The sequence below is a fragment of the Candidatus Poribacteria bacterium genome (genome assembly GCA_021295715.1).
Taxonomy (GTDB): Bacteria; Poribacteria; WGA-4E; order WGA-4E; family WGA-3G; genus WGA-3G.
Map to the genome: position 1 here is coordinate 1 of JAGWBV010000019.1, position 49,779 is coordinate 49,779.

Below are 49,779 nucleotides of genomic sequence, written 5' to 3' on the forward strand. Positions count from 1 at the left end.
TTAAAATGATACCACATTTGGTGAGAACAGTCAAAAAGGATCTGTCCCATCAAATGTGGTGATTTCCAACCGCGGCTTCTCCGCATCCTATTTCACATCGGTTCGCAAAAATGCTAAAACAGCCGACATAAACAGAAGTAGTGAGAGCGAAACTAACAACATCAGATCCAGCAACGCCGCTTTGAAAGTGATACCTATCGTCAATTTCTCTGAGAACTTGGGAATGCTGTTAAAGGCAACCGGTTTCTGGGATAAACCTTCTTTTACGAGATAAACATGATGACTTTCGTTGTCTGCTCTGTCCTCTGATTGGATGAAGTCAACGAACTGTTGCCTATAGCGACGTGCTTGTTGGACAAACCTTTTATGTCTGGCGAACCCTGTCCCCGCCAGAGATTCCAAAGCGTATTTGTAGATAGCCGCCGGGGATAGCCGCGTAATTTGTTGCGTAAACCCAACCTGTGCAAACTGCTTATCCAGATGCTCATCATCAAATCTACTCTTCGCATCCGCACGTTCAGTGAGATAGCCTGCCCATGTTCTGAGTGCCTCAATGTTGGGTGGATTGCCGGAAGGAGAACCGAATTGGAAGAGTTTTCTATCTTTCCAGTATCGTTCATGGATTTCATCAAGTTGTGCCTCCTTTAACCGAGAAACTTCGCTCCTGGAGGGAACCTGCTGGAAACCGCTCGCCAACGCCCCCATTGTGTTTGGAATCAGTACCACAAATACAACCCAAATCAGAAGTAGGATCAGCAGACTGCTTGACGAATCGGAAAATTGGCTCGAGATAAACAGGCCAAGCCATAAGAATATTGAGACGTAAAGGGCAGAAATAACAACGATTATCCCAAATCTTACCCATTCGCTCCCGTCGAGTGACACCAGTTTCGACGCGTTGACAATCATTAGATTCAATAATATCCCAATCAGGAGGGGTAACATGAGAGTAAGAAACGCACCGATGAACTTTGCCAGAAGCACGGTAGCACGGGAGACCGAATTAGACATGAGCAAGCTTAAGGTCCCTATTTCACGCTCTCCAGAGATTGCATCGTAAGTGAATAGGATTGCCATGAAACTCATCACCAATCCGATGATGAACGTCCAATCTAATTGCGTAAAATTTGGCAGCGCATCATTTTTCTGAAAGACATCTTGCACATATTCAAGCCACCAATTGTTTGAATGCGAGTAGTGAAAATTGGAGGCAGTCCAGTTGCTGCCGGAAGAAGCATTCGCGGTGACCCGCTTCGGCAATTTCGCGTCTGCACCCGTAGCGATAAACGCCAATGGACTCGGCTTCTTATAGAGATCTCCCGGACCTTTTACACCTAACTCGCCTAAACTGGCACTTCGTTCCTTCAGCGATTCCGTCGCGGCGTTGATATCTTGGGAATATTCTGATATTCTTCGCGGATATTGACTACTCACAAATATCACAGCATTCATCACCATCAGTGCCATTATCAAAACCACCGTGAGGGCAAACCGAAAACGGGTCAGATTATCAAGAATTTCGCGTTTTGCTATGTGCCAGATCATGTCATTTCCTTTTATCAGGTAATCCAGAGATGGGTGCTATATAGCGTCGTAGCGCAAGAATGAGATGAATGCTCCCATGAAAAATAGGATATTTAACACCGCGAGTATCATAATATCCGGTAGGGCACGTTGCAGACTACGGCCGATACCCTCGCTCCGTTCTTTAAATCTGGGTATGCCGCTGAGGTCAAGAGCCCCTTGAGCTCCATCCTCTGTAAACCATCTACGTGAGGAGAATATTTTTTCATCTCTCAGATATTCGACCCACTCTCGGCGGTATTGTCGAGTCTGTTCCATAAACTGATAGAAACTTCCCAAGTCTGTCTCCGCAAGAATTGCGGCAGTATTGTAGTAAACGGGTGCTGGAGATATGCGAGATATGTTCAGTGCCAAGAGAGACTGTCGGTTCGGATTTTCGTCGAGATATGCTTTACGTATTTGCCATATCCTGTCGGCGTATTGTGCCCGTAGATTTTCCTTGAACCCGTAATATTCTTGGATAAACGGTATACCGTCCTCGTTTGCAAAACGGCTCATGCCTATGGTCTCTCCGCTGCCATAAGAACTTCTGTCTGAACTTAAGCCCATGCCACCAGGCTTGGCATGATCCCAAGGGTTTTCAACACCGCGTTTTTTCAAATACTCTCCAACTTTGGTCTCAAATTCCATCCACAGTTCATCCGCCTGTGTTTTGGACGATTGTTCTGATCGAATTGGACTCGCATGTTCCACGAGTAAAACTGTTAAATTGGGAATGATCAGCACGAAAATCACCCAGACGCACATTGAAAACATCAGGGTGATAGAGGAGCGATGTGTCCGAGCGGAAAGGAAAAGTCCAATAAGAAAAAAGAGGGAGACGTAAAGCATAGAGACGAGAAAGATGAGTAAAACCCGTATCCAATCTGAACTATTAAAGGAGACATAAGGCGAAAATTGTATCACCAATAAGCCTGCCACGAAACTCGCAACAAGTGGAAGAGAGATGGATATCATCCCGGCAATATATTTTCCTAAGAGCAGCGTCGATCTCGGAACTGCGCATGAGAGTGCCAATCTTAAAGTCCCTGCTTCTTTCTCTCGCGATATAGCGTCGTAAGAGAAAAGCAGCGCGAGCAGACTCATCACCACTTGGCAGATGACCGTGAAATCAATAGAGGAAAAGATGTTCAAATATGGATTATCAGATCCGTGTTGTTCAGCAACGGCAGGAACAGATCCGTGCGCCACAGCTACCGAATTGCCCTTCCTTTTATCCACACCTTCGTTGAAGACACTCAACAGTTTCGGTTTCCGATTACACTTCAGTCTACGATTTTGCCCAATTTGCCCGAATTCAGAGTATTTTTTGACCTGTCTTATCTGATCTTCATTTTCTCGTATAGCCGTTTGGTAACTTTGCAGTCTATCCTCATAACCTCTGGTCAGAACAAAGAGATTTGTTACAATCAGGAAAAAATAGATGAGCAATCCCATCAAGAACCTGAAACTTAAGATATTGGATGTGATTTCCCTTCTAACAATTGTCCAAAGCATCATATTTCCTCAGTTACACAAAGTATAGATGGTTTTCGCTTCTGCCGCGCTTCACTCCCTATAGATGACACTCGGATTTAAAAGTTTTCAGTGACGCGCCACTTCTCAAAGACTGTCTCATTGAAAGAAACACTGTGATATTTGTATATGTACGTAGAACCAATCTGCAGTTGCTATTCTGTTTCGTCGGAATCCTCCTCAAAGTCGTAGAAATCGTCGAAAATCTCAACATCACTGGGTGCGTATTTCTCCCCATAAGCGGACTTGATGCTATTCCATAACCGATTCAAAACTCTTTCACTCTTCAATTGGTTGTAGTTGATTCCCGCTATCGCTCTCTGTATACAATCGGCAATAATAACCAAAAGGATATCGGGAACTTCGGCATCCTCATCAATGATAGCGTCAACAGTTTCCCATACTGCGTGCTTGAACAGGGTTGGTAAACGATTGATATGGTGAAGGACCACCTGTGTTACGAGCACAATAAAACATGACACGCGAGGGATGGAGATATCTTTAGCGATATCATGCGCTTCCAACTCTTCAGGTATACCGATTTCATAGACATGCGCAACAACGCCATGGTGGATAAATCCTATGCGAAAGTCAAAGTTCTCGGGTATCTCCTCTTGAAAAAGCGGTGCACAATGGTCTGGCGCAAGCCGTAGGTACTCCATTTTTAGTATTCGCTTGTCAATACTTGTCTGTTTTTTCTTTCTCATCAATCTTTGCGCTTTCCATCGAAAGCTTCAAACATCGGAGGAAAGCCCACTCCCATAAAAATTTGTCCGTTTAAACCGTATCCAAAAATCCCAACTCACGTAACCGATCAATCCATTGCTGCCGTTTTTCACTGCCCGATGGATTTGCGACCCAGCGCGGATCGTAGAGCGGCTCGCTCGGTCGATTAAAGTGTTCGGGACTCTTCGCATTGCTACGCGCGCGGTCGCGTGTAGCAGCATCTTCTACTGGCGTTTTCGGATTGTTATAGTAAACTATAGTGCACATTCGACGGTCATCATTGCCACCCCAACTGGCATGCCAACACCGCATATCGAAAGCGACCACATCGCCGGGTTCCGATTTGCAAACATAACCCGGAACGTCACAAATCTCCAGTCCCAACTCGTTCAAATTCTCCCGTAGATCGTTGTGCAGCGGATTTTTGTGAGAGCCGGGAATCAACCGTAACGCCCCGCTTTCCGCGTCAACAGGTTCGAGATAATATGCGAACTTCACCCCGTAGCAATCCTTGGTTGGATCGACGTTATGGTCGGGATGCCAATTTGTATTGCCTACATAACGGTTCGCATCCGAAACAACGAAAAAGACATCGTCGCCGTATAGTTGCTCTGCCACCTTGCAGAACCGTGAGTCCTCCGGCAAATCCGAGAAAAATGGTGTTTCGGGTCCCATCATCGGCAGCCAATGTCGGTGCGTTCCATCAAAGGGGACATGACTGTATGCAGACGCCATCGCCCCTTCAAACTCCTCGTGTATAGTGTTCAACTCGTCTTGGCTGAACACCTGCCGAAAAATGAGGAATCCCAAAGTGTGGAAATGCTTGATTTGCTGTTCTGAGAGCATGATGTTCCTCCGCGCTTTGTGGCGTTAAGAATCAACAGTAATTGATTCAGTTGCCCAACTATTAATAAAATCTTCGACGCTGAAACCCGTGGGCATATCGTTTGGATTATAGTCAGACATTCGTTGGAAGCCGGGCTGATATGTATCTTCCGGAAGTTTCAATTTTTCATCAAGTGGCTGGAATCGCCCACACAGTTCGGTTGCCCGCTCGGACGTAAAGTGATTTCCAAGATAGATGATGTCCCGACCGTTCCCCCATAGGGTGGAAGGATTCGCAGTTGTGTGCTTCAAATCATACAATTTCCCCGCCAGTTTTGAGAGCATGACGATACTGACCATCCGTTCATGTGGTGAGGGATGCAATGCCGCCAGTTCAGCACAGAATCTGTTCGCGTCTCCGTTAATGATGGCATGGAAGATAGCGGCTATTCGATCAAACTCCTGAAAAAAGAGCGCGTCCCATGCCTCAAACTGTTCGCGTGCTGTATTTGAGAGATAATGATAGAATCCCGGTTCCCAGTGCCGCCAATGGACATTGGGTAAAGCCGCAAATCCGAATGGACGGTAACCCGGGTGAAGTGTGCGCCGCATCTTGCTACTGTAATAACTACCCCAGTGCAGCAATAGATGCGTGTATACGACGCCGTCTCCAGCATTCAGTTCAACTGGCATTCCACCGGGCAATGGAACAGACGGATTTTCTGCGAGTTGTCTATGCTCTGCCTCGGTATTAACCCGACGGTGGCTGCGCGGGACAATCCAGAAGACACTGTCGTCATACAAGGCAATATTCCACTGAAGATAACTCGGTCCGTGGTGTTCCATGTTTGAAATCATCCCACGCAGTGGAGCCGGTTCACCAGGACCAATGTCCCGATGCCAACGCATCGGACCCGCATCGTGACTCCCACTACAGATGCAGGCGAATTGGTGAGGCACGACGTGTTCTGCTTCCATCAGCTGCTGGCTAACGCCGAGCGTATTTTCATGAAGCAGAAATTCGATTGCCGAGCCAGATTCCTCATCACAGTCGGTGTCAAATTTCAAGCGCGGTTGAGCAGAACGCTCCCAATCACCGCCTTGTGGATCGGTAGGGAAACGGCGTTGTGCAGAAAATTCTTTTCTCCGACTGACCATGTGTTCGATACTGCGGCGCAACGGTTCGAGTTCTGCCCTCGGCACGACAGATCGCAGTATGTTGTACCCCTCTTCTCTGAACTGTTGTCGATCGACTTGCATGATATGTTTTCCTCTTCCTAACACAAGTTCAACGCGCTAACTTCTGCTGCAATTTCGGGCTATCTATTACCTCCCGATTCACAATCCACGTGGGAATCTTCCCAGAAGCCACGTTGATAATGCTCCCACATGCACTCTTGGCGTTGCCTTCAAAACATTCATCCGTCCAGCAGATACTGTGTGGGGTTACGATAACATTGTCCAGACTTAAGAGTGGATCGTCATCGCTAATGGGTTCCTGTTCAAAAACATCAAGACCCGCTCCTTGAATCCGTCGGTTCTGAAGTGCTTCTGTGAGTGCTTTCTGGTCAACAATTGGACCGCGTGCGGTGTTAATCAGATAAGCCGTCGGTTTCATCAACCCGATACATCTTGCATTGATGAGTCCTCGCGTCTCTTCGTTCAATGGACAACAGACACATACAAAATCAGCCATTTGCATCAAGGTGTCCAGATCGACGGGTTCCACATCTGCTTCTGCTGCGTCTGCAGGTGTGACGTAAGGGTCGTAGGTGATGTGGCGCATCCCGAAAGGTTTCGCCAGTTTAAATGCCTCTTTTCCGATATTGCCCATACCAACAAGCCCAAGTGTCCTACCGACTAACCCCATGCCTCTATAGTTTTGCGTGTTCCGCCAGCCGCCGGAACGGGTCAGCCTATCCTTTATCAACAGTTGGTGGCTCAGTGATAAAACAAAAGTCATAATAGAGGTGGCAACAGGACGGCGAACACCGTCAGGGGCAATCGTCAGCAACACACCGTTTTCCGTACAGGCTCCCACGTCCACCTTATCGTATCCGACACCGAAACGGGCAATAACAGCCAACTTGTCAGCGTCTGTGAACGTCTCTGTGGTGATACCCGCGCCCAATACTAAGAGGGCATCATAATTCTGCACCTGTGCCGCTTGTAATACCGGTGTATTCTCCGCAATATATTCCCAGTGCAGACCTGCTTCGTCAAAAAGCGGACCTGCGATGTCATCTAAATCGCAGGTGCCATCGGGTCCCAAGAAGTCCCGCGTGACACCTACACGAAATACGGATTTGTTCATATTATTCCTCAATCCAAATTTGGCGGAAGTATTTCCAATTCAACGGTTGAAGTTTAAGGTTTTTGACCTTTTTGTTAGTGACTAAAATCTGCTTCGCATGCGCCAATGGGACCCACGGTACATCTTTGTGGAAAATCCGCTGTGCTTCTTGATAGAGCGAGATTCGCTTTTCTCGATCTGAGGTTGCTCTTGCTTGCTCTAAAACGGATTGCATTTCATCGCTTCGATAAAATGCGATATTTCCAGCGGGCTTCTCCGCTGAGGATTTACTGAGAAGAAAGTAGAGGAAGTTATCAGGGTCCCCGAGGTCCGCACTCCATCCTAACATCGCGATGTCGTGCTCCCCATTCTTCGTTTTCTCAAGATAGGTCCCCCAGTCGAAGGTCACGATTTTTGTCTCAATTCCAACATTTCGGAGTTCGGATTGAAGGACTTCTGCCAGGGCGCGTCCATCAGGAATATACGGACGTGGGACGGGTAATGCCCAGAGCGTCGTTTCAAACCCCTCGGGATAACCTGCCTCAGCGAGCAGTTTCCTCGACAGTTCTGGATCGTAAGCGTAACCCTCAATTGAATCATCATAACTCCAGAGTGTCGGTGGAATCGGGTTCTTCGCTGGGATTCCCAAACCTTGATATAAGTGTTCAATGATCGCTGACTTGTTGATAGCGTGGTTAATTGCGAGTCGCACCTTGAGAGTGTCGAAAGGAGATTTGTCCATGTTCATCGCCAAGTAGCCGATGCTCATCCCGGGTTGCGATAACAACTCAAGCGTCTCGTCATCTCGGATCTGTTGCAAATCGTCCGGATTTGGGAACTCCATCGCGTGGATACTGCCTTGCTGCAGCTCAATGAGTCGCACTGAGTTATCAGGAATAGAGCGAAGGATGACTCTCTCTAACATAGGAGGTCCACCCCAATAAGCGTCGTTTGCCTCAAGGACGATTTTATCTTTCCTATCCCATTGCACAAACTTAAAGGGACCCGTGCCAACAGGATTATTGGAAAACTCATCGCCCCATTTTTTTACTGCTGTAGGACTGACAATGGAGAAAGGTGTTATTGCAATGGTATAAATAAAAGGGGCATAAGCCGTTTTAAGGTGAATTTGAACGGTAAAGTCATCAACAGCGATAATCTTGTCTACAATCTCTGCCAAGCCAGTTGCTATCCAGTAAATATAACTACCGCCAACTTTATGGAACGGATGTGTATCGTCGTGCTGTCGATTAAGGGAAAAAAGCACAGCTTCAGCGTTGAAAGGGGTACCGTCATGAAAAGTCACGCCTCTTCGAAGGTGAAACGTCCATATCAAACCATCTTCTGAACTTTCCCAATTCGTGGCGAGACCTGCTTCAAGCTCAGTACTTTCATCCTTGTAGTGGACGAGCGTATCGTAAATATTATCGCAAACTTTGAAGGATTCTCCATCTTCTTCAAGAGCCGGATCTAAGCCCACAGAGTCACCGCCACGCCCGAATATTAGGGTGCCGCCGCGCTGTAGATGTGAATCGGCACGTAACGGGGAGAACCCCGCAAGTAGCGATATTAGAAAAGTGAATAAGAAAATCCGTGTAAAAAATCTGTGTTTCATATCTTAATTTATTACTCCTTGGCACCGCTCCTGCACAAACCTATGGAGGCTTTCGGGAAAATACGCGGCGGTTTTCAGTGATTAACATCCGTCCGGAAGACATAAGGTTTCCAACAATTCTGAAGATTGCGAGGAAGAGGATGGAAGCAAAACTCAGAAGCACGTAATTGACCGAACTGACAACTACTTATAATACGGAGTTTTCTGCAAAATGTCAAACGGTTTTCGGTCTTCGGTCTTCGATTATTGTAACAAGAGGCTCCTGTTAAACGAGAACCGCTTTAACGCTCACTGCGAGGCAAACTGATAACCAATACCAAGCGTGAAACCCTTTTTATGTAAAAATCGTTTTATTAATTGGAGTAATTTTTTAAAATTAGTAATAGGGTTCAATTTGTCTAAAAAATTATGTTATCTTTTGAACAAGTCATCCAGAATTTAACGGATACAACGCAACCGAGTATTGTCCGCTGCAGTGCTATAGCGAATCTCATTTCACAAGGTAGTTCCGAAGGAATAAGATCCCTAATTGAGGTACTTGCTGATTCAGATTCGATGGTCCGGCGCGAAGCCGCAATGGCACTTCGACAAATGGATGCGACTCGGGCTGCGCAACCGCTGCTTGAAGCGTTGCAGGTGGAGTCAAACGATTTAACGCTTTGGGCAATGCTTGAAGCTGTTGGAGAGTTGGCAACACCTGACGCGCTTCCTATGCTCGAATCGCTCCGTGCTGCGGGTCCTATGCTCACACGGATCGAAGTGAAGAAAAGCATCGCGCGGATTGAAGCGCGTTATGCCAATGGCAGCACTTCTACATCCGCAGAAGCGTCTGAACCCGAATTGCACCACGAGCGAATAGAGGCACATGAACCGTCGGCAACAGAAGACCTCGCAGATACAGAGATCACTCCAGAAGAAGACCCAGGAGCATCGGAGTCCAATGTTCCCCATGACAGCACTGAAGATTTCCAAGAGACTACATCCGACGATCTGTTTATAGAAGAATTAGAAGATGTAGCGACAGTTGAATCTCATGAGAAACAACCCACAGAATTTGAAGAAATATTCACAACTCCTTCTGTTGATCCAGACGAAGGAGCTAGGTCAACGCCAGAAGAGATAACTGATATACCTGATTATACAGAGTCCGCGGATGAACAGGTCGATGTCCTGGAGGAAACGGAATCAGCAGATGAAGTAACTGATGCCCTGGATTATGTACAGTTCGACGATGAATCGAATCCACCTATAGATGAAATCGGAGAAGACCCCCAATCAGAAACACCTACAGAGACTTCAACAACCGATACGGAATCAACACATCGAGAAAAAGAAGATCAAGAGATAAACGATTTAGCGGAATCCATTGCACGATCATCTCGTCTTGCCGGTTCATCGGTTAATCTCCCCGTGTTAGCACCTAATGCTTCCACCGTCCCGTATGATCCGAAGGGCACTGCGCTTGAATCCGCCGAGACGAACTTTTTTCTTACCCTTATACACCCTGGCAGGTATCTCTCCAAACAGTGGATGCAACGAACGCGGGTGTATCCGATATTGTGGGCTGTCCTGGTTATCGTTACGATCGCTTTCACTCAGTATCAGAAACACACAAAAATAGAGTTAAGTCCACTATCTCGTTTTGGGCTTTCTATCAGTAAACTACCGGAATTGGTAAAACGTTCATTGGCGGAAGGTGATTTCTACATTCAGGAGGGATATTATAGGAAAGCCATTAATTCATATGAGCTGAGCAGGGGACTCGGTGCCCTTCCGGTTAGTTTCTATAGGAAACTCGGATTTGCGTATTTTAAGGAAGGTCAGTACGCCCTTGCCGTTGAAGCGTATGAACTGTTTTTAGAGGCGAAAGAGAATGAGAACCCGGACGTGTTTGCCGCCGAAGCTTCACTCGTTGGCGTTTATCCGCTTACATCGGTAGGAGAAGGAACAACCCGCGACTATGAAACTTACAATATCCTTGGGACAGCGTATATGAAACTCGGACGTGCTTTGGACGCGCAACGCACCTACGAAAAGGCGATACATCTTGCCCCGAAATATGGTGAGGCATACAATAATCTCGCACGCCTCTATGCGCATAACTATCCCGATCATTTACCGGCAAATATTAACAACCCACAAGTTTCACACCCGTTGTTTGCAAATTCTGTTTTGCAGACTTCACCGAGACTGCGGTTTGCTGAGGCATTAGCCTATACAGCCGTAACGTTGAATCCGGATGTCGCTGCTTATCACGACACCCTCGGTTGGATTTTATCGAAGCGGGGACAAGTCAACAAGGGAATCAAAACTTTGGAGCGCGCCATCAATCTACAAAGCGATGCTGTCGAGCCTCATTATCACCTGGCGCAGGTTGCGCTAAAAGCCAACGAACGGGAGAGGGCAATAAAAGCGATCCGAAACGTGTTCAAACTCAATCCGGCTTTTGTATCGCTCAATACAGCAGAATAGCCAGCAGCGGTCAGCAGCCAGCAGTCAGTAGTTCATGTAGTAAGTTGTTCTCACCGCGAAGTAGTTTTGTCCTCTACAAAGTCCTCCTACTGAAAACCGAGAGCCGATGGCTGACAGCCGCTCTATAGAATGAAATTAGCGAATGACAGAGAATTTGCCGATGCGTTGATCCTTTTGAGACGAAAGGACATAAATATAGACGCCACTGCTGACACCAAAGAGTTCCCAAACCCTTCTATCTCTTTCATATTCCGTCCGAGTCAGCGATGCAATACAGTTTCCACTGACATCGTAAATATCAATGTTCGTTCCCGCCGGTAGTTTATCGAATGTAACCTGATTACACGCTGTCACCGGATTGGGATAGACAATCACCTCTGCCAACGTTGGTGCCAAGAGCATTATTGTCAACATTCTGGCATCCTCTGCAAGATCGGCACCATGTCTATCCGAAATTTGCAACGCCTCAATCTGATAGCGATTGCCCGTGCGGAAGACTTCTGGAGAAAATGTAAGGACAACCCGCTTCCCCGCTTGGTCAAGAATCGCCGAGAGCGGCGCGTAACTTTCCGAACCGTTTTCCATTTCGCTCTGTTTGTGTAGACGGTAACGACCAGCGTGTGTCGCAGAAACGCCCATCGGTTTGTCAAACTCCAACAAGAGTTGATTCGGTGGAGAATGCGCAGCGGCATGCAAGCGGGGTCGCCGTGTTGGCACGACAGATATTGATGTGGATTGCTTTGAAGTTGTAGATGCAGGTGTCTCAAAAACGGTCAAGGCATTATCACTGTTAAACAACAATGCCTTTGCTCCATTGCTATTCAGGTCAACGACAATCGGATTGAAAGTACTTGTTGCGGGGTGGTGCCAGATAGGTCGATACTCTATTCCGTCATACTGTACGAGGTAGAAGTTAGGCTGAGCGGCGATGCATAGTTCATTGTGTCCATCGTTATTCGCGTCCGCAATAGTCATTCCATTTCCCCCATCTCGCACGTCACGGATGCGTTGTGTCCAGACGGCACGATAAGTATTATCACCATCTGATTTGAAAATAGTTAAAAGCCAGTGATAGTAACGAATATCAAGTTCCGTAGTGCCGACGTGGGTACCCGTTCTGGCGCAGATAGCAAATTCGTCGTTTCCATCACCATCCATATCCCCAGCGGCAAAGAGTTGCGGTGTGCCTTCAGGAAGCGTGTGTATCCACGTTTGTTTGTATTGGTTGTTTCCAGATGCTTCATGTACGAACACTCTTCCATCGTTGTCCGCGGCTAAAATCTCTATCTGTCCATCGCCATCAAAATCACCAGAGGCGAAATTCGCACTAATCCCGTCGTTTCCCCACATTGGGCTTTCAAGGGTAGCTACAATTCGATAGTCATTATCTCCGATTGCCTCGTATATTGAAATAGCATTCGTAACATCGTCGCGTGCGAAGATTTCAGGTGTACCGTCTGCATCCGTATCTGCGATTGTTCGACTCCACTGCCCGCGTGCTTCCCAGATGCGTTCCGTTGGAAATTCGCCTCGTGCGGGTTGTTCCAGCAGAAATGTTACCCCCGAAGCATTGCACAATATTTCTATAAGTCCATCGTTATCTGTATCCGCTGATGCCCAGGGCCACAATGATTCGGGAAATGAAAAAATCTGTTCGTAGGTCCCATTGTCCGCTATCTCAAAAATTTGTGCCGTGCCAGTTTCCATTTCAACCGTGAAAAGTTCTAATTTTCCGTTTCCGTTTATATCCACAGGTGAGGCGATAGCGTGCAATCCATTCTCAATTGATGCGACTTGCGAGAGAGGGGATATATCAATTGAGGCATCGTTCACTTCAATCTGATATAACCTGCCGTTGTTGTCATCAATGTGCAGCTCTCCGATGCGGCTTTTCACCACCAATTGGTACAAATAAGTGCCCGGTGGTCCGCCTAAATCGGATACATTGACAAAATGAAGCAGATTCTCTGAATCCGAATAGACAGTTCTATCAATATTCCGGTTTGCCTCCAAAATTTGGATTTTGCCTGTGGTTAATGCGTCCGTTTGCCACATCACCACTGAATTGAATTTGTTTCCCGCAAGCCACGGTTGTGCTTCATGCTTTATAATAAGAGGTGCCTCGTGAACCACGTCAACAACCACCTTGGCTCTCTTGAGGTCTCCATTTTCGGATTTAACACTCAGTCGTAGGGTATACCTGCCTTCCGCTAAAGCAGAGGTGTCCCACTTGTGTAGACACTCGCTCAATTTCGGTTCAGTTTGCGCAGCTCCCAAGGGATACCATAAATCAGGAACTTCACCGATGCCATACTCCAGCCAGAATTCAGAAAATTCAGCACCACCTGCGCTCCCGATAATCTCAACTCTATCAAAGATAACCTCGCGAGCTATCACTGCGCCGACGATTTCAATTCCACCGTGAGCTTGTTGCAATGTCCGTTGCGCATCAATTTTTGCAACAAGCGATGTTGAAGACACGAGTGCCGCGTATGCATCCAGTGAACCTGCTCCAACGAGTTCGGTAATGAAAAGCGGCTTTGCAGTGGTAATCAATTTCTCTTGAATCTCTATATTGGTAGCGTTCGGGTTTGCAGACAAGACGAGAGCCGCAACACCAGAGACATGTGCAGCTGCCATGGATGTACCGGATCTTTTTCGGTATTCCCCATTAAGTGCTGTGCTGAGAATTTCTTCACCGGGCGCGGCAATATTGATTGTAGCTCCGAAATTAGAACCGTCATACAACTGATTTTCCTGTCCAAGCCCCGCAACGGATATAACGGGTTTAAGAGCAGCAGGATAATAAGAACCGACTGTCGCCGAATTGCCCGCGGCACCAACCAAGACACACCCACGATGATGGGCGTATTCTATGGCATCTTCTATAATGAAGGCACGCACCGTATCCCCCCAACTCATATTAATCACCTGTGCCCCATTGTCTGCGGCGTAAACAATAGCGGCGGCGAGATCATCGTTCTGAAGATAAGCACCGCCTCCATACTTGAAACCAGCTCTCAGAGGCATCAAACGGCAGTTCGGCGCGATTCCCGCGACACCAAGCGCATTGTTCACTCTCGCAGCAATGATACCTGAGACGTGTGTTCCGTGTCCAGTTTCATCTTCGGGGTCATTATCGCGAACTGTCCAATCGCCGCTGCCGGGAAGGGTCGGCGCGTCGCTGAAATCCCACCCGATTCTGTCATCAATGTAACCGTTTCCGTCATCGTCAATGCCGTTCCTCGGCACCTCACCGACGTTCTCCCATATCTGCGAACGAAATTCAGGATGTCGGGTTGCAATCCCACTATCAACGACTGCCACCGTTACTTGTGGGTTTCCCTGTTCTATAGCCCACGCTTGTAGGATATTTAGGACATCTAAATTCCACTGCTCGGCATAGTTTGGATCGTTCGGTGGTATTTCTGCACAGAACTGGTTCAGGCGATTCACCTCAACCGCTTCAACAGCCGTGTGCCGTTCATACCGTCGCCGTAAGGTGTCCAATTTCCTATCTTTTGGAAACCGAATCAGATAAATGCGCCGGAGTTGGGGATGTCGTCCGCCGGGGGTCGTGGCGGGAAAAACTGGAAAAACAGACAGGGCACCGAGTTGTCTACTCAACTTTTCGAGTTGCTCACCAGATGTCCCCAGATTCAAACGGACGATCAGTTCTCCAGGTGTTTCAGTGATGTAAGAAAAATCGTCTGAATTGCTTTGGGCAAAGACCAATTGTGAATGGATAAACAGGACGAGGATGTAGAGGTAAAAAGATTTTTTTTCCATATATTTTTAGGGATATGTAAACATTTTAGCTTCTGCAATGTTGCAGTACAGCACACCTTGTGCACATTACTTTCTCTTAAAATTGCAATTCTATATCTCTATCTGATATATTAATGATAGGGAATTCAGAGAGAAAAAACAAATTTTTTCGTTTCCGCCAACAAAAAGGAAGTCCAATAATTATGAAAGCCTCAGAATTGATCGTTAAATGTTTGGAAAATGAAAACGTTGACTATATATTCGGAATACCCGGTGAAGAAAATCTGGATTTGATGGACGCGCTATTGGAATCCAATATCCAATTTATTCAAACACGTGACGAACGCGGTGCCGCCTTCATGGCTGATGTCTATGGTCGGCTCACTGGACGCGCCGGTGTATGCCTCGCGACTTTAGGTCCGGGAGCGATGAACCTTGTTACAGGGGTCGCTGATGCGAATATGGATAGGGCACCTCTCGTTGCGATCACCGGACAAGCAAGCTTAGACAGGATGCACAAAGAATCTCACCAATATATGGATGTTGTCTCTGTCTTCAAACCGATGACCAAATGGAATACACTCCTGCACCTCCCTGAAATCATACCGGAATCAATAAGTAAAGCCTTCAAGACGGCGACAAGCGAGAAACCTGGGGCTACACACATCGATTTTCCAGAGGATGTCGCCAAGATGGAAGTCAGCGCGGAACCTATGCCCCATGACTTTCCGAGTGAAGCCGAACCCGTTGCGTCCTGTTTGCTACGTGCCGCGCAACTTATTAACGACGCAAAGCAACCCATCATCCTCGCAGGAAACGGTGTTGTCCGTCAAGGTGCCTCTCGGATTCTGACCCAATTCGCTGAAATGACGAATATTCCGGTTGCACACACCTTTATGGGCAAAGGCAGCATTCCATGGACACATCGACTCTCCCTCCTCAGTGTCGGATTACAGGCAAACGATTTCGTTTCCTGTGGATTTGATAGGGCAGATCTTGTCATTGCAATCGGTTACGATATCGTCGAATATCATCCGCGTCTTTGGAACCCCGACCGGAATAAAAAACTCATCCATATTGATACACAACCGAGCGAAAGTGATGCCTCTTACGTCACTGATGTCGAGATGGTAGGCAACATCCGTCAGAGCCTCAGACACCTCATGACACAAGAAATCTATCCCAAAGATTCAGAGTATGCCTCAAACACCTTACGAAAAATCATACTCGATCAACTCGACGAACATCGCGATGATACAGGATTTCCTATAAAGCCCCAAAAAATCTTGAGTGATGTCCGTTCCGTCCTCGCTGAAGATGACATCCTGATTTCCGATGTTGGTGCGCACAAAATGTGGATCGCACGTATGTATCCATGTTATCAACCTAATACGTGCATCATCTCCAACGGTTTCGCCTCCATGGGCATCGCGCAACCGGGGGCTTTTGTTGCTAAACTTATCTATCCAGAGCGTAAATGTTTGGCAATCTGCGGCGATGGCGGTTTCCTAATGAACTCTCAGGAACTCGAAACAGCGACGCGAATCGGTGTCCCGTTTGTCACACTTATCTTCAATGATGAGGCTTACGGGCTTATCGAGTGGAAGCAGATGAACAGTTTTGGTAGACCTGCCCACATCGACTTCACAAACCCAGATTTTGTCAAATATGCCGAAGCCTTTGGTGCCAAAGGCTATAGAGTCGAAGGAAGTGACGAATTGGTTCCTATACTCGAAGATGCGTTCAGCCAGAAAGTTCCTTCAGTTATTGATTGCCCCGTTGATTATGCCGAAAATCTACGCTTAACCAACGAACTTGGACATTTAACATGTCCAATTTAATACTTTTAACTATCGGGTTTTCGCCCTGTGCTCCGCTTCGCTTACGCGCAGGTTTTCGCTGATTCTGTAGGCACTTCTTAAAACCGGACCCGCAGTCCGTAATGTAATAGAGGACGGATAGGAGAAAGCAAATCCGTTAAATCCAAAGCTCACTTCATTACTCCGCACGATAAATTAAAAATATGATTGCACTGTGGCATAGAAAATGCTATTATCTTTTAAACGCCGTCATAGTCTTTAGTCTATTTACAGCGGAATGTTGCTTCGTTTTTTTAGAGGAGGTTTCTGTACGAAAAAATGGCAGTTTCAACAATTGAGTGGGCAGATGGCAGAATTCGGATGATCGATCAGACGCTATTGCCCAATGAATTCAAACAGATTTATTGCGATGATCTTCCATCGGTCTGGGAAGCCATCAAATCCCTACGTGTGCGCGGTGCTCCCGCGATCGGTATTGCTGGTGCTCTGGGCGCGGTGATCGGAATATGGAATTCCACTACGAAAACCTATGATGCTTTTGCCGCCGAACTTAAATCCGCTACAGATTATTTGGCGACATCACGACCAACAGCCGTTAATCTCTTTTGGGCACTGGATAGAATTACCCAAACGGCACAAAAAAACAGTCACCTTCAGGTCCCTGAACTCAAAGAGGTGTTACTTACTGAGGCTTTGAAGATTATTGATGAGGATAAAGCGATGTGTCGTGCCATTGGGCAGCACGGTATGGCGTTGCTAAACGCAAACGACACGATTCTAACGCATTGCAACGCTGGTGGGTTAGCAACATCCGATTATGGCACAGCATTAGCAGTTATGTTTAGCGCACACGAGGCGGGTAAGAAGATCCAAGTTTACGCCGACGAGACGCGTCCCCTTTTACAAGGCGCACGTCTCACCACTTGGGAACTCATGCAAGCGGGCATTGATGTGACGCTTATCTGTGATAACATGGCGGCGCAGGTCATGAAAGAAGGGAAGATCCAATGCGTGATTGTCGGCGCTGACCGGATTGCCGCAAACGGTGATACTGCCAACAAGATCGGCACCTATAACGTTGCTATCCTCGCAGAGGCACACGGCATTCCCTTTTATGTCGCCGCACCGACTTCTACCTTAGACTTCGCCCTCGAAACCGGGGCAGAAATTCCTATTGAGCAGCGGGCAGCGGAAGAGGTAACAGAAGGCTTCGGGAAACTAACTGCGCCTGAAGGCGTTAAAGTCTATAGTCCTGCGTTTGATGTTACGCCCGCGGCGTTAGTTACAGCAATCATTACTGAAAAAGGCGTGGCACGCGCCCCTTACACAGAGAGCCTGCAGGCTTTGAGAGACGCATAAACGTAAACCTTTAAGTTATGCCGCTTTCGCAATGTTCGAGCGGGTGCCACTTATATCAAAGCAGTCGTACTGGTTTGTATTCATAATTCGGGTTGCAAACGCCATTGCCTGTTTTTCGGTGAGGTAACCGTCTGCAATCTCGGCTTCAAGGGCACGTCGGATTTCGTTTCTCGCTTGAATGGCATACGCCATCGCGCTGGTCGGCCACCCCGTATCGCCGCCGAAAGCGAACAATTTATTTGACGGGACAGCATGGATGCATCGACGGAGGAAATCACGCGAACTGTACGGATCTATACTCCACGCCCAGCAGAAGTCAACCCAAATATTACGATAATGCTTGGCAAGTGCGACCAGTTCGTCGTTATAAGGGTAGGCGATGTGCATCAACACAAACTTCGCATCGAGATACCGAGCAAAAAGGGCACACATATTGCCAGCAGGGATGCGTCGCACCGGCATCCGATCGTTGCCAGCATAATAACCGGTGTGAATTTTGAACGGGAGGTTGTGTTCAATCGTGAGTTCAACGCCTCTCGCCCAGCACCAATCTCCGAGGCAGAGCCGCGTTGCTTCGTCAACCGCTGCAGCAGGTTTGGTGAGCACAGTGTTCAAGGCAGTAGCAGCCTCAGCATCACTCCTCTCGATCCAGTTGAGTGTGCGGTTGTAAGCATGTTGTGATTTTACAGCGATAGCACAAGGCGCGTGTTTGGCGAAAATTGCCGACATAGCGGACTTGAGGGAAGTCACGTCGTTGACCTCAATACCTGTCTCGGTGTGGATAGCACTCGGATCGACCTGTCCATTACAGAATGTTGCCCATGAAAGGTCATAGAGGAAAAAATCGGGACCGGATGTGTCTGGGGTGCACTGCCAACTGAAATCGTCTGTTTGAATGTGATCAAGGTTTGCGAGATCGTGTAAGATGTGATAACGTTTGCCGGGAGAGCGAAGCGTCTTTAGGTTATTGGCACCCGCGAGACCATCGCCTGTCAGTTCGTCAAGTCCATAGATGTGTTTTGCGATGAGACTAACAGCCTCGCCGTACCCAGTAAACTGCGTCGCTTCCCACGCGTCTCGGATACCTTTAAACCGAGATGTGATGTCTTGAGAAGCGTCCATCAGGTTACGCATCGCTTCCGGGGAAGCACCAGCTGTTACCAGATCGGCAGGCACATAATTTCCGAATAGGTCTTGGAGAATATCGGGTCCGTTCTCAACCCATTCGGCTTCGCGCTTCATGTGTTCGTGTGTGTCAACGAGGCGAATAGATTGAATGTGATGTGTCAAATCAGTGGTTGCCATACAAGGTCTCCTTAAAAATTGAGATCAGACTATGCGTAGTCTCACGCTTGATACTTGACAAATGTGTTGAATTATGATTTAATATACTATGTTTTGGTAATTTACCTCTCTTTTCACTGTTGCAGGATGGAGTTGGTTCCGAAAAAGATGAAGTTGCTCTATTATTGTATAAAGAGTAGAGTTGTTATGTCAAGAAAAACCGAAAATAAGGAATGCTCGCGCAGGAACGCGAATGGTTAACGTCACCTTCTTGAAAAAGGGACCAGACCACAGGAGCATATAATGCCTACAGGACGGATTAAGTACTACAATTTCGATAAAGGCTTCGGATTTATCGCGCAAGATAGCAGTGATGCGGATGTCTTTTTACATAGTTCCGCTATTAAGCAGCCTGAATACGAGGAACTCCGTGTCGGACAGCGCGTAAAGTATAGCATTGTTGAAGGTGAGAAGGGGCTTGTTGCCCAGAACGTCGAAGTATTGCTGACACCGACAGAACGCCGATGGCTACGGCAAGGGAAGGCAATTATTCCGCGTGGTTACGCGGGGTTCCCGGGTCAGGGTCAGGGCCAATTTATCAGCAATGACACGGTGGCAGTGTCTGGTTATGATGCCGGCAAACCAAAGCCGAATCGGAATCGCCGAGACCATGATGCATCTGTAGCACCTCTGGGACCGGCAGCAAAACCACCACACAATCAACGTTCCTCAGCGACGGATTTTAAAGATTCGGCAGCACCGAGACAAGAGGCGCAAGACTCATCTTCAAAGCAACTCAGTTTTGGTGATCTCTATATCCTTAAGCAGATTAATTTTGAAACATCCATGTTTTTTGCGTTGTATAATCATGTACAACTGCCTGCTACCGTTCTTGAAATGACGCTCTCCAGTTTGACACTCAATAGCAATAAAGGTGAGCAGCACATCGCTAAAACGGATGTTAAATACTGTTATAAAGATATTGATGCAGAGAGGGTTCAGGCATCCGTTGATATTGATGCTACTGTGAAGGCACAGCAGCTGACACAATTAACCAATGATGTGCAAGCCCCTGAGATTGATACCAAAGCTGTTCGGCTCGCCCGAAAAAATGGAACTCCGATTGAGTTCACACTCCGTGAAGGAGAGATCTTCCGTGGCATTATAGACTGGGTCAGTCCTTACGAGATTAAACTCATTTTAGAGAACGGTGCCAAGGTTGTTATTTTCAGACATGCTGTGTATAGTTTTACCATAGATTAGGTGCTACCGTGAAAGCATACCACGAACTTCTTGATGAGATTCAGCGCGATGTCGAACGTTTGCGCACAGAATCGGGGGGGGTGCCGTGTCCATCTACCTGCTTTTCCTGCTGTCGAAACACTGCAACGATGGCAATAAGTGAAGTCGAGGCTCGCGATTTAAAGGTCGGTTTAGAAGCACTTCCTGTTGAAATTCGCGCACATATTCGTCGCAAGGCTGAACAGAGCATCAGAAAACTGAAGGCACACGGTTATGACGCTGAAAATATAATGCCGGATGCGGGCATGGAAGCAATTGCGGTCATAAAAGACACGCCTGAAGGCGAATGCCCTATGCTAATCGGTGGGGTTTGTACCGTTTACGAACACCGCCCTGTCATCTGCCGTGTCTGGGGATATCCTATTCATAGCGGCAATGAGTTAGCCTGTTGCTACAAAACTTTTATTGCGAAACGTCGCCGCTTCCGTCCACTCAGTTACGATCGCTATTGGAAAATGTGTCAGAATCTTAGCACAGCGTTGGGTGCCACTCGGAAGACCCCGAACTGCTACCTTGTCTCGCGATTGTTATCAAAATAACGCAAAACAAGACTTCTACACTTCTCTCTTTGGTGAGGTTAAAACCTCACCTATTTTTATTTCAGGGCAAAACACATCTCAAATGAAGCCTAAGTTTGAGGGTTACTTTCACTTAACTCACGCAAAAATTGGAACGTATAAATTCCGGTACGATGTCCGTCGTTCCATACCAATCTTACCGCGTAGCGTCCGACTCGCTGAATGTCAACAAGCTGTAGGTTTTCAAAAAAATCGTCAGAGGGTAGGATGTGAAAAGGATCTTTTCCTAATCGTGTGGCATCGCAACGGGCACAAGGGCATTTTTGTCGGAGGGTGCGGTAGGATAATTCGCAGTGATGTGAATCTTTCCATCGGATTTCCAAACCTGTACTGCTTCTTTCAATGCGAGTCGGTTGGAATTTCTGCATGATAATTTCTCAAAGGAGTCGCCGACTCCTTACAAAAAACGGTTGCCAATTGTGCGACTGAAGACAGTCTGCAAACCAGCAACCGTTCAATGAGTTGTGATCGAAGGATTATTCCTACTATCCGTTATTCAAAGTACTCCGCATTGATCTCAATGAACTCGTCCCATTCTTCGGGAACATCTTCTTCCATAAAGATGGCTTCGACGGGGCATTCAGGCTCACATACACCACAATCGATGCACTCTTCCGGGTCGATGTAGAGCTGATTGGTTTCCTCAAACTCGTCAGCATCGGGTAGGGGATGAATGCAGTCCACTGGGCATACATCAACGCATGCACTGTCCTTAACGTCGATACATGGTTCACAAATCACATACGTCATGTTAGAAACTCCTTTCCGCTTAATTTTACAATAAGAGCCTCCATATCAGACGGGCGGTAACTTCACTTAACGGACGAGGTTAGTCCCTATTTTGATGAAGGCGTTACAAAAATATCGTCGTATGTGGCATTTTTGTACATTGTCTGCTGAGTTGCGATCAGGACATTTTAATAATACCATAAACAATTTGCTTTGTCAAGTTATATATGCAACAGGGCTATTCAGTTTTCCGTTTTTTGGGGACATTTGGATCCCCCGACTCGGTAGGTGCGGTTTCCTAACCAGGGTTCCCACCCGTTACTGGGAAGGGACACCGGATCCACCCAGAATCCCATAATTGCTTAAAACTAAATCGTCCTGATATATGCAACAGCACAGAAGCATTCAGTTTCCAACAGATGGTGGTCAGCAATGTCAGTTTGGAAAAAAATTGACAATTCTCGATTTTTGTGTTACTATATCCATAGTCGAAAATAGTCGAAAACGTATTGCTTGCAAGACCCTACATTGCAAAGCACAGGTTCCCCATCTTAACAATACAAGGCGCGTCATGAGAAAACCTTCTCGCAAAAAGTGGCAATTCAACAATTCGGATTTTGATAGTAGTCTAACATTAGCATCTGAAGCAGGTGTTTCTCCGTTTGCTGCACAACTGCTTATCAATCGAGGAATAAAAACGGCTGCCGCAGCACGATCTTACCTTTACCCAACTCTTGATGAATTGCACTCCCCTTTCAAATTGGCAGATATGGACAAAGCTGTAGAACGGATACACAAGGCGATCTCTCGCGGTGAGAAAATCTGTGTCTACGGCGATTATGACACGGATGGCACGACAGCGACGGCATTACTGCTCAACACATTCCGCCAGATGGGTGTCCCCGTTGATTATTATATCCCAAATCGGTTTGGAGAAGGTTACGGATTAAGCGAAGACACTGTAAAAAAGATCCACCAGAAAAACAAAGCGAAGTTACTGATTACCGTAGACTGTGGTATAACATCGGTTAAAGAGGTCGCATTGGCGAATCAACTCGGTATAGATGTTATTGTCACGGATCACCACCAGCCAGAAAAAGAACAGCCGCCAGCATATGCTCTGATTTCACCTAAGATTCTGGGGAACGAATACCCTTTCACTGAGCTCGCAGGTGTCGGTTTAGCCTTCAAATTAGCACAGGGATTAATAGACGATACAGCGTTTCTTGAATCACTACTTGACTTGGTGGCGCTGGGTACCGTCGTGGATATGGCACCACTGACTGGAGAGAACCGTATTTTAAGCCGCTTGGGATTAGCAGAACTTGATAAACGCGAACGTCCCGGGGTTCATGCTTTGTGCGAAGCAGCAGGGCACAAAATTGACACACCGCTTGACGGATACGCCCTCTCTTTTAAGTTGGGACCCCGTATTAATGCCGCTGGACGCATGGACACCGCACATAAAGTGGTTGACCTCTTTACCACCGATTCTGAGGATGTAGCGATTCGGATTGCCTCTGAACTCAATCAGGCAAATCAGAGGCGACAAGAACTGGAAAAGCAAATTCAAGACCAAGCTTTGGAGATAATTGAAAAAGAGATAGATGATGACACCGTGGGAATTGTTGTTGCCAGCGACAAGTGGAATAAGAAAGCACAAGGTGTTGTCGGTATCGTTGCCGCCCGTTTGATGCAAACCTTCTATAAGCCTGCCGTTGTCCTTGCGATTGATGGCGATGAGGCTACCGGATCTGGACGTTGTATCGAAGGAATGAGTCTCGCTGATAGTTTCGTTGCCTGCACGGAATTGCTGGTGAAACACGGTGGACACGAAGCAGCAGCAGGGTTAACGCTCAAAACTAAAAATATTCCCAAATTCAGGAATGCTTTTAATGAATTCGCTCGTGAGACGCTCTCAGAGGACGCATTGCAACCGAAACTGGAACTTGAGTTTGAAACGCGTCTCTCACTTTTAACGTTAGAGACCCTAAAGGAACTGGAACAATTTGAACCCTTTGGAAAAGAAAATCCAAAACCCCATTTCGGTACACGACGTGTCAAAGTTAATGGGACACCTACCCAAATGGGAAAAGAGAAAAACCACCTGCGAATGTTTGTTAACGATGGCACGGTAAAACGATGCGCGATTGACTGGGGAGCAGGTGAGAAACTCATCACTTTCAGACGTCCGAATATGTCCCTCGACATCGCCTTCTCGCCCCAAATTAACGAGTGGCAAGGGAATCGTTCTGTTCAACTTATTCTTCAAGATTGGGAGCTCCACGCTGAAGGCAGGGACATGAACCGGGATGTATTTCCTAAACTCAGTGATAAATCTTCTGTCAAACTTGTTGATAAACGGAACGTTAATAAAAAGAATTACCTTTTAAACTTGCTTGCGCGAGAGGAATCTTGTATAATTTATGTACGAGACGAAGAGATGTTAGATCTCCTGCTTACAAAACTTCTACCGGAGAGCATCGAGGGAATCGCGCGGCACACTGAAGCGACACCAGAGACAGAGGCAGCAGCTTTATTGAACCGATTGGAAACCGGTGAACTACGGACAATCGTATCAAGTAGTACTTTTTCCCCTCTCGAAGCATTTCCTTATGTTAAACACGTTGTTCTTTGTCACCTTGCATCAAGCCAAGATCTCTTTTTTAAACGGTGTGAACCCGCTTTCGCAACTGCCGAGACCTCCTATCTGCATCTCATCTACAACAACACAGATGAGGCGGAGATGCACAATTGGATTTCTGAAAAATATCCTACGGGTGACGAATTGCGGCGATTGTACGGACACATACGAGCGGCTATACAATCCAATGGCACAGACGGTTATCCTGAGGCAGAGATACTGAAAGGTGGATTTGGGACTCTGGCAGCACTTCAAACTGGACTCACTATCTTTGAGGAACTACAGTTCATTGAACGGCAGGGGCAACCGGGTAATAGACTTGTAAAACTCCTATCGGGGGAGAAAAGTGACTTGTCTCGTTCACCTACCTACCTGAAAGGAGAATGGATTAAGCAGACGAGCCCTTCTTTTATAGAGTTTCAATTAAAAGAAAACATCGAATCTATGTGGGAGCGCATAGGGCATGAGTATCAAATCCTTAGTTAATCAAATTCAAGCATATAATCCGGATGCAGAGGTTGAACTTCTGGAGCGTTGCTACCGTTTTGCGCAAGAGGCACATGAGGGGCAACAGCGAAAATCAGGAGAACCTTACTTCACGCATTGCGTCAAAACCGCTGAGATACTCGCCGAACTCCGACTGGATACACACACAATTTGTGCCGGACTCATGCACGATGTCCTCGAAGATACAGGTATCACACGTCAAGAGATGCAAGTTCGGTTCGGCGCCAATATCGCCAATCTTGTCGAGGGTGTCACAAAGATCGGTAAGTACAAGCTCAGTGTCGCCTCCCCAACTCCAGATATTAAAAGCACAGTCGAACATCGCGTCCATCGGAAACGCCAAGCCGAAACCTACCGGAAACTCCTGTTAGCGACAGCAGAAGACATGCGGGTCATCCTGATTAAACTCGCGGACCGACTGCATAACATGGAAACACTGGGGTTTCTCCCAAGTGAGAAATGCCAACGCGTCGCAAAGGAAACGCTGGAAATTTATGCCCCGATCGCACACCGATTGGGGCTTTGGCGTATTATGGGCCGCCTCGAAGACCTCGCGTTCAAACATCTTTATCCTATCGAATACCGAAAAATTGCCGACCTCCTGAACCAGAAACTCACTGAGCGAGAGGCGTATTGCGAGAAGATGGTTAAACAAATTCGTGAAGAATTCGAAAAACGGAACGTTTTCGCCGATGTCCACGGTAGAACGAAGCATATCTATAGCATTTACCAGAAGATACAACAGAAAGGAACACCCTTCAGCAAAATCCGAGACTTAATCGGGCTGCGAATCCTCGTCAAAACTGAGGCGGATTGCTACATCGCGCTCGGTGCACTCCATGGTAAATGGAATTACCATCCTGACCGACTTCGAGATTGGATTGGGCAGCCGAAGAAGAACGGATACCAATCACTTCATACCACGATTCTTGATGATGGCAGACCTGTTGAAATCCAGATTCGCACATATCAGATGCATAAGATTGCTGAAGACGGCATTGCTGCGCATTGGAGTTATAAGGAGGGGTTACCGACGAGTCAACAAGGACGTTCCATTTTCGCGAGCTATAAGCAGATACTTGAAGACATACAAGAAACGCAAGACAGCCCGCATCATTTTGTCGAGTCCATGAAGTTGGAACTCTTCCAAGATGAAGTCTATGTTTTTTCGCCGAAAGGTGATCTTTTTAAGCTACCTGCTGGCGCGACCGCGATCGATTTTGCCTATAAAATTCATACGGATGTTGGGCATACATGTGTCGGAGCAGAAGTCAACGGTGCTGTCGCACCGATCCGACGTGTGCTGCAAAACGGCGACCAAGTCAATATTCGGACTCAGCCAAATGGAAGACCGAGCCGGAGCTGGTTGTCGTATGTCAAAACCGCCACGGCACGGGGTAAAATCAATCACTGGTTCCGTGAAAAAGATAGAGCTGGTGCCCTGGAGTTAGGCAAGCAACTTCTCACAGCGGAACTGCGGGGCTCCTATCTGAACGCACGGGATTATCTCAATTCCCCGAAACTTCACGATGTTGCTAAACAACTCAAACTCAAAAATCTTGAGGAACTTTTCGTCCGGATTGGTAATGGGGATGAATCTGCTACTCAGGTCGTTAATTTATTGAAACCTGAGGTGCCGAAATCAGAGACCGAATTTCCTGAAGATACTCACCGAAGGCGAAAACCAGAATCGCCACCGGCTGTTCAGCTTGAAAACGACATAGACTTAGGTATGATACGAATTATGAAGTGCTGTAACCCGATCCCTGGTGATCAAGTCGTCGGTTATCTCACTCGAGGACGCGGGGTTTCTGTCCATAGAGCCGGCTGTATCCGCATTCTTGACGAACCGGAACGACTGCTAACTGTTAATTGGAGCGAAAAATCGTCCTCCGAAAACGGAAACCATCCGCCTTCTGTTTATCCCGTCAAAATTCTCGTTGAGTGCAATGACCGCCCCGGTATGCTCGGTGAAATTACGACTGCTATTGCACAATACAAAGTGAATATCCGTTCCGGAAAATTCGAACCCTCCGCTGTCCACCATGACGCCGAAGCCTCTGATAACCTGACGATAGACGTGACAGGTGCAGAACAACTTGATGCTGTCATGCAAGCGATTCGGGGCTTAAAAGGTGTACAACGTGTCACCCGTGAGTCCTAAACGCTTTGCTCTTCTATACCGGTGCTGGCATCCTTGAAATAACTTTACTGACTTTTCCGCTCCGTAGACAATTTGTGCAAACCCGAATCCGTCTCGGTCCTTCCGCAGTTTGAACCCGGACCCGTTGCAGATTCGGCAACCAACGCCGCTTTGTATGCCGCCGTGATTTACTAATCTGGTTGCCTGTCATCGGACGTTTGCTACAGATAGTACAGACTCGTGACATTATGTCTATCTCCTTCCTTCTTTTTCTCTAAAGTATTGGTAAAATCTAAACATTAATAATACCACAATTACACCGGAAATGCAAATTTCTTTAGCGCAAGTTGCAGATCCGTTCTTGCCATACAAACTATGATATGCTATAATTTGGTAACAGGACTTGTAGACGCATCCCATTCAAGGAGATAGATATGTCATCTCTCGCAGCGGAAACTCTCTTTACACCAGAGGAATACCTCGCTTCGGAACGAAAGGCGATAGTTAAAAGCGAATACCTTCGCGGTCAGATAATTGCAATGTCCGGAGCGAGTCTCGCACATGCTCGCATCATAGCAGATATAGTTACTGAACTTAACATCCAACTGAGAGGGCGGGATTGTGAAGTCATCAGCAACGATATGCGCGTGAAGACCCGTCCGAAAGGTGCCTATTTTTATCCGGATGTCGTTGCTTTCTGTGGGGATCCGCAATTTGAGGATAATGTCTTCGACACACTTCTCAACCCGATCCTCGTTATAGAGGTGCTTTCGCCGTCAACCGAGGTGTATGACAGAGGCGAGAAGTTTTCACACTATCAAGAACTCGCGTCTTTGCGAGAATACATCCTCGTTTCACAGGACAGGGCTCGCGTTGAACAGTATCGGCTTCTGAAAACGGAGTGGGCGGAGACGGAGTATCGGAGATATGAAGATGTGTTGCCGCTGGATTCCATCGGCTGCGAACTCCCCTTGCCGGACATCTACAGACGTGTTCCTGCAGTCATTTCATAATTTTCTATGCATCGCCTTTCGTATTTTCACGGAGAAAGAATAGAGGGCGTTTCACGAATCGGTCCCGTTCGACCTTAGAAAATTTTCCGTGAAGCCTCCGTGAATTGTGTCTATCGGCGAAATCCGTGTTATCCACCCACTGCAGATAGAGGAGGCATACTCTTCCCCTAAACGTTCAGTATTAAAACCGAAAACATGAAAGTTGCTTATATCACCGCAGGCGCCGCCGGCATGTACTGCGGAACCTGTATCCATGACAACATGGTAGCCACTGTCCTGAAAAAACAAGGACATAACGTTTCCCTGATTCCAACTTATACGCCTACACGAACAGACGAGGCAAATGTGAGTTTGAACCGCGTCTTTTTCGGTGGGATTAACGTCTATCTGCAACAGAAACTCTCCTTATTTAGACACACGCCGTGGACCTTAGATAAACTACTCGACAATCCCACGCTATTGAATGGATTGGCGCGATTTAGTAGCTCGACAGACGCTCGAGATCTTGGGCAACTTACAGTCTCTATGCTCAGCGCAGAGCAGGGGCACCAAAGCAAGGAATTAGCGAAATTAGTCAAATGGCTCGCTGAAGAGAATAAACCGGATATTGTCTACCTCACGAATTCCATGCTTGTTGGTTTCACAAGAGAAATTAAAAAGGCGTTAGATGTACCGGTTATCTGTGCGCTCCAAGGCGAAGATATTTTTCTCCAAGATATTATCGAGCCTTACAAATCAGAGGCGTTAGCTCTCCTTCGAGAACGTGCTATAGATCCAGATGGCTTTGTGGCACCTTGTCGTTACTACGCACAGTTTATGGCAGATACCTACCTTAACGTACCGATTGATAAGATTGACGTGGTCCCGCTCGGATTAAACATCGATGGCCACGGTGTGCCTGTCCAAAAAGCGGAACCACCGCCCTTCATTATCGGGTACTTAGCGCGTATCTGTCCTGAAAAGGGGTTACACATCTTGATAGACGCTTTCCGCCTGGTAGCGGAAGCGTTAGGTGCCGATAACGTCCAATTGCATGTTGCCGGTTACCTCGGCAAGAAAGACGAACCGTATCTTGAGGAACTTGTGAACCAGATTCAGGCATGGGATTTGTCAGACAGTTTTGTACATCACGGTGAAGTGACGCGTACGCAAAAAATTGATTTTCTCAACCGTCTCCATGTTTTTTCTGTCCCCACTGTTTACCGTGAATCCAAAGGACTGTCGATTATAGAGTCGCTTGCCAATGGTGTGCCAGTCGTCCAACCGCGGCATGGTGCGTTTCCAGAGATGATCGATGCTACCGAGGGGGGAGTCCTGGTTGAACCAGAATCTTCTGAAGCAGTCGCAACGGGTATCATCGAACTCCTTGGCGATACCGATCGGCGTGAACACCTCGGAGAAACCGGAAAAATCAATGTGCATCAGAATTTTAATGATACCATCATCGCAGAACAACTTTTGAAAGTATTTGAAAAGTATACTTAATGTTTCAATTGCTGGCGCGCTTTGGAAGTGCTTCTGCCACAAAAATCAAGAAGGAAGTGGATTATGTCTAAAACATGGCTCATTTTTGTTTTCATGACAGTTTCATCATGGGGGCTTTACGGCGTTTTTCTACATCAAGGACAGGTCTCTATGGCGGATCCTGTGCATGGACGCTACAAAGCGTTCCTCTTTGTGGGACTCGCGTATCTCTTGGCAGCCGTTATCGGTTCTGCACTGATGCTCATTGTTAACGGATCCAATTGGCAATTCACAGGTTCGGGAGTCTCCTGGTCGTTTGTAGCCGGACTTGTCGGTGCTATTGGAGCATTTGGCGTGCTACTCGCCTTCGGCGCAGGGGGTCGCCCTGCAGTCGTCATGTCCATCGTCTTTGCGGGTGCCCCGATTGTAAACGCTATCGTTGCGACACTATCGCATCCACCAGTAGGTGGCTGGGGGGCAGTCCGATGGCAGTTTATCGCAGGCATTTTGCTCGCCGCACTCGGCGGTTGTATGGTGATGCTCTATAGGCCCACTTCATAATATGTAGAAACAGAACCGCCCGACCTCTGACGTGTTTATGTCTTGGAAAGGCGGTTGAATCCCCTATCCCGTTCCCTCGCTCCGTTCGTTTTACCGAAAAACGCACTTTTCACTATCCTCTTTCTGTGACATGTCTCTAATAGGCAAAGAGGGAGAGTTTTCATGCCTATAGGCGAAGCTTGCGTGCCAATCAATCAAGAGTTAACCAAGGCAAATGATGCTGAGTTAGTCGTCGCTGCACTTGCGGGTAATACGCAAGCGTTTGATGTTTTGGTGAGTCGCTACCGTCGGGCTATGCTGACAATCGCGCAACAGATTGTGCGAAACCCCACCGATGCTGAAGATGTCGTGCAAGACGCGTTTTTGCGGGCTTTTGAAGCACTGCCACAGCTCACGGATCTGAACCGTTTTGGGGCATGGCTTCATTCAATCACTCGCAACCGTGCCTTGCGCTACTACAAGAGTGCAGGACGTTACCAACCCCAAGAAGATATGGAACCCTATTTAAATAGGGCAGCAGATATATCGGCTGAAGATCCAGCTCACATTGTGGAACGTGAATTGACACAGCAAGCGATGAGAGACGCGATTCAGGAACTACCTACCGATTATCAAGCGGTTATTGAACTTTATTATTGGGCAGAGATGCCACAAAAACGGATGGCTGAATTCCTCTCCGTGCCACTGACAACCGTGAAATGGCGACTCCATAAAGCGAAGGAACTCCTCAAAACGATTTTGGAAAGACGGGGCTATCGTGAGGATATGTGACAACCTTCACCACTATTCTCCGCAGGTAGGTTCCGACCTTCCTTGTTGATAAAATCACATCCGTAATTATAGACTTTAACGACTATCATAGAGAGGTAAAAATTATGGAACAGCAAAGACCACAAGAGATCAGAGGGCTTTTTCACATGTTGGAGCACACGGCAAAAATCGCAGAGGACGCTGCGTTAACCGGAGCGTTCAGTGGTGGTGAAACGCGGTGCATCTCCCAATTCAATAACGTCCTCAAACGCCTCAGGGACATCGAGGCAATACCTGATGGACTTTTTGAAATGCTGCCAGCAGATGCGTCTTTTAGCCAAATTGGAATCGCGTGCCATCAACTCGCTGCATACCTCAATGAAGAATTGGACGCGACGACGGATTTCAAAGGATGGCTCTCCAGTTTTTTCGGAGAACGGTTCATGGAAAACCTAACAGAGGAGTTGGCAGACAAACCATTTGGCGACCTAATCCGCAAAGCCGTTCCAGATTTCTTAACTGAGACAACATTGGAAGACATCGTCGAAGTGTTTCCGGTTGCACCCGGTGGAAAACTAACGGTTGATGCCGATTTCGGCGCAATTGATGTGCAGAGCGCAGCGGACGATAATCTCTCTGTCCGCGTCCGACGTGCCGCACAATTGAAGGAAGATCGACGGGCAGGCGAAGTCCTCAAGAATTTTGATGTCCAGATGACACATGAAGCAGCGGATGTCAAAATTGAAGCGAAATTCAGAGGTCCAGTAAAGCAATGGAAAAAGGCGAAAAAACGTCTGGATGTCCAATTTGAGATCGTCGTCCCGAGAAACTATGGGCTTGATTTGAAGACCGCGGATGAGGAAATTTCCGTGATAGATATAGTAGGAAATGTGAACGTTCACACAGCCGGCGCGGGGCTCCGCTTACAAAATATCACTGGGCGTATTGATGGAAAAACTTCGGGTGGAAACATAGACCTCAAGGCATTTGAGGGCGACGCAGCACTTCAAACGAGTGGCGGAAATATTACACTTGAAGGCGGCACAGGCGATGCCAAAGTCAAAACATCAGGCGGAAACATCCAGATGACCGATGTCATTGGTGCCGTCAATGGGAAAACCTCCGGCGGCACTGTTACCCTACACGGATGCAAAGGCGGTGCAGATGTGAAAACTGCGGGTGGCAGTATAGAGGTAGAGAACGACGGACCCGTCCTCGCGAAAACGAGTGGCGGTTCTATCCGCTGCCAACTCCAAGAGGCGGTTTCAAGCCAAAACTTACTGCTGGATTTGGAAACAATAGGGGGGAGTGTAGACGTTTCGCTCGCTCCGGACATTGCTGCGACAGTCGAAGCAAAAGTGCTTGGCGGTTCAGTGACCACAGAATTTCCGGTAACTGCGGAGACGGCAGGTCCTGTCAAACCCGATCAATTGCACGGAACCATTAATGGGGGGGGTTCACTCTTGAAACTCTTTTCCGTCGGTGGAAACATCATACTCAGGAAAACAGAGCGACACACGCCAACCTCGTCCCTTCAGGCATAACTTGGAGATGAATCATGGGATTATTGTCGATTCTTAGTTTAATATGGGGGATATTGGCTCTTATCGGGATGGCAGTTGCCATTATCCCATTTCTTGGGGCACTCAATTACCTGAATATCCCCTTTGCAGTCTTTGGCTTGCTTTTCAGTGTCCTCGCGCTTATCGTGTCATCAAAGAAAGAAGGGGCTGTTGCTGGGTGCGTTCTGTGTGGCGTAGCGATTTTCTTGGGAGCGATCCGACTCGTTTTAGGCTTCGGAATCTTCTAATTTTGAATAGGAAAAAATAATATGGCAAAGGTTAAGGTTTTTCTAAGTTTCGAGTTCGACAAAGATAACGAACTTCATCACAATTTCTATGCGCAAGCCGCCCGTGGGGACTCCTGCCATGAAATTAAGGATTATTCATTGAAAGAGGCATATAAACCACACAATGACAGTAGTTGGCTGAAGAAAGCAAAGGATCTAATTTCTCGTTCAGACATTGTGATTGTCGTTACAGGACAAGATGCACATAACGCACTTGGTGTTGCAAAAGAGGTGACAATCGCACATCAGCAATGTAAACCGATTTTTCAGATTCGCCCACAGAATAGGACAAGCGGTCCGGTCCGCGGGGCAGGGGAAGTGGTTCCATGGAACTGGAAACAAATTGAGGCAAAAATCTCTGAGTGCTTGAAGATATAACGGAAACGCGACTTACAAGTATATGCCATCAACCCACGTTAAGTTGGCGGCATACGTTTAATTTCGGGTTAATGGTTATTCCTGATTGAAATCGCATCTTCTATCCAAGTTTCAAGATGCTTTTGGATGTAAGCATAAACCTCTTGGCTATCTGAGCAGGGCAGATCAGAACGTTTCATAATTACATACTATATTAACCCAAGTTGTCAGTTTTTTATCTACATAGCACTCCGCTGGAGTGCGGAAGCAGAAAACTCCTTTTCTATAGACATATCACCCCTACGGGGTGTGAAGAGACACTTTTCCGTAAAAAATCTGTGTTTAAACACCCAAAACCGATTAGGTAGCAACTTGGGTTATATTATCATTTGCAGGCATCCGATTGTTCCCCTTTCGACTGTATCATTCTCTGAAATTCTATTCAAGGAATGTAACGCGTTCGTAAATTTCCTGCAAGGGTAATTCGCACTGGATGGAAGGAAGCGGCAGAATCTCGTTATGTTTTTCAAAATCGGTAAAAATCCACTGCTTTTCTTGGCGGCGGTAGTGTTCCACAAAAATCTGGTCTTGGGCGACGAGAACGTATTCCTGCAATGATGGGAGTTGGCGATAGTGGGCGAATTTTTCACCTCTATCATACACTTCGGTTGAGGGTGAAAGCACCTCTATAACGACAATCGGGTTCAGGAGCGTGTCAAAGACATCGTCTTCAAAACGGGGTTCCTCACAGACGACACCGACATCAGGATAAAAATAGGATTTTGCTGTGGGAATGCTGATACGCATGTCATTCGCGAAAACAGCACACCCCGTGCCTTGCAAGTTCGCATGCAATCTTGCAGAAATGTTCATCGTTATCAGATTATGCGGAAAACTTGCTCCGGGCATATTGATAATTTCCCCATTAATATATTCGCTTCTAACCGTTTCAGCGTCAGGAATTGCCTTGCGTTCTAAAGCGATGTATTCTTCTGATGTGAGGTATGTTTGGGCCCCTCTCGCTGCCATGATGTCCCTCCAAGAATTTTTAGTAATTCTATTATAGCGTAGTTACGGGTGAGTGTCAAGATTTCTTGACAGATGATCACTGCTGCGATAAAATGGGTCCAATGAATCATATACCGCACCGAAAGGAAAAATCAATGAACTGCCTTGATTATGGGCTTTCTTTTATTAACTCTGTTGGGAACGGGAATGCTCCCCGCTTTTGGGTCGAATCTCGATGCCGCATCATAGATGACACAGATGGAAGTTTCAGCGATTATTATCAATGTGGTTCGTGTAAGAGTGAACACACCTTTGCGGAGAAAAATCTCTTCATAAATCCGAACTATGACTTCCTCCCTGTTTTTGGTGAAGAACATATAGCGGTATTCAGAAGGCACGCTTACTGCAACGATAACTACGTCGAGTATAGACCGGCGCGAGATTATTGGGGAGGTGCCCTGTTTGATGTTCAAAAGGCATCGCCGGTCCGAGTCCTTGATAGCAACGCAGCCATTTTTGAGGCGACACGCAAAGGTCTACCCATCGTAACACACACAGAAATATGGGATACCCATACACAGCAGCGGGCGATTATCGAGTGTCCGGTTAAAACGATGAATATAGATGAAAATGCAGGCATCTACCAAGTTGATACCGGAATTGTTCTATTTCCAGATCTGTCAAAGCGATACGATCGGCAGATTGAGATGTTCAGTCTCGCTTACGTTGCTTTTAACGCACCGCACTTCGCTGACTTCGTTATCGAACGCCCCACTGCCATCATTGAAAATGGAGTGGAAGTTACCCAAGTTTACCACTATTCCGTATTCGGCATCGGTGAGCGCGAATAAATTTTCTTGCAAAAATTTTAGGCTCCGTATATAATGCGGGATTATAACAGCGAACCGGACAGCAGATTTTGACCGGTGCTGATTACAACTCGCACGATCTTTATACGGAGGAGAAAAAACATGAAAAGTGTTCGCATAAGTTTTGTCTTCGCACTAATACTCGCACTCGCGTTCGTTAGTGCCTCGAAAGCGGATAACCACCAATCCCAATCCTTAACTATTGTCTGGGCAGAATGGGATCCGGCTAACTATTTGCAGGAACTCTCGAAAGACTTTACAACCGAAACAGGCATTGCTGTTGATGTGATCCAGATTCCGTGGCCCAATTTCCAAGATAAGGTCTTCACGGCTTTTGTTGGAAAAAGCGATCTCTACGACATTGTCATTGGAGATAGCCAATGGCTCGGTAGAAACTCTCAAGGCGAAAACTATATCAATCTAACGGAGTGGATTAATGAGAACATAGATGTTGATTCTATCTATGGACCCGCGATGACAGCGTTTGCTGAGTATCCAAAAGGCAGCGGAACATACTGGGCATTACCTGCGGAGGTGGATGCCGCTGGATATGTCTATCGGAAAGACTTATTTGAAGATCCAAACGAAATGAAGGCGTTCCAAGCGAAGTATGGCTACGCACTCGCTCCGCCGAAAACCTACGACCAACTCCGCGATATCGCTGAATTCTTCACGCGTCCGGATCAAGACCTATACGGTATCGCAACATGGTATAGCAAGGAATACGACGGCATTACGATGGGTTTCCAGCAGGTAATGTGGAGTTTTGGCGGTGCTTATGGCGATCCAGACAACCATAAAGTTGCCGGGCACATTAATACAGAGGATGCTGTTAAAGCCCTGGATTTTTACACAGATTTGCTCCAGTTTTCACCCCCTGATGCCCCGAACTACTATTGGGCAGAGACGCTGAATGCCTATAACTCCGGTAAGGTCGCAATGGCGATGAATTACTTCGCATTCTTCCCCGGCGTTGTAGACCCTAAATCGAATGCAATTTCGCACGATAAAAGCGGGTTCTTTATCGCCCCTGCTGGTCCGAAAGGGCATTACATCAGTATCGGTGGACAGGGCATGTCTATTTCTTCCTATTCTAAAAACAAGGATATTGCCAAACAATACATGAAATGGTTTATGCAGAAACCAGTTCAGGAGAAATGGGCAGCACTTGGAGGGTTTACACCCCACAAAGAGGTGTTGCAGTCGGACACATTTAAGACAGCAACCCCCTTTAACGAAGCTTTTGCCGCGAGCTTCCCGTACCTACGCGATTTCTGGGCGGTGCCGGAATACGCAGAACTCTTAGAAGTTTGCCAGACGAATTGGAGTGAAGCCATCTCCAAAATCAAGTCTGCAAAGGAAGCACTGGATACCATCGCACGGAAACATGAGGAAATCTTTGAGGACGCAGGCTACTACGACGAATAAAGCGAGTGGTCGGCTATCGAGGCGTTCGCTCCGCTCACTTTCGGCAGTCGGTACGTGGCGATTGTGTGTATTTTGCTTGCCACAAGGTCCGCTTACCGACAGCCGATAGCCAAAAAGATATGCTTACCAACCACCCACATCGAGCGTCGCGCGGGATGAGTGACTATCAATTGAAGATGGCATTTATCATGCCCACCATGATTTTGCTCATCTTGATGAACATTTTTCCGCTGCTGTGGTCGCTATATCTGAGTTTCCATCGCTACAAAGCCTCGATGCCCACACCCCCAAGATTTATCGGTGTTCGTAACTATTCACGCCTCCTCGCCGATCCAGAGATATGGGGTTATTTTCAAACCACCGCTTATTTTGTGATCCTTGCGGTAGCAGCACAATTCTTTATCGGATTTGGGTTGGCACTGCTCCTGAATCGGGACTTCCGGTATAAAGGCTTTGTCACAACGTTGCTTCTGCTACCGATGATGCTATCGCCTGTGGTCGTTGGACTCTTTTGGCGCTTTATCCTTCTCGCAGATAACGCCGGTTTGCTAAACTTTTTCCTCAGTCCCTTTTTAAAGTCGCCTATTGGCTGGACAACGAACCCGAAGGTAGCGATGTTAGCCGTTGTTATTGTGGACACATGGATGTGGTCTCCATTCATGATGTTGATCGCCTTGGCAGGATTGAGCGCGGTCCCGAAATCTCTCTACGAAGCTGCTGATGTCGATAGAGCGTCCGCTTGGTTCAAGTTTCGATGGATTACCCTTCCGTTAGTATCCCCTCTTTTACTGATCGCCCTTCTGTTCAGGACGATGGATGCCTTCAAGATGTTTGACATCGTCTATGTACTCACACGTGAAGGGGGACCTGGTACTGCTACAGAGACTGTATCAATGAACCTTTATAAACTCGCCTTTCGCAACTACAATACCGGTAAAGCGTGCGCGATGGCGTATATTCTACTCATTATTATTGTTGCGCTGAGCAATATCTACGTAAAGTACCTTAATCGCGTTAAAGGAGACACACAGGAAACCTAATGCGAAGCCGAAAAAACTTTGTCCACTACGTTATATTGGGGTTTATCGCTGCGGCTGTGGTTGTCTACATCACCCCGATTTATTGGATTTTGGCGACATCTCTAAAGCAATCGACAGATATTACCACAAAACTTCCGAAGTTTGTTTTTGAAATATCGTTAGAGAACTATCAGAAGTTGATGCCGTCAGAGGGTGTGGCAGATGTAACATATCTGTTTTTAGGAGTGGTGCTTGTCGGATTATTGCTGTTCGGTTTTTTCTCCCTATTTACTGTGAGATTACCCCGTGCCTTGTCGCTCCGAAATCTCGGCTTAATCTGGAACGGCATCTTCGTTTTAACGTGTCTCTATAGCTTTCTGACGCTGCAACCGCTGCAAAGTCGTCTCCAAACGGATGCCCGTTTCAACTTCCTATTACTCATCGCCTGCACAATTATAGCGTATCTTTTGATTGCACCGTGGAGAAAAACTGGTGGACTGACATCGCAAACGATAAAAAAACAGCGACTCACCCTTGTGTTGCCAAGCGTTTTCGGGACGATAGCAATTTGTGTCGTCCTGGCAAATGGTGGGTCCAAGTATTTTTATCAGCTGCTCAATAGCATTATTATCGGTGGGGGTAGCACGATTCTTGCTGTAGGACTCGGAACACTTGCAGCTTACGCCTTCTCCCGATTCGACATCGCTGGCAAGGACGATCTCCTCTTTTTTATCCTCAGTACACGCATGCTCCCACCTGTTGTTGTTGTGATCCCAATCTATCTGATGTACAGCGCTCTTGGGTTACGGGATACACACTTCGGACTGATTTTGCTTTATACTACCTTTAATGTTTCATTTGCGGTGTGGCTCATGAAGGGGTTCATTGATGAAATTCCGAAGGAATATGAGGATGCCGCGCTTGTTGATGGCTACTCTCGGTTCCAAACCTTCATGAAGGTGATCTTACCGCAGTCTGTCACAGGCATTGCTGCGACTGCTGTGTTCTGTCTCATTACAGCGTGGAACGAGTTCGCGTTTGCTCTGGTTCTTACAGAGGTCGGCGGTAGAGCGGTGACCGCGCCCCCTTCAATTACGAGTGCGACGGGTTCTACTGGCATGGATTGGGGAAAAATTGCCGCGGGAACCTTTGTTTTTCTCCTGCCCGTTGCCGTTTTCACCTTCCTAATGCGAAGTCACCTCCTGCGCGGCGTCACATTCGGCGCAGTAAAGAAGTAAGCATTTCTTTTCTGTAGGAGCGAGTTTTACTCGCGACCCTTACCAACAACTGGCAACCTAAAACCCTGAAACCTTATCGAAATTTGACTTCCGCAATCGGTTTCTGTTATACTTACTGCAAGCAACAGAGGAGGGCGCAAAATGAGCAATCATGCACTAAAACTCACCGATGCAGAGATGCGGGATTTCATCATCAACGGGTACGTCAAGGTAAAAGTTGATTTCCCGCCGAGTTTTCACGAGAACGTTTACCAACAACTCGACGAAATGTTTGAAGGGACGGGTAATTTGGGAAACAACGTCCTACCACTCATCCCCGAAATTCAGGAGGTCTTTGATCATCCTGTTGTTCACGGCGCGATGCAAAGCGTGCTCGGTGAAGATTACGCGATGCACTCACACCGATACTGCCATTTCAACCAACAGGGCAGCGAAGGTCAGAATTTCCATAAGGATAGTTACGAAGGGGACGAGCAGATCCGACGCCACCGATGTCGTTGGACGATGGCGTTCTACTATCCGCAGGATGTCACCGAAGATATGGGATCCACCGCTGTCCTGCCCGGGTCGCAGTATTACGAGACGGGCGAAAGCGCACACCAACAGCCTGATCTCGCACTCACTGGCGAAGCCGGGACAGTGACCATTGTCCACTACGACTTATGGCATCGTGCAATGCCGAATCTGAGTGATAAGAAACGCTACATGTTGAAGTTTCTCTTTATCCGACTCGATGAGCCACAAACACCCGCATGGAAAAACAATACCGCTGACTGGCACGCGCTCGGCAACGGAGAAACATCCGAACATCCAGAATTGTGGGAATCGCTATGGGACTGGTATAACGGAAAACAGAACAGGGCTGCCAACGGTGTTTCACGTACTGAGGTCGATACCCTCATCGAAATCTTGAACGGTGATAATGAGAGAGCTCGGTTAAATGCTGCGTACCGCTTGGGACGGATTGGTGCCACTGCTGTGCCTGTCTTGAAGCAAGCGTTGTATAGTCGATCTGATGATGCTATCCGCGAGTACGCTGGATACGCTTTAAGCCTCACTGGTGCTTCCGCGGTTCCAACGCTCATTGACGCATTGCAAGCGACAGATGATTCGGTGCGGGCAAGCGCGGCGTTTGCCTTAGCGGATATGGGAAAAGCCGCACAGGAAGCGATACCTGAGCTAACACATGCCGCACAAGATCCCCACGATTTGGTCCGACGAAACGCCACAGAAGGGTTGGGACTCATCGGACAACAGGTTTCTGAAAACATGGATTTATCCGAGACGGTCCAGGTGTTAACAACCCGATTGCAGGATGACCATTATGCGGTTCGTGATAACGCCGCTCGATCTTTAGCAAAATTGGGCACGCTTGCTGAACCCGCAATTCCTACACTTGTCGCGCAACTCGAAGATGAGAACCGATATGTCCGTTTCCATGCCGCCTTAGCATTGAAGCAGATTAAGACACCCGAAGCACAAGATGCCCTCTTCAATCATCTATTCGCTTCGCGTTGGTGTGCCTTGACAACAAATAACACACCCTATTAGCGAAAACGTGGATTAAAATTAGTAGGCGAGGTTTCTGACCTCGCCTGCTGCCCGCCGATCACAGACGACTAAAAACCATCTGACAGTGTAGGGAGACCGTGGCATGGGAATCGGGAAGTACTGAATAGTATTCTCTGGATCCTGCGGACACGTGCCCCTTGGTCGGATTTACCAGAAAAGCATCCGACCTATCAAACGTGTCATCGCCGTTCAAGGCGACTTCTCCAACTGCGTTAGCGAATTCTCTTCTGACTTGAGATAAGCGTTCGGGTCATGATGCAAAGCACCCTCCGGAAGCCACTCCCAAAACGCTCCCAGACTCTTTCGTATCCGTTCCACATAGAACTGTGGAATTTCCGTCGTATCTCCGTTAAAGAAGGGTCGGAACTGAGGATCTTCATCAAGTCGTCTCCGTATTTCGCGATAGTACTTGAGTTGTTCGAACCATGGCAGGACACGGATAACGTTCACCCATCGCGGGATAAAGGCATCAATCGCCTTATAACTGCTAATGAGGTTCCTCCATGAAATATTGTGCCCAATCAGATCAATGACGTTATCGTAAAACTCATCCCACGCATAGTTTTTCGGTTTGATATTCATCCCGCGCTTACTGTCAAGGAAATAGAATGGAAAGGGGAGAACCCGTCCCGCCCGTTGATATTCAAGGTTCAGAGGTGCTGCCTGTCCGTATGCCGTCAATAGCAAATACGCAGGATACGCTCCAGGGGTCATCTCCAGGAAGCGTTTTGTGAGTTCAAACGGCTCTGTCCCTTCGTCAATATCGAGTCCAAATATGAAGTTGGTTTGAACGTACGGAACGTACCTCAGAATCATGTTAACCTGCTCCGATACCTCTCGAACTTTATCAACTCCCTGATGTCGCCCCGTCTTTGATTTGTTACCGAAGTCCTGCCACGACTCAATTCCGGGCAACAGCACCTTAAATCCGTTCCGCTGTAGCCGTTCCATATGCGGTTCCGAGAGGAGTGCCAGGCTACTTTCAGCAATGAAATCAACACTGCCTGGTGGAACGGCATCTTCGATTGCAGACAGATAGTCATCGAATCGGATACCGAAGTTGGGATCGTGCCAACCGACAATCGGGCGTTTAAACTTCTCCAAGAGGAAACGCAGATCTGCCTTCATAACATCAAATTCCAGAGGTTGATACGGAACAACCGAATCAATACAAAAACTACACGTGTATGGACACCCCATGCTACCGAGCATCGGAACCACTTTAATCCACGGAGCTTTACGGTGGGTGATTTCAATGAACTTCCAACGCTCTTGTACACTCGGCAGAGTCATCGGTTGCCCATTTGCTGAAAGGTGAACGCCCATAGGCCGGTGCTGTGAACAGTCTCGCAAAAGGTCCCGGATAGTGTCTCTGTCCGTAAAACCCAGAACGTAATCGAAATACTTCTGTGCATCTTGAGGGTAGCATCGGGCGTGAGGACCCCCAAGTACAGTGACTGCACCTCTGGATCGAAAGAGATTGCTCAACGCGTATGCCAGTTGTGCTCCCTGCGAGAACGTCCCTATCACAACGAGATCCAGCGTTTCGGGGAATTCTTCAATGGGATTTTCAAGACCCGCATAGCAGACGAAGGTGACATCATGCCCCTCTTCTTCACACCATACGGCAATAGTTTGGGGCATGATGCTTGCCAGGTTCGCGTGCATCGTCCGTGCCCACAGATTTCGCGTCGGTCCTTTAGCAACAAGATCTATAACACCAATTTTGAGTTTTCGCATAGCCACGGCTCCCTTTCCGGAAGTTTTTCTCAAACAACATGAGTTAAGCAGGGAAGCAAAGCATTCCGCGTTGGAAAAAGAACGATTTGCAGGACAATAACGCGTTAACCGAACAGGTATCACTGGATGATTAACTTTAGACTACCACGTATCTACATTTTAAAGATACCTCTTTTCCGTGCAAATCTCGCATAATCTAAAAAAATGGTAAACACAACTTCGCATGAATCCTCCGCGAGAGCCAATCTAACTGCAAAACAAGATCGCTACAGGTAACAACGAGGTCATAATCGTGTTGTGTGCCACCGTAGTCGATAGCGAGTCCTTGTGATTCAAGATAACGGTAGCATTCTCCAGCACGTTTGTCGCCGATGATGGTGAATTCAACGAGATTGAGTTTATTGAGGATATTGATGAATCCATCGGCATAAAACGGCGTGAAGCACTTCTCATATTCTGGAAGTTCAGCGGCGATTTGTTGCATCTGGGTCGTAATGTTCATCGAACCACATATAAATAAAATTTTCCTGCTCATCGAATTCCCCGTTTGCAATATACATATTCAAAGAGATATTTTAGAAAGCGTTTCTGAGCCATTCGGCGTTACAGAATGAACCATATTCCTACCCGAGCGGTAAAGATGCCGAGAACCGCACCTGCCAGAACATCGGTAGGATAGTGAACCCCAAGATATACACGCGCAACACCAACCGTAGTTGCCCAGAAAAACGTTGGAACCGGTTAAATCTACATCTATGCTCTGATTCCAAAGTTCCAACGGGTAATCTTCAAAGGTGTTCGTATGCGCATCTGCGTGCTCAGTATCGAATTTCGGGTCAAGTGCGGCATTGTTCACCAGAATATCAACACGCCCAAATTCCCTGAAAGTTCGGGCAACTATCCATTCAACAGAAGTCTTATCGGTGACATCTGTTTCGATCCCAATAGCTTTAGGGTGTCCATTCGCGTTAATCTGGTGCGCAGAGTCTTTCGCTTCTCCGCCGCGCAAATCTGCTACCACAACATGGACCGAGGCTTCAGCGAGTGCTCGACAATATTCTCTTAACATCCCCGCGCCACCGGTAACAATAGCGACCTTCCCTTTTAAATCGAATATATCTCTCTTCATTGGCATCCCCTGAAAAAACGTTTAAGAATGCAATGCTTGAACGAGTATTGTTGTTTAATCCATCCTATCTTTTTCACTCTCTGTACCAGAACAGAATACCTCTTTCCTGTGAAAGATAGACACTTTTGCAGCCAGTCTGAACCTCCCCGATAAGCCATCGTAGATAGTCAAAGGGATGGCAGAGCGTCAATAGGACACCACCTCCGAGATCTTCACGTGTGGCATAGCCTATCCGATGTTCATATCCTGCAAGTTTCGTAGATGGCGGCGTCCAATAGAGCCTAACCCAGCAATTAGAATCTTCATCTGTCTCCTATGTCTACGATGTATTTCCGCTTAAAATTGTAGTGGGGATATGTTGCATAATTTTAACCAACACATCATTTTTATATAAAAAAGGTTGGACAAAATTGTGTCAATATGTGCTAAGAAACAGAGTAGCGAGGTTGTATGAAGATTATTTTTTATTCGGTAATCCTCTTGTCTTCACGAGGTGGGTATAATCCCTGCTGGCGAGGTGTTTTTGATAGGATGTTTTGCTTGGGTATTTCTGCGGATTTCCCTCGTAACCTCGCCCAATTACCGATTTTTTAACCTCATTAAACCTCGCCAGCAAAGGAGGGTATTTCGGGCTTTCAGAATGCCCACGTATTTCGGGATTGACTATAAAAATGAATAGGCGAGGTGTCCGAGGGAAACACCTCGCCTTCTGAGCGTTATTTATCAATGACAAGCATTTTCTGCCCGGGCAAGGGGAGCCTCTGCATAAAATACTATCTGTCTACATCATGAACCACATACCCATCTGCCCTGCGAATATCCCAAGGAGTGCCCCGGCGAGCACATCTGTCGGATAGTGGACACCGAGATATACGCGCGCAACACCGACCATAGTGCCCCAGCAAAGCGTCGGAATTTGTAAAGTTGGGAGGGTACTCGACAACAGCGTCATCATCACAAAAGCAGACGCAGTGTGTCCGGATGGAAAACTAAAACGATCTGGTGGACGCACCCGAAATTGTACGTCGACAATCCGTTCATACGGTCGATCCCGTTTCATTGCTTGCTTGAGGAAATGGTATAGGAGTCTCTCAAGCAAAAATGCAAGTGTTGCTGATAAAAGGAGTGGCTTGCTGGCAGCTGAGCCGAACGTTAAGTGCACGTATAACACTAAAAATGGGTATAGACACCCGTTAGCACTCCAAGAAATGAGACGAAATGAGCGACTCAGAACTCTTCTATCGCCCCAACCAAAGATACGGTTAAACAGTAACGTATCCCATCGGGTCAGACTATTTGTAAATTCTCTAAGCATAGTTTATAAAGTGAGCAGGCACTCCTACAACACACGCCCGCTGTATCTTTTATCTCCATCTATATTATTTCAATATATTTGATACGTCCCCAACACTGTGCCGAAGACACCCAGCGAGTCTGTCTGTACGGATCAATTGCCACACTCTCACAGAGCGTGTGAGCCTACATAATCTGTGAGGTCCTGGAGCGCGATGACCTTGTAATCATTTTCGTAGAGAAATGCCATATACGCTTCAAATTGTTCCGGTTCTGTGTGGACCCATGGATGCTCAATATCCGGCACACCGTGGAAGGTAAGGATGGCGATATTTCCATCTGTTGCTTGGGTGAGTGCCCACGTGAAGTCATCAAATTCCCAATTGGGACCGGAGGCTCCCGTCGTTGGAATCAAGAGCGGATGATGGAGGGTTGGATTGTAAGCAGGTCCGCGCGCGCCCTCTCCGCTGTAAGGGAACTCTGGCGCAACACCGCGTCGGGCAAAATGAAAACCGTGTTCAGCAAGTACTTGGACTGCCGCGTCGCCATGGCTATAACCCGGATAACAGAATGTTGTCGGCTTTGAAATGCCGTAAGTCTCACACCGTGCGTCAATATGCACCAAATCCGCGCTGAGTTCCTCAGCGGGTTGTTGCGTGACGTTTCGGTGATGGCGCGTGTGATTACCAATCTCGAAACCGTCGTCGTGTAATCCCTTCACCTCTTCCCACGTCATATACGCTTCTTTATTGGTGAGGAAGTTGAGCCCTTCGGTGATATAGAAGGTTGCACCGAAGCCATAAGCCTTGAGGATCGGCGCGGCGAAAGTCGCCTGTGATTTGCACCCGTCGTCGAAGGTTAACACAACGAGTTTATCGGGGATTGTCTTCAATAAAATGTTTTTCATCTGGCAAATCTCGTATTTGCATGGAACACAAAAAAATCATAGTATGCTGGACTGTTAATTATAGACGCACATCGCGACTTAAATCAAGGAAAAAATCTGGCACCTATTTTTTTCTAGTGCTGTGTCAAGTTGCGTTTGATAGTATTGTCAGTTGGGTTGAAGGGATTTTCCCTGTAGGGGCAGTCCCTTGTGACACAGCACTAGTGATGGGTCGCGAGCGAGACGCTTACTGATCGCTAACGACCAATTGCTAATTGCCAATTGAAAAATGGTTGACAAAAATCCAGAAATGATTTAAAATATTTTTTTGGAAACCAATGGAGGTAAGAACCATGATTGACCGACGTGCATTTCTAAAATCGATGGCAAGTTTGACAACAGGCGTTCTCTTGTCATCTGCGTGTGCAGAGGGTGGTGAGGAAGAGACTGCAAGTGACCGCTTGGGGACTCTCCTACCGACACGGAGGTTTGGACGCACCGGAGAAGCTGTAACGATGCTCGGTATAGGTGGCTGGCATATCGGGGAAATGAGCGAAGCAGAGGCTCAGAAAACGATTGAGACAGCACTTGAAGGGGGTGTGCGCTTCTTTGATAGTGCAGAATCCTATCAAGGTGGCGGTAGCGAGCGTCGACTCGGTAAACTGCTTGTTCCAAAATATCGCGATGATGTGTTTCTTATGACAAAAACAACAGCACGAAACGCGACGAAAGCATGGGAACATCTTGAAAATTCACTGACACGCTTGAATACCGATCAGCTCGACCTCTGGCAGATGCACTCTGTGCAGAATCCTGCGGATGTCAATGATCGGATTGATAACGGCATCCTTGACGTTATGTTGGAAGCAAAGGCAACGGGTAAAACCCGCTATATTGGATTCACTGGACATGCAAGTCCAGCCGCGCATGAACGCGTCCTTGAACAGACTGATATTTTTGATACCTGTCAATTAGCGATGAATCTCGTTGATGTCAGTTACGAGAGTTTCATTGAAAGAATCGTGCCGACGCTCATTGAACGAAATATTGGTGTGATTGGAATGAAGGCGTTAGCAAACGGAGGTTTCTTCGGAGGGTCGCAACACGGCAAACACGGTTCAAATCCGAAAGTTGTCCCAAATCGTGTTAGTGTCTCCGAAGCGATTCGTTTCGTTTGGTCGTTGCCCGTGAGTACAATCGTTACCGGTCCAGACAATGCAAAACAGATGCAAGAGAAGATCGACATTGCGAAGACCTTCACAGGCATGGACGATGACGAACGACAGGCATTGATAGAAAAAGTGGAAGATATGGCAGGGACAACGGTTGAGTTTTACAAAACTTAACCTTTTGAAAACCGTTGTTGAATCTGTGAGTTGGGTTAAATAGAAGAAGGCAAGGACGATGTGTCCTTGCCTTCTTTATGTGTGGATCTACTATTTCTTTATGGCTGCCCATGTGGTGGTGAGTTTGTCGGTCGGAGAAACGGCGAAAGCCTTTTCCAATCCATCATCCATGATACTCTGAATCTCATCCTCACTCAGAACCACATTAAAAATACCTATGTCGTCAATGATACCTCTGTATTTACCAGCATAAACTGTTTGACAAAAATTCCGAAGTTGTTTAGAATAAGTAGAACAAGTAACAACAATGTAAATCATGATTGACCGACGCGCATTTCTAAGATCCATGGTGAGTTCGGCAGCTGGTATCCCTTTACCATCGGCGCCCGCAAAGTGTTAAGTTTTGCCAAGCCTAATCTCTTGAAAATTATTGTTAAGAAAACACAACATGCAGACTTTTGTTTTCTCGTGCGTTCTTGTCTGTTTATGTATTGCAGCGGAGGCAGATGTAAAATTTACGGATGTCACTGATGCGTCGGGTATTGAATTCCGACATTTTACGGGGGCAACCGGTGAACGTTATATGCCTGAGACGATGGGAGCAGGCTGCGCTTTTTTGGACTACGACGCAGATGGCCATTTGGACATTCTGCTCGCAAATGGGACGAGTTTGATCCCTGAAGGTCCCGTGGATACCCCGAAACTCTACCGAAACGCAGGGAATGGACAGTTTGTTGACGTCACTGAGGCAGCAGGACTCAACGTGCCGATGTACGGCATGGGGATAGCGGCTGCTGATTATGATAACGATACCGACCTCGATATCTATTTTACCAATGTAGGTAAAAACCGACTCTTCCGCAATAACGGCGATAGAACTTTCACAGATGTCACCGAATTTGCCAAGATAGGCGATACCGGTTGGTCGACAAGTGCAGCCTTCTTCGATGCCGACAAAGACGGTTGGTTGGATCTGTTCGTTTGCAACTACGTTGAATGGACACCTGAAACAGATGTTAAGTGCACGGTAAATCCGACGGGCAAGAAACAATACAGAACCTATTGCACGCCCACCGTCTATCCAGGTCAATCCTGTCGTTTCTATCGCAACCAAGGCAGTGGTAGGTTTACCGACATGACATCGCAGGCAGGATTGTATAATCCAATAGGTAAATCACTCGGTGTAACGCTCTTGGATTACAATCATGACGGATGGATCGACCTCGCGGTGGCGAACGATACTGAACCTAATTTTTTATATCGCAATAACGGCGATGGCACATTTACCGACGAAGCCGTGTTAATGGGAGTCGCCTTCAGTGAGACAGGGAAAGCACGCGGAAGCATGGGGATTGACGCAGCGGATGTCTATAACAATGGCGGCACCGCAATCATTATCGGTAATTTTAGTAATGAGAAAACAGGATTTTTTTATGCGGAACCAGATGCGGTTTACTTTACAGATAGAACGGATAGAGCAGGAATTGGAAAACTAAGTTACCGTTCTTTGACGTTTGGAATCCTGTTTTTCGATTGCGATTTGGATGGAGCACTCGACCTGTTTTGCGTTAATGGACATATTGAGCCGGAGGCACTGCGATATCAGCAGCATATCCCTTATGCACAACGCCCTTCACTCTTCCGAAACCAGCAGGACGGCAGGTTTCGAGAGATCACAAAGGCTGCGGGGCTTGATCGTATAGGTGTTGGACGCGGGTGCGCTTATGGCGATTACGATAACGACGGTGATGTGGACCTTCTCGTAAGTAATAACGGCGTTACCAAAGATTACGGCGGTGTATGGCTCCTGCGTAACGATAGTGAACCTTCATCTAATTATCTCCGAGTGAGGGTAATGGGCACCCGTAGTAATCGCGATGGAATCGGGACGCGTGTTCGGTTAACTTTGGGGGATAGCGTTCAACAGCAAATCGTCCGGACCGGCGGTAGTTACTGTTCTCAAAGCGAAATGACATTGACCTTCGGATTGGGGAAAAATAAAGCGGTTACGCAACTTGAAATCCTATGGCCCTCTGATGAGATAGACCAGTCCGTAGAACTTGAGGCGAATCAACTCATAGAGGTCGTCGAAGGTTTTTAATTTCCGGACTTAACACCGCTCCGCTTACGCTTCTTTTCCTTCGATGTTCCTAAACCGTAAACCCGTAACGAAGTGGAGAGTGGATAGATGGAACACACTTCAATTACAAAACGATGCTTATTACCCCGCAAGAAAAAATTAAAAACATGGATGTACGGATGCCTCTTTCTGACAATCTTCGGGTTAACTATCGGATGTCAAAACAACGAACAAATTTCGACTCAAAAAAAGCCAGCATCCGCGACATCCACAAAATCATCGGTTTCACCATCTGCGCAGGACTACAATAACAGCGGAACTGCTTACCAGCGTGCCGGAAGACTGCAAGAGGCAGCGGCGGCTTATCAACGGGCTATTGAGATCAAGCCGACATTAATTGAGGCACATCATAACTTAGGCACAGTGTACGTAATGCAGGGGAAACTCGCTGAGGCGATTGCTGCGTATAAGCGCGTTATTCAGTTACGACCCGACATGGCGGCGGCTTACGTTGATTTGGGCAGAATCTACGGACTCGCAGGACGGCTTGATGAGGCGATTGCTGAGTACCAGAAGGCACTTACGCGTGATGCTACGCTCGTATATGCACATTATGGGATCGGTCTCGCTTACAGACATAAAGGTATGTTCCCTGAAGCCATTGTTGCACTCGAAAAGGCGATAACTCGGCAACCTGACTTCGCCGAGGCACTCATGCAGCTGGGTTACGTTTATCGAGAAACAGAACAGTTCAACCACGCCATGGAAACATTCACTACGATTATCCAAATCTATCCGACAAACGCTCAAGCGTATCATGAGCTCGGTATCTGCCATACAAAAACAGAGGCGTATCCAGATGCTGTCAAGGCTTTTGAAAGAGCCTTACAACTGAATCCAGATGCTGTTGAAACGCAAAATCTCTTGCGTGTTGCCCAGGCGCGCGTGGCGCGTCAAAGGTAGTTCGCAAACGATTTCGTAAGAGGTCTCATTCATTTTGTTTCCTTTGGAGT

41 protein-coding genes and 1 pseudogene are annotated in these 49,779 nt (G+C 47.2%); 23 read left to right on the forward strand and 19 right to left on the reverse strand.

Annotated elements, in window-relative coordinates:
- Positions 1 to 87: 87 nt before the first annotated feature.
- From J4G07_07115 to J4G07_07145, 7 genes are all read right to left on the reverse strand, one after another.
- The gene (locus J4G07_07115; protein ID MCE2413758.1) at positions 88 to 1,545 is read right to left on the reverse strand and encodes an ABC transporter permease subunit; all 1,458 of its coding nucleotides are present in this window, start codon (positions 1,543 to 1,545) and stop codon (positions 88 to 90) included.
- A 36-nt stretch (positions 1,546 to 1,581) separates the two neighbouring features.
- Entirely contained in the window at positions 1,582 to 3,084 is a 1,503-nt protein-coding gene (locus J4G07_07120; GenBank protein ID MCE2413759.1) for an ABC transporter permease subunit, read from the reverse strand.
- A gap of 170 nt (positions 3,085 to 3,254) precedes the next feature.
- The gene (locus J4G07_07125; protein MCE2413760.1) at positions 3,255 to 3,806 is read right to left on the reverse strand and encodes a hypothetical protein; all 552 of its coding nucleotides are present in this window, start codon (positions 3,804 to 3,806) and stop codon (positions 3,255 to 3,257) included.
- Positions 3,807 to 3,876: 70 nt separating this feature from the next.
- Entirely contained in the window at positions 3,877 to 4,671 is a 795-nt protein-coding gene (locus J4G07_07130) for a phytanoyl-CoA dioxygenase family protein (GenBank protein MCE2413761.1), read from the reverse strand.
- Between the two features lie 24 nt (positions 4,672 to 4,695).
- Complete coding sequence (locus J4G07_07135) at positions 4,696 to 5,910, reverse strand: phytanoyl-CoA dioxygenase family protein (protein MCE2413762.1); 1,215 nt, start codon at positions 5,908 to 5,910, stop codon at positions 4,696 to 4,698.
- 28 nt (positions 5,911 to 5,938) lie between these two features.
- The gene (locus J4G07_07140; protein MCE2413763.1) at positions 5,939 to 6,964 is read right to left on the reverse strand and encodes a dehydrogenase; all 1,026 of its coding nucleotides are present in this window, start codon (positions 6,962 to 6,964) and stop codon (positions 5,939 to 5,941) included.
- 1 nt (position 6,965) lies between these two features.
- Positions 6,966 to 8,558 carry an ABC transporter substrate-binding protein gene (locus J4G07_07145; GenBank protein ID MCE2413764.1) on the reverse strand — a complete coding sequence of 531 codons (1,593 nt, stop codon included), beginning with the start codon at positions 8,556 to 8,558 and terminating at the stop codon, positions 6,966 to 6,968.
- A 408-nt stretch (positions 8,559 to 8,966) separates the two neighbouring features.
- Between J4G07_07145 and J4G07_07150 the strand changes: the two genes are divergently transcribed.
- Positions 8,967 to 11,030 (forward strand): HEAT repeat domain-containing protein, encoded by a 2,064-nt coding sequence (locus J4G07_07150; protein ID MCE2413765.1) that lies wholly within the window; start codon positions 8,967 to 8,969, stop codon positions 11,028 to 11,030.
- Positions 11,031 to 11,165: 135 nt separating this feature from the next.
- On the opposite strand, the gene J4G07_07155 is transcribed toward J4G07_07150, so the two are convergent.
- Positions 11,166 to 14,819 (reverse strand): S8 family serine peptidase, encoded by a 3,654-nt coding sequence (locus J4G07_07155; GenBank protein ID MCE2413766.1) that lies wholly within the window; start codon positions 14,817 to 14,819, stop codon positions 11,166 to 11,168.
- Between the two features lie 182 nt (positions 14,820 to 15,001).
- Between J4G07_07155 and J4G07_07160 the strand changes: the two genes are divergently transcribed.
- On the forward strand, positions 15,002 to 16,639 hold the full coding sequence (locus J4G07_07160; protein ID MCE2413767.1) for an acetolactate synthase large subunit: 1,638 nt from the start codon (positions 15,002 to 15,004) through the stop codon (positions 16,637 to 16,639).
- A 297-nt stretch (positions 16,640 to 16,936) separates the two neighbouring features.
- Entirely contained in the window at positions 16,937 to 17,977 is a 1,041-nt protein-coding gene (gene mtnA / locus J4G07_07165; protein ID MCE2413768.1) for an S-methyl-5-thioribose-1-phosphate isomerase, read from the forward strand.
- 15 nt (positions 17,978 to 17,992) lie between these two features.
- Here mtnA and J4G07_07170 read toward each other — a convergent pair whose 3' ends face one another.
- Positions 17,993 to 19,282, reverse strand: a complete 1,290-nt coding sequence (locus J4G07_07170) for an amidohydrolase family protein (GenBank protein ID MCE2413769.1) — start codon at positions 19,280 to 19,282, stop codon at positions 17,993 to 17,995.
- A 282-nt stretch (positions 19,283 to 19,564) separates the two neighbouring features.
- Between J4G07_07170 and J4G07_07175 the strand changes: the two genes are divergently transcribed.
- Both J4G07_07175 and J4G07_07180 read left to right on the forward strand, forming a co-directional pair.
- Positions 19,565 to 20,524, forward strand: a complete 960-nt coding sequence (locus J4G07_07175; GenBank protein MCE2413770.1) for a cold shock domain-containing protein — start codon at positions 19,565 to 19,567, stop codon at positions 20,522 to 20,524.
- Between the two features lie 8 nt (positions 20,525 to 20,532).
- Positions 20,533 to 21,102 carry a hypothetical protein gene (locus J4G07_07180; GenBank protein MCE2413771.1) on the forward strand — a complete coding sequence of 190 codons (570 nt, stop codon included), beginning with the start codon at positions 20,533 to 20,535 and terminating at the stop codon, positions 21,100 to 21,102.
- Positions 21,103 to 21,191: 89 nt separating this feature from the next.
- On the opposite strand, the gene J4G07_07185 is transcribed toward J4G07_07180, so the two are convergent.
- Both J4G07_07185 and J4G07_07190 read right to left on the reverse strand, forming a co-directional pair.
- On the reverse strand, positions 21,192 to 21,509 hold the full coding sequence (locus J4G07_07185) for a DUF971 domain-containing protein (protein ID MCE2413772.1): 318 nt from the start codon (positions 21,507 to 21,509) through the stop codon (positions 21,192 to 21,194).
- A 124-nt stretch (positions 21,510 to 21,633) separates the two neighbouring features.
- Entirely contained in the window at positions 21,634 to 21,891 is a 258-nt protein-coding gene (locus J4G07_07190; protein MCE2413773.1) for a ferredoxin family protein, read from the reverse strand.
- Positions 21,892 to 22,441: 550 nt separating this feature from the next.
- On the opposite strand from J4G07_07190, the gene recJ reads away from it, so the two are divergent.
- Entirely contained in the window at positions 22,442 to 25,000 is a 2,559-nt protein-coding gene (gene recJ, locus J4G07_07195; GenBank protein ID MCE2413774.1) for a single-stranded-DNA-specific exonuclease RecJ, read from the forward strand.
- Positions 24,978 to 27,185, forward strand: a complete 2,208-nt coding sequence (locus tag J4G07_07200; GenBank protein MCE2413775.1) for a bifunctional (p)ppGpp synthetase/guanosine-3',5'-bis(diphosphate) 3'-pyrophosphohydrolase — start codon at positions 24,978 to 24,980, stop codon at positions 27,183 to 27,185. Before recJ ends, J4G07_07200 begins: the two co-directional genes overlap by 23 nt.
- 13 nt (positions 27,186 to 27,198) lie before the next feature.
- On the opposite strand, the gene rpmB is transcribed toward J4G07_07200, so the two are convergent.
- Positions 27,199 to 27,411, reverse strand: a complete 213-nt coding sequence (gene rpmB, locus J4G07_07205; GenBank protein ID MCE2413776.1) for a 50S ribosomal protein L28 — start codon at positions 27,409 to 27,411, stop codon at positions 27,199 to 27,201.
- A gap of 187 nt (positions 27,412 to 27,598) precedes the next feature.
- On the opposite strand from rpmB, the gene J4G07_07210 reads away from it, so the two are divergent.
- The 7 genes from J4G07_07210 to J4G07_07240 all read left to right on the forward strand — a co-directional run bounded on the left by J4G07_07210 (position 27,599) and on the right by J4G07_07240 (position 33,179).
- Positions 27,599 to 28,177 carry a Uma2 family endonuclease gene (locus J4G07_07210; GenBank protein MCE2413777.1) on the forward strand — a complete coding sequence of 193 codons (579 nt, stop codon included), beginning with the start codon at positions 27,599 to 27,601 and terminating at the stop codon, positions 28,175 to 28,177.
- Between the two features lie 231 nt (positions 28,178 to 28,408).
- Complete coding sequence (locus tag J4G07_07215; protein MCE2413778.1) at positions 28,409 to 29,662, forward strand: glycosyltransferase family 4 protein; 1,254 nt, start codon at positions 28,409 to 28,411, stop codon at positions 29,660 to 29,662.
- 63 nt (positions 29,663 to 29,725) lie between these two features.
- Positions 29,726 to 30,202 (forward strand): hypothetical protein, encoded by a 477-nt coding sequence (locus tag J4G07_07220; GenBank protein MCE2413779.1) that lies wholly within the window; start codon positions 29,726 to 29,728, stop codon positions 30,200 to 30,202.
- Positions 30,203 to 30,364: 162 nt separating this feature from the next.
- Positions 30,365 to 30,973 (forward strand): RNA polymerase sigma factor, encoded by a 609-nt coding sequence (locus tag J4G07_07225; GenBank protein MCE2413780.1) that lies wholly within the window; start codon positions 30,365 to 30,367, stop codon positions 30,971 to 30,973.
- A 104-nt stretch (positions 30,974 to 31,077) separates the two neighbouring features.
- Positions 31,078 to 32,496, forward strand: coding sequence for a hypothetical protein (locus J4G07_07230; GenBank protein ID MCE2413781.1), 1,419 nt, complete (start codon positions 31,078 to 31,080; stop codon positions 32,494 to 32,496).
- A 14-nt stretch (positions 32,497 to 32,510) separates the two neighbouring features.
- On the forward strand, positions 32,511 to 32,762 hold the full coding sequence (locus J4G07_07235) for a hypothetical protein (protein ID MCE2413782.1): 252 nt from the start codon (positions 32,511 to 32,513) through the stop codon (positions 32,760 to 32,762).
- 21 nt (positions 32,763 to 32,783) lie between these two features.
- On the forward strand, positions 32,784 to 33,179 hold the full coding sequence (locus J4G07_07240) for a TIR domain-containing protein (GenBank protein ID MCE2413783.1): 396 nt from the start codon (positions 32,784 to 32,786) through the stop codon (positions 33,177 to 33,179).
- 417 nt (positions 33,180 to 33,596) lie between these two features.
- Here J4G07_07240 and J4G07_07245 read toward each other — a convergent pair whose 3' ends face one another.
- Positions 33,597 to 34,187 (reverse strand): Uma2 family endonuclease, encoded by a 591-nt coding sequence (locus J4G07_07245; protein ID MCE2413784.1) that lies wholly within the window; start codon positions 34,185 to 34,187, stop codon positions 33,597 to 33,599.
- Between the two features lie 134 nt (positions 34,188 to 34,321).
- Here J4G07_07245 and J4G07_07250 point away from each other — a divergent pair, with 134 nt between their 5' ends.
- The 6 genes from J4G07_07250 to J4G07_07275 all read left to right on the forward strand — a co-directional run bounded on the left by J4G07_07250 (position 34,322) and on the right by J4G07_07275 (position 40,508).
- Positions 34,322 to 35,017, forward strand: a complete 696-nt coding sequence (locus J4G07_07250) for a hypothetical protein (protein ID MCE2413785.1) — start codon at positions 34,322 to 34,324, stop codon at positions 35,015 to 35,017.
- A 120-nt stretch (positions 35,018 to 35,137) separates the two neighbouring features.
- Positions 35,138 to 36,463: an extracellular solute-binding protein gene (locus J4G07_07255; protein ID MCE2413786.1), complete on the forward strand. Its 1,326-nt coding sequence runs from the start codon at positions 35,138 to 35,140 to the stop codon at positions 36,461 to 36,463.
- Between the two features lie 119 nt (positions 36,464 to 36,582).
- Entirely contained in the window at positions 36,583 to 37,503 is a 921-nt protein-coding gene (locus tag J4G07_07260; GenBank protein MCE2413787.1) for a sugar ABC transporter permease, read from the forward strand.
- Positions 37,504 to 37,682: 179 nt separating this feature from the next.
- On the forward strand, positions 37,683 to 38,720 hold the full coding sequence (locus J4G07_07265) for a carbohydrate ABC transporter permease (GenBank protein ID MCE2413788.1): 1,038 nt from the start codon (positions 37,683 to 37,685) through the stop codon (positions 38,718 to 38,720).
- A gap of 141 nt (positions 38,721 to 38,861) precedes the next feature.
- Positions 38,862 to 40,271, forward strand: coding sequence for a HEAT repeat domain-containing protein (locus J4G07_07270; protein MCE2413789.1), 1,410 nt, complete (start codon positions 38,862 to 38,864; stop codon positions 40,269 to 40,271).
- A 120-nt stretch (positions 40,272 to 40,391) separates the two neighbouring features.
- Positions 40,392 to 40,508: a transposase gene (locus tag J4G07_07275; GenBank protein ID MCE2413790.1), complete on the forward strand. Its 117-nt coding sequence runs from the start codon at positions 40,392 to 40,394 to the stop codon at positions 40,506 to 40,508.
- Here J4G07_07275 and J4G07_07280 read toward each other — a convergent pair.
- The 5 genes and pseudogenes from J4G07_07280 to J4G07_07300 form a co-directional block, all read right to left on the reverse strand.
- Entirely contained in the window at positions 40,482 to 42,032 is a 1,551-nt protein-coding gene (locus tag J4G07_07280) for a radical SAM protein (protein MCE2413791.1), read from the reverse strand. The genes J4G07_07275 and J4G07_07280 overlap by 27 nt on opposite strands.
- Before the next feature lie 196 nt (positions 42,033 to 42,228).
- Positions 42,229 to 42,534 carry a hypothetical protein gene (locus tag J4G07_07285; protein ID MCE2413792.1) on the reverse strand — a complete coding sequence of 102 codons (306 nt, stop codon included), beginning with the start codon at positions 42,532 to 42,534 and terminating at the stop codon, positions 42,229 to 42,231.
- Positions 42,535 to 42,635: 101 nt separating this feature from the next.
- A pseudogene (locus J4G07_07290) lies at positions 42,636 to 42,770 on the reverse strand (phosphatase PAP2 family protein).
- A gap of 1,172 nt (positions 42,771 to 43,942) precedes the next feature.
- Positions 43,943 to 44,476, reverse strand: a complete 534-nt coding sequence (locus tag J4G07_07295) for a phosphatase PAP2 family protein (protein MCE2413793.1) — start codon at positions 44,474 to 44,476, stop codon at positions 43,943 to 43,945.
- Between the two features lie 147 nt (positions 44,477 to 44,623).
- Entirely contained in the window at positions 44,624 to 45,361 is a 738-nt protein-coding gene (locus tag J4G07_07300) for a polysaccharide deacetylase family protein (GenBank protein MCE2413794.1), read from the reverse strand.
- Positions 45,362 to 45,696: 335 nt separating this feature from the next.
- On the opposite strand from J4G07_07300, the gene J4G07_07305 reads away from it, so the two are divergent.
- Positions 45,697 to 46,686 carry an aldo/keto reductase gene (locus tag J4G07_07305; GenBank protein ID MCE2413795.1) on the forward strand — a complete coding sequence of 330 codons (990 nt, stop codon included), beginning with the start codon at positions 45,697 to 45,699 and terminating at the stop codon, positions 46,684 to 46,686.
- A gap of 90 nt (positions 46,687 to 46,776) precedes the next feature.
- Here J4G07_07305 and J4G07_07310 read toward each other — a convergent pair whose 3' ends face one another.
- On the reverse strand, positions 46,777 to 47,034 hold the full coding sequence (locus J4G07_07310; GenBank protein MCE2413796.1) for a hypothetical protein: 258 nt from the start codon (positions 47,032 to 47,034) through the stop codon (positions 46,777 to 46,779).
- Positions 47,035 to 47,134: 100 nt separating this feature from the next.
- On the opposite strand from J4G07_07310, the gene J4G07_07315 reads away from it, so the two are divergent.
- Together J4G07_07315 and J4G07_07320 are read left to right on the forward strand one after the other, a co-directional pair.
- A complete protein-coding gene (locus J4G07_07315) occupies positions 47,135 to 48,787 on the forward strand; it encodes a CRTAC1 family protein (GenBank protein ID MCE2413797.1) in 1,653 nt (550 codons plus the stop codon).
- A gap of 87 nt (positions 48,788 to 48,874) precedes the next feature.
- Positions 48,875 to 49,729 carry a tetratricopeptide repeat protein gene (locus tag J4G07_07320; protein ID MCE2413798.1) on the forward strand — a complete coding sequence of 285 codons (855 nt, stop codon included), beginning with the start codon at positions 48,875 to 48,877 and terminating at the stop codon, positions 49,727 to 49,729.
- Positions 49,730 to 49,779 lie beyond the last annotated feature (50 nt).

Excerpts from the sequence above, each read along its gene's own strand:
- J4G07_07115 (MCE2413758.1), bottom strand. The coding sequence starts at position 1,545 with ATGATCTGGCACATAGCAAAACGCGAAATTCTTGATAATCTGACCCGT.
- J4G07_07120 (MCE2413759.1), bottom strand. The coding sequence starts at position 3,084 with ATGATGCTTTGGACAATTGTTAGAAGGGAAATCACATCCAATATCTTA.
- J4G07_07125 (MCE2413760.1), bottom strand. The coding sequence starts at position 3,806 with ATGAGAAAGAAAAAACAGACAAGTATTGACAAGCGAATACTAAAAATG.
- J4G07_07130 (MCE2413761.1), bottom strand. The coding sequence starts at position 4,671 with ATGCTCTCAGAACAGCAAATCAAGCATTTCCACACTTTGGGATTCCTC.
- J4G07_07135 (MCE2413762.1), bottom strand. The coding sequence starts at position 5,910 with ATGCAAGTCGATCGACAACAGTTCAGAGAAGAGGGGTACAACATACTG.
- J4G07_07140 (MCE2413763.1), bottom strand. The coding sequence starts at position 6,964 with ATGAACAAATCCGTATTTCGTGTAGGTGTCACGCGGGACTTCTTGGGA.
- J4G07_07145 (MCE2413764.1), bottom strand. The coding sequence starts at position 8,558 with ATGAAACACAGATTTTTTACACGGATTTTCTTATTCACTTTTCTAATA.
- J4G07_07150 (MCE2413765.1), top strand. The coding sequence starts at position 8,967 with ATGTTATCTTTTGAACAAGTCATCCAGAATTTAACGGATACAACGCAA.
- J4G07_07155 (MCE2413766.1), bottom strand. The coding sequence starts at position 14,819 with ATGGAAAAAAAATCTTTTTACCTCTACATCCTCGTCCTGTTTATCCAT.
- J4G07_07160 (MCE2413767.1), top strand. The coding sequence starts at position 15,002 with ATGAAAGCCTCAGAATTGATCGTTAAATGTTTGGAAAATGAAAACGTT.
- mtnA (MCE2413768.1), top strand. The coding sequence starts at position 16,937 with ATGGCAGTTTCAACAATTGAGTGGGCAGATGGCAGAATTCGGATGATC.
- J4G07_07170 (MCE2413769.1), bottom strand. The coding sequence starts at position 19,282 with ATGGCAACCACTGATTTGACACATCACATTCAATCTATTCGCCTCGTT.
- J4G07_07175 (MCE2413770.1), top strand. The coding sequence starts at position 19,565 with ATGCCTACAGGACGGATTAAGTACTACAATTTCGATAAAGGCTTCGGA.
- J4G07_07185 (MCE2413772.1), bottom strand. The coding sequence starts at position 21,509 with ATGCAGAAATTCCAACCGACTCGCATTGAAAGAAGCAGTACAGGTTTG.
- J4G07_07190 (MCE2413773.1), bottom strand. The coding sequence starts at position 21,891 with ATGACGTATGTGATTTGTGAACCATGTATCGACGTTAAGGACAGTGCA.
- recJ (MCE2413774.1), top strand. The coding sequence starts at position 22,442 with ATGAGAAAACCTTCTCGCAAAAAGTGGCAATTCAACAATTCGGATTTT.
- J4G07_07200 (MCE2413775.1), top strand. The coding sequence starts at position 24,978 with ATGAGTATCAAATCCTTAGTTAATCAAATTCAAGCATATAATCCGGAT.
- rpmB (MCE2413776.1), bottom strand. The coding sequence starts at position 27,411 with ATGTCACGAGTCTGTACTATCTGTAGCAAACGTCCGATGACAGGCAAC.
- J4G07_07210 (MCE2413777.1), top strand. The coding sequence starts at position 27,599 with ATGTCATCTCTCGCAGCGGAAACTCTCTTTACACCAGAGGAATACCTC.
- J4G07_07215 (MCE2413778.1), top strand. The coding sequence starts at position 28,409 with ATGTACTGCGGAACCTGTATCCATGACAACATGGTAGCCACTGTCCTG.
- J4G07_07220 (MCE2413779.1), top strand. The coding sequence starts at position 29,726 with ATGTCTAAAACATGGCTCATTTTTGTTTTCATGACAGTTTCATCATGG.
- J4G07_07225 (MCE2413780.1), top strand. The coding sequence starts at position 30,365 with ATGCCTATAGGCGAAGCTTGCGTGCCAATCAATCAAGAGTTAACCAAG.
- J4G07_07230 (MCE2413781.1), top strand. The coding sequence starts at position 31,078 with ATGGAACAGCAAAGACCACAAGAGATCAGAGGGCTTTTTCACATGTTG.
- J4G07_07235 (MCE2413782.1), top strand. The coding sequence starts at position 32,511 with ATGGGATTATTGTCGATTCTTAGTTTAATATGGGGGATATTGGCTCTT.
- J4G07_07240 (MCE2413783.1), top strand. The coding sequence starts at position 32,784 with ATGGCAAAGGTTAAGGTTTTTCTAAGTTTCGAGTTCGACAAAGATAAC.
- J4G07_07245 (MCE2413784.1), bottom strand. The coding sequence starts at position 34,187 with ATGGCAGCGAGAGGGGCCCAAACATACCTCACATCAGAAGAATACATC.
- J4G07_07250 (MCE2413785.1), top strand. The coding sequence starts at position 34,322 with ATGAACTGCCTTGATTATGGGCTTTCTTTTATTAACTCTGTTGGGAAC.
- J4G07_07255 (MCE2413786.1), top strand. The coding sequence starts at position 35,138 with ATGAAAAGTGTTCGCATAAGTTTTGTCTTCGCACTAATACTCGCACTC.
- J4G07_07260 (MCE2413787.1), top strand. The coding sequence starts at position 36,583 with ATGCTTACCAACCACCCACATCGAGCGTCGCGCGGGATGAGTGACTAT.
- J4G07_07265 (MCE2413788.1), top strand. The coding sequence starts at position 37,683 with ATGCCGTCAGAGGGTGTGGCAGATGTAACATATCTGTTTTTAGGAGTG.
- J4G07_07270 (MCE2413789.1), top strand. The coding sequence starts at position 38,862 with ATGAGCAATCATGCACTAAAACTCACCGATGCAGAGATGCGGGATTTC.
- J4G07_07280 (MCE2413791.1), bottom strand. The coding sequence starts at position 42,032 with ATGCGAAAACTCAAAATTGGTGTTATAGATCTTGTTGCTAAAGGACCG.
- J4G07_07285 (MCE2413792.1), bottom strand. The coding sequence starts at position 42,534 with ATGAACATTACGACCCAGATGCAACAAATCGCCGCTGAACTTCCAGAA.
- J4G07_07295 (MCE2413793.1), bottom strand. The coding sequence starts at position 44,476 with ATGCTTAGAGAATTTACAAATAGTCTGACCCGATGGGATACGTTACTG.
- J4G07_07300 (MCE2413794.1), bottom strand. The coding sequence starts at position 45,361 with ATGAAAAACATTTTATTGAAGACAATCCCCGATAAACTCGTTGTGTTA.
- J4G07_07310 (MCE2413796.1), bottom strand. The coding sequence starts at position 47,034 with ATGGATCTTAGAAATGCGCGTCGGTCAATCATGATTTACATTGTTGTT.
- J4G07_07315 (MCE2413797.1), top strand. The coding sequence starts at position 47,135 with ATGCAGACTTTTGTTTTCTCGTGCGTTCTTGTCTGTTTATGTATTGCA.
- J4G07_07320 (MCE2413798.1), top strand. The coding sequence starts at position 48,875 with ATGGAACACACTTCAATTACAAAACGATGCTTATTACCCCGCAAGAAA.